This window comes from Streptomyces sp. NPDC057963 (assembly GCF_042887155.1).
Classification (GTDB): Bacteria; Actinomycetota; Actinomycetes; order Streptomycetales; family Streptomycetaceae; genus Streptomyces.
In genome coordinates this window covers 1-57,671 of the sequence record NZ_JBHVPX010000033.1, presented here as the reverse complement: position 1 = coordinate 57,671, position 57,671 = coordinate 1, and the positions used below count along the sequence as shown (strand labels likewise).

Here is a 57,671-nt window from a genome sequence, read left to right as displayed (position 1 = left end):
GGGGTTCCGACAGCCGAGGTTTCGTCCGCGTCGGCTTCGACAGGAGCCTCGAGGATCACGTGCACGTTGGTCCCGCTCACGCCGAACGCGGACACCCCGGCCCGGCGCGGGTGCCCGTTCTCCGGCCACGGCATCGCCTCGGCGAGCAGCCGCACGTTGCCCCGGGACCAGTCGACCTGCGTCGACGGCTCGGCCACGTGCAAGGTTTTCGGCAGCACCCCGTGCCGCAACGCCATGACCATCTTGATCACACCACCGACACCGGCCGCCGCTTGCGTGTGGCCGATGTTCGACTTCAACGACCCCAGCCACAACGGCCGGCCCTCTGGCCGGTCCTGACCGTAGGTCGCCAGCACCGCCTGCGCCTCGATCGGATCACCGAGCCTCGTCCCGGTGCCGTGCGCCTCGACCACATCGACGTCCGAAGCGGACAGACCGGCCGCAGCCAACGCCTGGCGGATCACGCGCTGCTGCGACGGACCATTCGGCGCCGTCAAACCGTTCGACGCACCGTCCTGATTCACCGCACTCGACCGGAAAACCGCCAGCACCTCATGACCGTGCCGACGAGCATCCGACAACCGCTCCATCACCACCACACCGACACCCTCGGACCACCCAGTCCCATCGGCATCATCCGAGAACGACCGGCACCGGCCGTCCGCAGCCAGACCACCCTGCATCGTGAACCGGACGAACATGTCCGCCGCGGCCATCACTGTGACACCGCCCGCGAGAGCGAGCGAGCACTCGCCCGACCGCAGCGCCTGCGCCGCCAGATGCATCGCCACCAACGACGACGAACACGCCGTATCCACACTCATCGCCGGGCCTTCGAAGCCGAACGTGTACGCCACACGCCCCGACATCACGCTCCCGGCCGCGCCGGTGAGCAGATGGCCCTGCAACTGCTCTTCGGCTCGCGCGACCAGTTCGGCGTAGCCGGTCTGGTAGACGCCCGTGAACACACCGGTCGCACTGCCGGCCAGCGAACTCGGGTCGATGCCCGCGCGTTCCAATGCCTCCCACGACACCTCCAGCAACTGCCGCTGCTGCGGGTCGGTGGCCAGCGCCTCGCGCGGGGAGATCCGGAAGAACGCCGCGTCGAACTCGCCGGCCTCTGGAAGAAAGCCGCCCTCGCCGGTCGCGGACGTCCCGGTGCCCGGGCCGCCGCTGCCCAGCAGCGAGTCCAGATCCCAGCCGCGGTCGGCCGGGAACGGCGCGATCCCATCGGTCCCCTCGGCGACCAGCCGCCACAGGCCCTCCGGGCCCGAGACGCCGCCCGGGAACCGGCACGCCATGCCCACCAGCACGATCGGATCGTCGGCGACGGACGCGAGAGCCGGCACCACGGCAGCCTCGGCCGGTTGCGCGCCGAACTCGGCTGCCAGGTACCTCGCCACGTGGCCGACGGTCGGGTAGTCGAACACCAGGCTGGCCGCCAGGGCGACGCCGGTCCTGGCCTGCAGCAGATTGCGCAGCTCGACCGCGGTCAGCGAGTCGAAGCCCAGCTCGCGGAACGGCTGAGCAATGTCGAACCGCTCGCCCGGGGCATGCCCCAGCACCGTCGCGGCGGACTCGCGGACCAGGTCGGCCAGCGCCTCCAGCCGGTCCACATCGGACAGTCCGGCCAGCCGTCGGCCCAGGCCGTCCCCGCCGCCGTCGGTGTTGTCCGCGACGCGCCGCGCCGCGGACCCGGCCAGGGAACGCCACAGCGGCGTGATGTCCCGCTGGGCCCGCAGCGCAGCCATGTCCAGCCGGGTCGGCGCCAGCAGCGGACGGTCCGCGCGTAACGCCCGGTCGAACAGCTCCATGCCCTGCTCCACCGACATCGGCGGGGTGGCCGAGCGCGCGATCCGCCGCCGGTCGGTGCCGGACAGGGAACCCACCATGCCGAGCTCCGTCGACCACGGCCCCCAGGCCAGCGAAATGCCCGGCTGCCCGTGGTGGCGGCGCTGCTGCATCAGCGCGTCGAGGAACGTGTTGCCCGCGGCGTAGTTGGCCTGGCCACCGCCGCCCAGCAGGCCGCCGAGCGACGAGAAAGCCACGAAGAACGACAGGTCCCGGGTGAGCGAGTGCAGGTTCCAGGCCGCGTCCACCTTCGGGGCGAGCACCCGGTCCAGTTGCTCGCGCGACAGCGACGCGAGCACACCGTCGTCGACAACGCCCGCGACGTGCACGACCCCGGTCACGGGGTGCTCCGGCAGCACCTCGGCGAGCACCTCGGCGAGCGCCTGCCGGTCGGTCGCGTCACAGGCCGACGCCACCACCGTGGCGCCGAGCGCCCCGAGCTCCGCCAGCAGCTCCTCCGCACCCGGGGCAGCCGCACCGCGCCGGCTGACCAGCAGGAGGTTCCGCGCGCCGTGCTCGGTCACCAGATGCCGCGCTGCCAGCGCGCCCAGCCCACCGGTGCCGCCGGTGACGACGACCGTGCCCTCGGGATCCAGCACCGGCGCCGGTTCGTCACCAGCGCCGGCCCGGGTCAGGCGCGCCGCGAAGAGCCGGCCGCCGCGCAGCGCCAGTTGTGGCTCACCTGCGGCCAGTACTTCGCCGAGCACCGTCGCGTCGAGCCGGTCGGTGTGGGGGTCGGTGTCGAGCAGTACGAACCGGCCCGGGTTCTCCGTCTGCGCCGACCGAACCAGGCCCCACACGGCCGCCGCGGCCAGATCCGTGACTGGGTCACCGGGTGCGGTGGTGACCGCACCCCGGGTCCACACGATCAGCGGCGAGCCCGCGGGATCCGCCGGCCACTGCTGCAGCTGCCGGAGAACCTCGGCGGTCAGCTCGTGCGTGCTTTCCACCACCGAGGCCGAGTCCCCGGATGCCCGCAGCACCACCGCGCCCTCCTCGGCAGCGGGCACGGGGTCCATGGACCCGACGACGGTCCAGCGACCCACCGGGGCGGCACCGCCAGGAGTCGGCACCCAGCTGATCTCGAGCAACGAACGGTCCCCGGTGTCCACCACGGTGCCGACCGCGTCGAGCGGTCGCAGCGTCACGGAACCGATCAACAGCACGGGTGAGCCGGTCCAGTCGGCGACCGCGAGCGACACCTCGTCCGGCCCCTGCGGAGTCAGTGCGACCCGGAGCCGGGCTGCACCGGAAGCGAGCAGATCCACGTCGCGGAACCCGGACCCCACGCCTTCCCTGCCCGCGAACGCCCTTGCCTGCAGTGCCGCGTCCAGCAGCGCGGGGTGGAGCCCGAACGACTCCGCCGCACCACGGCCGGACTCGGGCAGCTCGGCCTCCGCGAGGATCCGGTCGCCGTGGCGCCACGCCTTCGTCAGCCCCTGGAACATCGGGCCGTACTCGGCGGACTGCTCGTAGAACCGGGTCACGTCGATTTCCTCGGCTTCCGGCGCGGGCCAGGCCTGGCGCAGCGGGCCGAACGGGTCCGGACCGGCCGCGCGGGCGGCCGTGCCCAGCCGACCGGTGGCGTGGCGGGTCCACTCCTGCGCGCCGTCCACCCGCGCGTACAGGGCGAAGCTCCGCCGCGCGTCCTCGTCGGCCGCACCGACCAGGACCTGAACCTGGACGACTCCCGTGGCCGGCAACACCAGCGGCGTCTCCAGCACCAGCTCCTCGACCCGGTCGCAGCCCACGCTGTCGCCTGCGCGGATGGCCAGCTCGACACTGGCGGTGCCCGGGAAGACCGCGGTGCCGCCCACGGTGTGGGCGGCCAGCCACGGGTGCGTGCGCAGCGAAAGCCGGCTGGTGAACACGATCCCGTCGTCCGTGGGCGAAGGCACCACGGCGCCGAGCAGCGGGTGCTCCGCCGGGCTCAACCCGGCCGAGGTCACGTCGGCGACGTCGGCGACCGTGTCGGGCCAGAAGCGCCGGTGCTGGAACGCGTAGGTCGGCAGCGCCACCCGCACCGCGCCCCGGCCCGCGAACACCGCGGTCCAGTCCACCGCCACACCGTCCACGAACAGCCGCGCCACCGCGGACAGCACCGCCGACGCGTCGTCCTGCTCGCGGCGCAACACCGGCGCCACGACCGTGCCCGGCGCACAACTGTGGTGCGCCGCGCCGGAGAGCACACCGTCAGGCCCCAGTTCCACCAGCGCGGTCACGCCCTGATCGGCGAGCAGGCGCACACCGTCGGCGAATCGCACCGTGCCGCGGACCTGGTCCGTCCAGTACCGGGGGGAGCACAACTCTTCCGCGGACGCGATCTCACCGGTCAGGTTCGACACGATCGGGATCCGCGGCTGCCGGAACGCGACCGTCTCCAGAACCGCGGCGAACTCCGCCAGCATCGGCTCCATCGCCGACGAGTGGAAAGCGTGCGACACCCGCAGCCGCGTCACCTCGGCGCCGCGAGCGGACGCCACCTCGGCCACCCGGTCCACGTCGTCCCGCGGCCCCGAGACCACCACCGAGTCCGCCGTGTTCACGGCCGCGACCGACACGCTCTCCGGCAGGATCTCAGCGATTTCGGCCTCGGGCAGCGAAATCGCGGCCATCGCGCCGCCCGAAGGGAGCGCCTGCATCAACCGCGCCCGCGCCGCCACCACCCGACACGCATCGGCCAACGACCACACCCCGGCGACGTAAGCCGCCGTAACCTCACCGATCGAATGTCCCAGCAGATAGTCCGGAATCATCCCGAACGCCCGCAGCACCTCGAACAACGCCGCCTCGACCGCGAACAACGCAGGCTGCGCCCACCCCGTCTCGTGGATCAACTCGACGTCGTCGCCCCACATCACCTCACACAACGGCCGGCTCAGCAACGGATCCAACTCCGCGAGAACCCCGTCCAACGCCGCCGCGAACACCGGCGACTCCCCATAGAGCCCACGCGCCATCCCCACCCGCTGCGCACCCTGCCCAGTGAACAACACCCCGAGCCGCGCGTCGGCCCCCGCGGCATCCGAGACGGTCCCGGCGCCGGGCTCACCGGCCGCGAGCGCACGCAACCCGGTGACGAGCTCGTCCCGATCCGTTCCCGGCACCACGGCGCGGTGGTCGAACACCGCGCGGGAAGCGGACAGCGACCACCCGATGTCGGCCGGTCGCGGCGACGGGTCCGCCTCCACGAAGTCCAGCAGCCGCGCGGCCTGTGCCCGCAGGGCCTCCTCTGTCCGGCCCGACAGCACCCACGGCACCGCGGCCGTGAGCACAGCGGGAGTCTCCGGGGCACCACGGCGCTCGTCGCCGACTGCCGCCTCAAGGATCACGTGGGCGTTCGTCCCGCTGACGCCGAACGACGACACCCCGGCCCGGCGCGGACGACCATTCTCCGGCCACGGCATCGCCTCGGTCAGCAGCCGTACGTCGCCCTGCGTCCAGTCGATCTGCGTCGAGGGCTCGTCCACGTGCAGGGTCTTGGGCAGAATCCCGTGGCGCAACGCGAGCACCATCTTGATCACACCGCCCACTCCCGCTGCGGCCTGGGTGTGCCCGATGTTCGACTTCAACGAGCCCAGCCACAGCGGCTGCCCGTCCACGCGGTCCCGGCCGTAGGTTGCCAGTACCGCCTGCGCCTCGATCGGATCACCCAGCTTCGTCCCGGTGCCGTGCGCCTCGACCACGTCCACGTCCGAAGCGGACAGACCGGCCGCAGCCAACGCCTGGCGGATCACGCGTTGCTGTGACGGCCCGTTCGGCGCCGTCAAACCGTTCGACGCACCGTCCTGATTCACCGCACTCGACCGCAGCACCGCCAGCACCTCGTGACCGTTGCGGCGCGCGTCCGACATCCGCTCGAGCACGACCACACCGACACCCTCGGACCACCCGGTACCGTCGGCCGAGTCGGAGAAGGACCGGCACCGGCCGTCCTGCGACAGTCCGCCCTGCGCGGTGAACCAGACGAACGCGTCGGCGGTGGCCATCACCGTGACACCGCCGGCCAGCGCCAGCGAACACTCACCTGTCCGCAGGGCTTGCGCGGCCAGGTGCATCGCGACGAGCGACGACGAGCACGCGGTGTCCACACTCACCGCGGGGCCTTCCAGCCCCAGCGTGTAGGCCACCCGGCCGGAGATCACACTGGCCGCCCCACCCGTGATCTGGTGCCCCTGGAGGTACTCACCACCACGGGCGACCAGGTTGGCGTAGTTCGAGGAGTAGACGCCCGCGAACACCCCGGTCGAGCTGCCCGCCAGCGAGGTCGGATCGATTCCCGCCTGCTCCAGGGCTTCCCACGACACCTCCAGCAGCAGCCGCTGCTGCGGATCGGTCGCCAACGCTTCCCGCGGGGAGATCCGGAAGAACGCCGCGTCGAACTCACCGGCCCCGTCGAGGAAACCACCGCGGCCGGTGGCCGAGGTCCCGGAGCCGGGCCCGTCGGTGCCCCGCAGTGTCTCCAGGTCCCAGCCGCGATCGTCGGGGAACGCGGTGATGCCGTCGGTCCCGTCGGCCACGAGCCGCCAGAGACCGTCCGGATCGGACACTCCGCCGGGGTACCGGCAGGCCATGCCCACCAGCACGACCGGATCATCGGCCACCGAGGCCGCCGCCACAGGCCGCGTCACGGCGTCGGCCGCCGGGGCCGGGGCCGGGGCCGTGTCCGTGTCCGTGTCCCCGAACTCCTCGGCCAGATGCGCGGCGAGGCGGGTGACGGTCGGGTAGTCGAACACCAGGGTCGCCGGCAGGGTGGCGCCGGCGCCGGCCTGCAACGTGTTGCGCAGGTCGACCGCCGTCACGGAGTCGAAACCCAGCTCGCGGAACGGCTGGTCCGTGCCGATCCGCTCACCCGACGGGTAGCCGAGCACCGCCGCGGCCGACTCGCGCACCATCTCCACCAGCAGGCGATCACGCTCCACGGCGGACAGTCCGGCGAGCCGCCGTGACAGTCCTTCCCCGCCACCGCGCGAGTTGTCGGCCGCACGCCGGACCGTGATGCCCACGAGCGAGCGCCACACCGCGGGCACCTCGGCCTGGGCCCGCAGCGCCGGCAGATTCAGCCGGGTCAGCACGAGCGCCGGATCCTGCGAACCCAGCGCCCGGTCGAACAGGTCCATGCTCTGCTCCGTCGACAACCCGCGCTCGGAAGCCCAGGAACCCCAGGCCAGCGACAGACCGGGGAGCCCGTCCCGGCGGCGCTGCCGCGCCAGCCAGTCGGCGAACGCGGTCCCGGTGACTCCGTCGAGCGACGAGAACAGCACGAAGAACGCGAGATCGAGGTCCCGGGTCAGCTCGTGCAGATGCCAGGCGCCCTCGATCCGCGGCGCCAGCACCCTGTCGAACTCCTCACGGGACAGCGTCTCCACCGCGAAGTCGTCGTCCACGTCGGCGGCGTGCACGACACCGGTCACCGGGTGCTCCGGCGGCACGGACGCGAGCACGTCGTCCAGCGCCGCCCGATCGGTCACGTCGCACGCCACGACCGACACAGTGGCGCCACGCTCCGCCAGGTCCGCGACAACTGCCTCGGCCTCGGGCGTGGCAGGGCCGCTCCGGCCGACCAGCAGCAGGTGCCGGACCCCGTACCCGGCGACGAAGTGCCGGGCGAGAACACCACCGCGGCGGCCGGTGCCGCCCGTGATCACAACCGTCCCCGCGGGATCCAGCGCCGGCGGGGCTCCGGCGGCACCGCTGACCCGGGTCAGCCGGGCGGCGTGGAACTGCCCGGCGCGCAGGGCGAGGTACGGCTCGCCGGTGGCCAGCGCCAGGCCCAGTCCGGCGGCGTCCAGCTCGGTGTCGGCGTCGAGCAGGACGATCCGACCCGGGTACTCGGCCTGCACCGAGCGCACCAGACCGTGCACCGCGGCGGCGGCCGGATCGGTCACCGGTTCGTCCTGGCCGGTGCTCACAGCCCCGGTCGTCACCACGACCAACGGAACATCCGCCGAGCGCTCGTCGGCCAGCCAGTCCTGTAGCCGGCCCAGCACCCGGCCCGCGACCTGGTGCGCGGAGTCCGCCACCGTGCCCGGGTCTGCGGACACCGGCAGCACTACCGCGGCAGGCGTCGGCTCGCCGTCGAGTGCCGAGAGCACCGGTTCACCGGGCGCGGCCAGACGCCACTGGTCCACCGGGATCGCGGCGGTCGCGGGCACGGCGTTCCACCGCAGTTCGAGCAGCGCACCGTCGCCGGTGCCCGCGCTCAGACCGCCGGCCGTCAGCGGCCGCATGATCAGGGAGCCGATCGACAGCACGGGAAGTCCGGTCGAGTCCGCGACCACGAGGGCGGCCTCGTCCGGGCCGACACGGGTGAGCGCGACCCGCACCCGGGACGCGCCGGACGCCTGGAGCACCACGTCGGTGAAGCTGAACTGAAGCCCGTCCAGCCCGGCGAGCGCCGAGGTCTGCAGCGCGGCGTCCAGCAACGCGGGGTGGATGCCGAACGACTCCGCCAGGCCACGGCCGGCCTCGGGCAGCTCGATCTCGGCGAGGATCCGCTCGCCGGATCGCCACGCCCGGGTCAGCCCCTGGAACACCGGGCCGTAGCCGAACCCGTCGTCACCGAGCCGCTCGTAGAAGCCCGCGGTGTCGAGCGGCGTCGCCTCGCGCGGCGGCCAGGCCTGGGTAACCGGGTCGAACGTCGTCCCGGCGAGAACCCGGCCGCCGGCACCCAACTGGCCGGTGGCGTGCCGGATCCACTCCTCCTGCCCGTCGGGACGCGCGTACACGGCCACGTTCCGCTGCCGTGTCCCGGGATCGGCGTCGCCGACCACGACCTGCACCTGCACGCCGCCCTGGGCGGGCAGCACCAGCGGCGCCTCCAGGACCAGTTCCTCGAGCCGGTCGCAGCCCACGCTGTCGGCGGCGCGGACAGCCAGCTCGACGTACGCGGTCCCGGGCAGCACCGCGACGCCGCGCACTGTGTAGTCGGCGAGCCAGGGATGGGTGCGCAGGGACAGGCGGCTGGTGAACAGCACGCCGTCCGTCTGCGGCAGCGGCACCGTCGCCCCCAGCAACGGATGCTGCGCGGAGCTCAGACCGGCCGCGGTCACGTCGGCGGGCCCGGTGGCCGGGTCGGGCCAGAAGCGTTCGTGCTGGAACGCATACGTCGGCAACGCGACGCGCCTGGCGTCGCGACCGGCGAACACCGTCGCCCAGTCCACGCGGACGCCGTGCGCGTACGCCTGCGCGAGCGCCAGCACCGTCCGGGGGAAACCACCTTCACCGCGGCGCAGGGTGCCCATCACGACGGCGCTTTCGCGACCGTCCACAATGTCCTGGACGGCGGGCACCAGCACCGTGTGCGGGCTGACTTCGAGCACCGTGCCCGGTCCCGCGTCGAGGGCGGCCGTGAGCGCGTCCTCGAACCGCACCGTGCTCCGCAGATTGCGGTACCAGTACCGCGCGTCCCACGACGCGGTGTCTGCCTGCTCCCCCGTCACGGACGAGAAGACCGGGATCGCCGCGGGCCGCGGCGTGATCGGCGCCAGGTCGGTCAGCAGCCGCTCTTCGATCCGCTCCACCAGCCGCGAGTGCGACGCATAGTCCACGGCGATCCTGCGCGCCTGGATCTCCCGCTCACGGCAGTCGAACAGCAGCCGCTCCAGAGCGCCGGTTTCGCCCGCGACGACGGTCGACGTCGGCCCGTTGATCGCGGCCAGCGACACGTCCGGGTGCTCCGCGAGCAGATCGCGCACCTGTCCGGCCGGCATCGGCAGCGCGACCATCCCGCCGCCGGTGAGCTGCTCGGCTATCGCGCGGCTGCGCAACGCCGCCACCCGCGCCCCATCCGCCAACGACAGACCACCGGCCACACACGCCGCCGCGATCTCGCCCTGGGAATGGCCCACCACGGCCGCGGGCTCGACGTCGAACGACCGCCACACCGCAGCCAACGACACCATCACCGCCCACAACACCGGCTGCACCACATCCACCCGCCCCAACGCCACCTCATCACCCAGCACCTCCTCCAACGACCACTCCACAAACGGCTCCAACGCCACCGCACAATCACGCATCGACCGCGCGAACACCGGCGACGAAACCAACAACTCCCGCCCCATCCCCACCCACTGCGCACCCTGACCCGGAAACACAAACACCACGCCACCGCCGGAGCGGGCGACGCCTCGGACCACGCCCGGCGCAGGCCGGCCGGCAGCCGCCGCGCGCAGACCGGCCAGCAGCTCGTCCCGGTCGGCGCCCACGACCACCGTCCGGTGGTCGAACACCTCTCGCGAACCGAGCAACGACCACGCGACGTCGACGGGACGCAGCGACGGATCGGCGCCGAAGTGCTCCAGCAACCGGGACGCCTGCTCCCGGGCGGCCTCGGCCGACTTCCCCGACAGCAGCCACGGCACGACACCGTCCTCACTGGACAACTGTCGCGCCGGGACGCCGGGCTCTTCGGGCGGGGCTTCGAGAATCACGTGCGCATTGGTGCCACTGACCCCGAACGCGGACACGCCGGCCCGGCGCGGGCGGCCGGTCTCCGGCCACGCGACAGCCTCGGTCAGCAACCGAACGTCGCCTCGCGCCCAGTCCACCTGGGCCGACGGTTCGTCCACGTGCAGCGTCCTCGGCAGCACCCCGTGCCGCAACGCCAGCACCATCTTGATCACACCACCGACACCGGCCGCCGCCTGCGCGTGCCCGATGTTCGACTTCAACGACCCCAGCCACAACGGCCGGCCCTCTGGCCGGTCCTGACCGTAGGTCGCCAGCACCGCCTCCGCCTCGATCGGATCACCCAGCCTCGTCCCTGTGCCGTGCGCCTCGACCACATCGACGTCCGAAGCGGACAGGCCGGCCGCCGCCAACGCCTGGCGGATCACGCGCTGCTGCGACGGACCGTTCGGCGCCGTCAGCCCATTCGACGCACCGTCCTGATTCACCGCACTCGACCGCAGCACCGCCAGCACCTCATGACCGTGCCGACGAGCATCCGACAACCGCTCCAGCACCAGTACACCGACACCCTCGGACCAGCCGGTCCCGTCGGCCGCGTCCGCGAACGACTTGCAGCGACCGTCCGCCGCCAGCGCACCCTGCGCGGTGAAGCCGACGAACGCTTCGGGCGTGGGCATCACCATGACCCCGCCCGCCAGCGCCAGCGAGCACTCTCCCGCCCGCAACGCCTGTGCGGCCAGGTGCATCGCCACCAACGACGACGAGCACGCCGTGTCCACACTCACCGCCGGACCTTCCAGCCCAAGGGTGTAGGCCACCCGGCCGGAGATCACACTGCCCGCGCCACCGACGATCAGATGCCCCTGCGACTGCTCGCCGGAGCGGGACACCAGCTCGGTGTATCCGGTCTGGTACGCGCCGACGAACACACCGGTGGGGCTGCCCGCCAGCGACGAGGGCGTGATCCCGGCCTGCTCCAGCGCTTCCCAAGAGGTTTCGAGCAGCAACCGCTGCTGCGGATCGGTCGCCAGCGCCTCCCGCGGCGACATCCGGAAGAACGCCGCGTCGAAATCGCCGACGCCGTCGAGGAAACCGCCTTCGCCGGCCGCCACGAGGGCGTTCGTCCCCAGCAACTCGTCCAGATTCCAGCCACGATCGGCCGGGAACGGGGTGATGCCGTCGGTCTCGTCGATGACCAGCCGCCACAGGTCGTCCGGCCCCGACACCCCGCCCGGGAACCGGCACGCCATGCCGACCAGGACGACGGGGTCGTCGGTGAGCGAAACGAGCGCGGGCACCGTGGCCGCCTCCGCCGCGCGGGCCTCGCCGAACTCACCGACCAGGTGTGCCGCGAGCCGGCTCACGGTCGGGTAGTCGAACACCAGGCCTGCGGGAAGGCTCGTCCCCGTGCCGGCCTGCAGCAGGTTGCGCAGCTCGACCGCCATCAGCGAGTCGAAGCCCAGGTCCTTGAACGGCTGGTCCTCGTCGATCCGCGTGCCGGCCGCGTGCCCCAGCACGACCGCCGCCGTTTCGCCGACCAGGTCGAACAACGCGGCCCGGCGTTGTTCCTCGGACAGGCCCGCCAGCCGCGCCGCCGGCCCCTCGGAACTCGCGTCGTCCGGCTGCGAGCCGCCCAGTGCCTCGGCGACCTCGGCCAGATCCGACAGCAGGGCACTCGGCCGGACCGCGGTGAACACCGGAGCGAACCGGCTCCAGTCGAGGTCGGTGACGACGACTGTCGCGTCGTCCTGGTGCAGCGCGCGTTGCAGCGCGGCGATCGCCAGCTCGGGCCGCATCGGCACGACACCCAGCAGGTCCAGGTCGTCCCGCTCGGCCGCAGCCAGGCCCAGCACCATGCCGGTCTCGCCCCACGAGCCCCAGGCTACCGATGTCGCCGTCCGGCCCCGCGCGCGGCGGTGCTGCGCGAGCGCGTCGAGGGAGGCGTTGCCCGCCGCGTACGCGGCCTGCCCGCCGCTGCCCCACGCCGCCGCCCCGGAGGAGAACAGCACGAACGCGTCGAGTTCCTGATCACCTGTGAGGTCGTCGAGATGACGTGCCCCGTCGGCCTTCACCCGCAGCTGACGCTCGAACCGTTCCGGGGTCGTCGCCGCCAGCGCCACGTCGTCGTCCATGACCCCGGCGGCGTGCACCACTGTCCGCAAGGGCCATTCGTCCGGCAAGTCCGCCAGCACCGCGGTCAGCGCGGCACGGTCGGCCACATCGCAGGCCACCACGCTCACCTGCGCGCCTGCGGCCTCGAGTTCCAGCCGGATCTCGTCGGCGCCCTCGGCCGCCGGTCCACGTCGGCTCAGCAGCACGAGGTGTTCGGCGCCCCGCTCGACCAGCCACCGGGCGACCCGCGCGCCCAGGCCACCGGTGCCACCGGTGACCAGCGCCGTCCCGGATGTCGTCCACGACGGCGGACCGGCGGTCTTCGCGGGGGCGTGCACCAGCCGGCGGCCGTACCAGCCGGAGGAGCGGACCGCGATCTGGTCCTCGCCCGCGGTGTCCGACACGGCGGCGGCGAACCGGCGCGCGGTTCGGAGGTCCAGTGTTCCGGGCAGGTCCACCAGACCGCCCCACAGCTCGGGCTCCTCCAGCGCGGCGACTCGGCCGAGCCCCCAGAACGCACCCTGCCCCGGAGCGGTCACGGGGTCATGGGGCCCGATCGACACGGCGCCCCGCGTCACCACCCACAGGCGGGCGGACAGACCAGTGTCCCGCAACGCCCGCAGCAGCAGGGTGGCCGACACCAGCCCGGTCGCCGTGTCCGGCTCGAGCGCCGCCGGCGACAGCACCCCGGCCACCGGGACGCCCGACCCGGCGGCGTCGCTCAGCTTCCCGGCGAGCGCCGCGCGATCGGGTCCGCTGTGTTCGAGCACCCGCGTCCCGGCGCCGAGGGCGTCGACGATCTCCCGAGTCCCGGCGTCGTCAGCGGCTCCAGCCGGTACCACGACCAGCCAGCGGCCGGGCGTCGCCGCCGTGGGAGCCCCCAGCGGTTTCCAGCTCTCGCGGTAGCGCCATCCGTCCGTTGTGGCCTCGTCGCGGCGACGCGTGCGCCACGACGCCAGTGCCGGCAGCACCGAAGCGGCCTCGGCGCTGTCGAGGCCGAGCGCGTCCGCCAGCGCCTCGACGTCCTGCTGCTCCACCGACGTCCAGAGCTGCTCGTCGGCCGGGTCGCCGGACGCCCGGGACGCGACCGGAGACGGCTCCGGCCAGAACCGCTGCCGCTGGAAGGCGTAGGTCGGCAGCGGAACGCGGGTGGCGCCACGGCCGGCGAACACCCCGGCCCAGTCCACGGACACACCCTGCGCGTACACCAGCCCGAGCGCCGAGAGCACGGTGCGCACGTCGTCGTGCCCGCGCCGCAACATCGGCGCCACCACCGTTCCCGGAGCACAACTGTGCTGCGCCGGCCCCGACAGCACCGCGTCCGGGCCGAGCTCCACCATCGCCGTCACACCCTGCTCGGCCAGCGAGCGCACCCCGTCGGCGAACCGGACCGTGTCGCGTACCTGCCGGACCCAGTACTCCGGCGAGCACAGGTCCTCGGCGGCGGGTTCGCCGGTCAGGTTCGACACCACCGGGATCCGCGGGGGCCGGAACTCCACCGACTCCAGGACGCCGGCGAACTCCGCCAGCATCGGATCCATCAAGGACGAGTGGAACGCGTGCGACACCCGCAACCGCGTCGCCTTGGCGCCGCGCTCGGCCGCGGCGGCCGTTACCCGCTCGACGTCATCCCGCGGACCGGAAAGGACAACCGAGTCCGCGGTGTTCACCGCCGCGATCGAGACCCCGTCGGGGAGCAGGTCCGCGACCTCGGCCTCGGAAAGCCCGACCGCGGCCATGGCCCCGCCCGCCGGCAACGCCTGCATCAGACGGGCCCGCGCCGCCACCACCCGGCAGGCGTCGGCCAGCGACCACACACCCGACACATACGCGGCGGTTATCTCCCCGATCGAATGCCCCAGCAGGTAGTCCGGAGTCACCCCGAACGCGCGCACCACCTCGAACAGGGCTGCTTCCACGGTGAACAACGCCGGCTGCGCCCAGCCCGTCTCGTTGACCAGCTCCGCGTCCTCGCCCCACATCACCTCACGCAACGGCCGATCCAACAGCGGATCCAGCTCGGCCAGAATCATGTCCACGGTGGACGCGAACACCGCGGACCGGTCGTAGAGGTCCCGCGCCATCCCGATCCGCTGCGCGCCCTGCCCCGGGAACAGCACGCCCACCCGGGGCTCGGGCCGGACCGTGTCCCGCGCCGCTCCCGGGGCCGGGCCACCGGCCGCGACCGCTCGCAGCCCGGCCACCAGCTCGTCCCGGTCCGCGCCCGCCAGCACGACGCGGTGGTCGAACGCCGACCGCGAATGGGCCAGCGACCAGCCGACATCCACCGCGTTCCGCGACGGGTCCGCTTCCACGAAATCCAGCAACCGAGCCGCCTGCGCCCGCAGCGCGTCCTCGGACTTCCCGGACAGCACCCACGGCACGCCGTCGGCCAGGACACTCGCGGCACCGGTCGCTGCGGGTTCCGTCGGGGAGCCGGCGGGGGCTTCGAGGATGGCGTGCGCGTTCGTGCCGCTGATCCCGAACGAGGACACACCGAACCGGCGCGGATGCCCGTTCTCCGGCCAGGGCATCGCCTCGGTCAGCAGCCGCACGTCGCCCTGGGACCAGTCGATCCGCGCCGAGGGCTCGTCGACGTGCAGGGTCCTGGGCAGCACGCCGTTCCGCATGGCCATGACCATCTTGATCACACCGCCCACGCCGGCCGCGGCCTGCGTGTGCCCGATGTTCGACTTCAGCGACCCCAGCCACAACGGCCGGTCCCCGGGGCGATCCTGACCGTAGGTGGCCAGGATCGCCTCGGCCTCGATGGGGTCGCCGAGCCGGGTGCCGGTGCCGTGGGCCTCCACCACGTCGATGTCCGAAGCGGACAGTCCCGCGGCGGCCAGCGCCTGCCGGATCACCCGCTGCTGCGAGGGACCGTTCGGCGCCGTCAACCCGTTGGAGGCGCCGTCCTGGTTCACCGCGCTCGACCGCAGGACCGCCAGGACTTCGTGACCATGGCGACGGGCGTCCGACAACCGCTCGAGCACCACGAGCCCGACACCCTCGGACCAGCCGGTGCCGTCGGCGGCGTCGGCGAACGACTTGCAGCGGCCGTCGGCGGACAGCCCTCCCTGCGCCGTGAACTCCACGAATCCCTCGGAGCCGGCCATCACCGTGACCCCGCCCGCCAGCGCGAGCGAGCACTCCCCCGCCCGCAACGCCTGCGCCGCCAGGTGAATCGCCACCAACGACGACGAACACGCCGTGTCCACACTCACCGCCGGCCCCTCCAGGCCCAGCGCGTAGGACACCCGGCCGGACAGCACACTGGCCAAGCTGCCCGTGAGCAGATGCCCCTGCAGGCGCTGGGCCGAACGAGAGAGCAGATCGCCGTAGCCGGACTGGTAGACGCCGGTGAAGACGCCGGTCTGACTGCCCGCCAGCGCGGCGGGGTCGATCCCCGCGTGTTCCAGCGCCTCCCAGGAAACCTCGAGCAGCAGCCGCTGCTGCGGATCGGTGGCCAGCGCCTCCCGCGGCGAGATGCCGAAGAACGCCGCGTCGAAGTCGCCGACCACGTCGAGGAATCCGCCTTGCTCGGTGGCGGAGAGGCCGGGCCCGTCGGCGCCCCGCAGCGCGTCGAGGTCCCAACCGCGGTCGGCGGGGAACGGCGTGATGGCGTCGGCTTCTTCCACGACCAGCTGCCACAGACCGGCCGGATCGGACACCCCGCCCGGGTAGCGGCAGGCCATCCCCACCAGGACGACTGGATCGTCGGCCACGGGTGCCGGTACCACCGCCGGCCGCACCTCCGGCTCCGCGGCGGGGGGCTGCCCGAGCCGGCCGGACAGGTACTCCGCCAGCCGGGCCACGGTCGGGTAGTCGAACACGACGCCGGTCGGCAGTGCGAGCCCCGTCCTCGCCCGCAGCAGGTTGCGTAGCTCGACCGAGGTCAGCGAGTCGAACCCGAGCGCCTTGAACGGCTGCATGGTGTTGATCTCCGTGCCCGCGCCGTGCCTCAGCACGGCCGCCGCGGCCTCGCGCACCATATCCACGAGCACCCGTCGGCACTCCGCACCGGACAGTCCCGCCAGCCGCGTGCTGTCCGTGGTGTTGTCGGCCGCGCGGCGCCGGGTACCGCCGGCCAGGGACCGCCACACGGCCGGCACGTCCGCCTGGGCGCGCAACGCCCCGATGTTCAGCCGGGTCAGTCCCAGCACCGGCGCACCGGCGCGCAGCGCCCGGTCGAACAGCGCGAGGCCCTGCGCCACCGGCAGCTCCGGCATGGCCGACCGCGCGATGCGCCGCAGGTCGGTGTCGGAAAGACTGCCGACCAGGCCGACCTCGGTCGTCCACGGACCCCAGGCCATCGACAGAGCAGGCAGTCCCGCGTCGTGGCGCTGCTGCATGAGCGCGTCCAGGAAAACGTTGCCCGCGGCGTAGTTGCCCTGCCCGCCGTTGCCGGTGAGGCCCGCGACGGACGAGAAGACCGCGAACAAGGACAGGTCGTGGTCGCGGGTCAGTTCGTGCAGGTACCAGGCCGCGTCGGCCTTCGGGGCGAGCACCCGGTCGAGCTGCTGGCGCGACAGCGACCCGATCACCCCGTCGTCGAGCACCGCCGCGGCGTGCACGACACCCGTCACCGGGTGCTCCGCAGCCACGGACGCCAGCGCGTCGGCCAGGGCTCGCCGGTCGGTCACGTCGCACGCCGAGACGATCGTCTCAGCGCCGAGCCGCCCCAGATCCGCCACCAGTTCGGTGACGCCGGGTGCGTCCGGGCCGCGCCGACTGAGCAGCAGCAGGTGCCGGACGCCATGCTCGGTCACCAGGTGCCGGGCGAAGAGACCACCCAGGCCACCCGTGCCGCCCGTGATCACGACCGTGCCGACGCCGTCCAGGACCGGCCCCGCTCCGTCGGCCGGGCTCACTCGGGTCAGGCGAGCGGCGTGCAACCGGCCGGCGCGCAACGCCAGTTGCGGCTCGTCTGCGGCCAGGATCCGGCCCAGCACGGCGGTGTCCGGCTCGGCGTCGGTGTCGACGAGGACGAACCGGCCGGGGTTCTCGGTCTGCGCCGATCGCACCAGGCCCCACACCGCCGCCGCCGCCGGATCGGTGACCGTGTCCCCCGGCCGGACGGCGATCGCGCCCGTGGTCGCCACGACCAGCGGCGTGGCGGCGAAACGCTCGTCGCTCAACCAGTGCTGCACCTGCTCCAGCACCCACCCTGTGACGTCGTGGACGGACTCCACGACCGCGTCCGGGTCCCCGGACACCGGCAGCACCACCACCGGCGGCAGCGGGCCCGACGCCACGGCATCCGCGATCGAACCGGGACGATCGACCACCAGCCGGTCCGCCACCGCGGCGGCGGTGCCGGCTATGCCCGGCCAGTCCAGCTTCACCAGTGCGCCGTCGCCGAGACTGGCGCTCACGCTCTGCGCGGTCGGCGGGCGCACGGTCAGCGACCCGACCGACAGCACCGGAAGGCCGGCGGTGTCCGCGACAGCCAGCGAAACCACGTCCGGCCCGGTGCGGGTCAGTGCCACCCGCAGCCTCGACGCTCCCGACGCCCGCAACACCACGTCCGTGAAGCCGGCCGGCAGCCCGTCCACTCCGGCGAGGCTTCCCGTCCGCACCGCGGAATCAAGCAGCGCGGGGTGGATCCCGAACGACTCCGCGCCGGTGTCCGCGGGAAGCCCGACCTCGGCCAGGATCCGGTCGCCGTGGCGCCAGGCCCGGGTCGGGCCCTGGAACAGGGGGCTGTACGCGAACCCGGCCGCGTCCAGCCCGTCAGACAAGCCCGAAATGTCCACCTCGGTCGCGCCGGGCACCGGCCAGACCCCGGTCACGATGTCGAAGTCCGCGTCCGCGTCCGCGGAAGCGCCGGTGCCGAGCACGCCGGTGGCGTGCCGGGTCCACACCTCTTGTCCGTCGGGGCACGCGTACACCGCCACGCTCCGGCGGGAGTCCGCGTCGGCGTCCGATACCACCACCTGGACTCGCACGCCCCCTTCGGCGGGCACCACCAGCGAAGTGTCCAGGGTCAGCTCGTCCAACCGGTCACAGCCCACGCTGTCACCCGCCCGGACGGCCAGCTCCACGTAGCCGGTGCCGGGGAACAGCACGGTGTCCCGCACGGTGTGGTCGGCCAGCCACGGGTGCGTCCGCAGCGACAGCCGGTTCGTGAACAGCACGCCGTCCGTGTGCGGCAACGGCACCCTCGCACCGAGCAACGGGTGCTCGGCCGAGCTCAGGCCCGCGGCGGTGACATCGGTGGGCACCTCGGCGGTGTCGAACCAGAAACGTTTGCGCTGGAAGGCATACGTCGGCAGCGGCACGCGCGTCGTGCCGGCGCCGGCGAACACGGCGGCCCAGTCGGCGTCCACCCCCGCGGCCACCACCTCGGCGAGCGCGGCGACGAACCGGCCCGCGCCGCCGTCGTCGCGGCGCAACGTGCCGGCCACCGCAATGCCCGGGTCCTGGTGCGCCTCCGCCACCTCGCCGATCGCGGTGGTCAGCACCGGGTGTGTCGAGACCTCGACGAAAACCCGGTGGCCCGACGCGATCAGCGCCTCCGTCGCGTCCTCGAAGCGAACCACGTCGCGCAGGTTGCGATACCAGTAGTCGGCGTCCACACGAGCGTAATCGGCCCACTGCCCGTCCACAGTGGACATCCACGGCACCTCGCCCGGCCGCGCGGTGATGTCGGCCAGCTCCGCGCACAACCGTTCCTCGATGGCGTCGACGTGCCCGGAGTGCCCGGCGAAGTCCACCCCGGGCAGCTGCCAGCGATGGACCCGCGCTTTCGACAGCACCCGGCCGAACTCGCCCAGTGCCTCGGCGTCACCCGAGACCGACACCGAGGCCGGCCCGTTGACCGCCGCGATCCACAGGCGGCCCGCCCACGGCCGCAGGGCTTCGGTGACCCAGTCCGCGCTCATGAGCACGGACAGCATCCCGCCGCGCCCGGTCAGCTCCTCGGTGATCATCCGGCTGCGCCGCGCGACGATCCGCGCCGCGTCCTCGAGGGTGAGGTACCCGCCGACGACCGCGGCCGCGAGCTCGCCCTGGGAATGCCCGACCACTGCGGAAGGCTCGACGCCGGAGGACCGCCACAGCGCCGCGAGCGACACCATCACGGCCCACGACACCGGCTGGAGCACGTCCACCCGCTCGAACCCGGGAGCACCCTCGGCGCCACCGACCACCTCGGCCAGATCCCAGTCGACGTAAGGGGCCAGCGCATCGGCGCACTCCCGCAGCCGCGCGGCGAACACCGGGGACGAGGCCATCAGGTCACGGCCCATCCCGGCCCACTGCGCGCCCTGGCCCGGGAAGACGAACACGGTCTTCACGCCGCCGGGCCGCGCGATGCCCCGCGCCACTCCCGGCACGGACTCGCCGGCCACCGCGTTCCTCAGGCCCGCCAACAGCTCGTCCCGGCCCGAGCCCGCCACCACGGCCCGGTGCTCGAACAGCGACCGGGAGCTGACCAGCGACCAGCCCACGTCGACGGTGCGCAGGGCCGGGTCCGCCTCGACGAACTCCAGCAACCGGGCGGCCTGCGCCCGGACCGCCGCGTCCGACTTCCCGGACAGCACCCACGGCACCGCAACGGAATCGGACGGCGCCTCGGGCGCCGCGTCCGGCACCGCTTTTTCGGGAGCCTCCAGGATCACGTGGGCGTTGGTGCCGCTGATGCCGAAGGAGGAGACCGCGGCCCGGTGCGGGCGGTCGTCGTCCGGCCAGGGGGTGGGGTCGGTGAGCAGCTGGACGGCCCCGGCCGACCAGTCGACGTGCGGGGTGGGCTCGTCGATGTGCAGGGTCTTCGGCAGCAGGCCGTGCCGCATCGCCTGGACCATCTTGATGATCCCGGCGACCCCGGCCGCGGCCTGCGTGTGCCCGAGGTTGGACTTCACCGAGCCCAGCCACAGCGGATGCTCCCGGTCCTGCCCATAGGTCGCCAGGATCGTCTGGGCCTCGATCGGGTCCCCGAGCCTGGTGCCGGTGCCGTGGGCCTCCACCACGTCCACATCGGACGGTGCCAGGCCGGCGTCGGCCAGTGCCTGCCGGATCACCCGCTGCTGCGACGGGCCGTTCGGCGCCGTCAGGCCGTTGGACGCCCCGTCCTGGTTGACCGCCGAACCCCGCACCACCGCCAGCACCTGGTGCCCGTTGCGCCGAGCGTCCGACAACCGTTCCACCAGCAGCAGGCCCACGCCCTCGGCCAGACCGAAGCCGTCGGCGGCGGCCGAGAACGCCTTGCACCGGCCGTCGCCGGCCAGCCCGCCCTGCCGGGAGAACTCCACGAACATGCCGAGGTTCGGCATCACCGTGGCGCCGCCGGCCACAGCCAGGTCGCACTGGCCCGCCCGCAGCGCCTGCACTGCCAGGTGCAGGGCTACCAGCGAGGAGGAGCAGGCGGTGTCGACGGTGACCGCCGGGCCCTCCAGGCCGAGGCTGTACGCGATGCGGCCGGAGTGCACGCTGCCGGTGGTGCCGGTGAACACGTACCCACCGAAGCCGGTGTCGTCGCCCGTGCCGGGCCCGTACTCCAGCGTCATCGCGCCGATGAACACGCCGGTTCGGCTGCCGCGCAGCGAAGTCGGGTCGATGCCCGCGTGTTCGATCGTCTCCCACGACGTTTCCAGCAGCAGCCGCTGCTGGGGGTCCATCACGGTGGCCTCGCGGGGTGAGATGCCGAAGAAGTCGGCGTCGAACAGGTCCGCGTCGTGCACGAACCCGGCCTCGCGCTGGTAGTGGTGGCCCGTCCGGTCCGTCTCGGGCGCGTACGTCCCGGTGACGTCCCAGCCCCGGTTGGCGGGGAACGGCGTCAGCGCGTCGGCGCCGCTCGCGACGAGCTCCCACAGGCGGTCGGGGCCGTGGGCGCCTCCCGGATACCGGCAACCCATCCCGACGATCACGACCGGGTCCTCGGTGGCGGGCGTGAGCCGGTCCGGTTCGTGACCGGCACCGGGATCAGGACCGAAGAGCCGCTCGGCCAGGGCGACGGCAAGCGCGGCGGGCGTCGGGTGGTCGAAGGTGACCGTGACCGGCAGCGTCAGCCCGCTGGCCGCCGACACCCGGTTGCGCACCTCGACCGCGGTCACCGAATCGAACCCCAGGTCGCGGAATGATCGGTCCGGATCGACCACGTCCGCCCCGCCCTCGCCCAGGGCGAGGACGACCTCGCGGCACACCAGCTCCGTCAGCACCGCCTGTCGGCGGGCCTGCTCCAGGCCGGCCAGCTCCCCATGCAGCGAAGGGTCCGAAAGCAAAGGGTCCGAAGAGGACTGTCCGGTGCCGGCCCCGGCCACGGGCAGGTCGGCCGACGGCACCGGGGCGTGGCCGGCGTACAGCGCATCGCCGCCGGGCTCGGCGCCGCCCACGTACGCCTCGCCCAGTGACAGCAGGAACCTGCGGAGGTCTCCCTGGCCGCGGCGCAGCGAACCGCACACCGTCGCCGGAACCGGTCCGGATTCCACGGTCTCCTGCATCGCCGCGGTCAGCACCGGGTGCGGGCTGACTTCCACGAGCACCCGGCAGCCGTCGGCGAGCAGGGCCCTGGTGGCTTCCTCGAACCGCACCGGGTGGCGGAGGTTCCCGCACCAGTATTCGGCGTCCAGCGCCACCGCGTCCCCGGGCAGCCGGGTCCCGAGGTGGGCCGAGTAGAACGGGAGCCGCGGCGGCCGGGGCCGGATCGGCTCGAGATCCCTCCGCATCGACGGCAGGATCTGCTCGATCTGCGGCGAATGCGCGGCCAGCCCCACTGCCACCCCGTGGGCCGGGATCCCGTCGGCGGTCAGGGCCGCCACGAGCTCTGCGGCCGCTGCGGTGTCCCCGGACACCAGCACCGTGGCCGGCCCGTTGATCGCGGCCACCACCAGCGCATCCGGCCAGGCCGCCAGCCGCTCGCGCACCAGTTGTTCGGGCGCGCGCACCGACACCATCTCGCCCCGGCCCTCGATCGTCGCCTGGGCCCGGCTCCACAGTGCCGCCACCCGCGCGCCGTCGTCCAGCGACAGCGCGCCGGCGACGACGGCCGCGGCCACCTCACCCAGGCTGTGCCCGGCTACCGCGGCGGGCTCGATCCCGTGGGAGAGCCACACTTCGGCGAGCGCCACCATCATCGCGAACAGAGCGGGCTGCACCACGTCGACGCGGCCGGGCGGGGCCGGATCGCGCAGCACGTCCAGCAGGGACCAGTCCACGAAGGGCTCCAGTGCCTGCGTGCAGTCGTCGAGCCGAGCCCGGAACACCGGGGACTCGGCCAGCAGGTCCCTCGCCATCCCCGGCCACTGCCCGCCCTGGCCGGGGAACACGAACGCGACCGGCCCTCCGAGAGCGGTGCCCTCGACCAGCCCGGGCGCTCCGCGGCCGGCCGCCAGCGCCCGCAAGCCGTCGGCGAAGCCGGCTCGATCGGCGGCGACGACGGCCGCGCGGTGCGGCCCGGAGGCGGCCATCGCACGCAAGGCCGCGCCGACATCGGCCGGCCGCACGTCCGCCCGTGCGTCCAGGTACTCGGCCAGCCGCCCGGCGTGGGCGCGCACCGACTCGGGGTGACCTCCGGGCAGCAGCAACGGCAGCCGGTCCGGGCCGGAGCCGACCGGCTGCTCAGTGTGCGCGGAACGCATCGAACACCTCCACTCGGGAAACATCCGCCGACGAGTCACGAAAATCGACTTCGAAAACGTTTCGCCGAGTGCGCACGAAGTCCCTCTCATTCAACCTGCAACCGAAGCGATCGAGCAGATCGGCCGCCGTCCGCGAAAACCGGCAGGACCGAAAATCAAAGCTAGCGTCACGATCCGCGACATCAACTCCCCAACCTGGTAGTCCGGTTCGGACACTCAGAGGAAGTCTCACGACCACCAGCATTGGTGATACCGCGCCGGAAAAGATCCGTGCGAATCTCAGCCAGGTATTTTGCCGACGAGAATGGCGCCCCAGTCCGCCCTCATAATTCGGAGCAGGCAAATCACATGCGCGAGGAAACTGATTACGACCTGGTGGTGGAGACGTCGTCCGGCTCGATTCGGGGCTTCCTGGACCGGGGCGTCCCGAACTGGCGCGGCGTGCCGTACGGTCGGGTCGGGCATCGGTTCCGGCCGCCGGCGCCGGTCGTCCCCGTCGAGCGGATCGACGCGCGCCACTGGGGCCCGGTCTCCTGGCAGCTGCCGATCATCCTCGGCCAGACGCCCTCGACGGTGTCCCCCGACGCGACCGAGAGCGAAAACTGTCTCAACCTCAACATCTGGTCGCCCGACCCGAACCCGGACGCGCGTCGGCCGGTGCTGATGTGGCTGCACTTCGGCAGCCGGGCCTACGGCAGCGGCAGCACGTCGACCAACGACGTCTGGCACTTCGCCGCCCGGCACGACGCAGTCGTGGTCACCGCGAACTACCGGATCGGGGCCTGGGGCTGGCTCTATCTGGGCGCGCTGGACCCGGACTTCAAGGACAGCGCCAACCTTTCCATGCTCGACCAGATCCAGGCACTGCGCTGGGTCAAGGAGAACGTGGCCGCCTTCGGCGGCGACCCGGACAACGTCACGTTGTTCGGCCTGTCCTCCGGCTCGTCGGACGTGGCGGCGCTGCTGGGTGCTCCGGCGGCCAAGGGGCTGTTCCACAAGGCGGCGCTCTACAGCGGCGCCCAGCCGCCCATGGCCGAGGAGCGAGCCGCCCGGTTCGCCGAGGACTTCCTCGAGTCCGCCGGACCGCTGGCGGCGACGCCGGCAGATCTCGCGCATCTGCCCAATGTGGGGCTGCGCACCATCCATCGGCGGATGCTGAAGCAGGCCACGTCCAAGTCCCACGGCCCGGCCATGATCCGGTACGGACCGTTCGTCGACGGCAACGTCCTGCCCCGCAGCCCGCTCGACTCGCTGGAAATGGGGCTCATGGCCGACGTTCCGCTGCTCGTCTCGAACGTCACCGAGGAGAGCGGGGCGTGGGACGCCTGGAACGCCATCGACACGGCCTACCTGCGCGCGTTCCCCGAGCACGACCAGTCGCTGCCCCACAAGGAGAAGATCGACGCCCTGTCCGAGTTGATCTGGGTGGGGCCGGCCAAAAAGCTGCTCGCCGCCCAGCACAAGGGCGGCGCCCCGGTGTGGTACCAACAGTTCGACTACGCGCCCTCCACCAACTGGCGGACCGTGCTCGCCTATCCCGAGCTGGCGAACCGGCCGGTCCACGGCGCCGACGTGGCCTGCCTGTTCCTCGACCCGGAAGGCACCGTCGGCTCCGACGAGGACCGTGCGGTCGGTGCGCAGGACCAGGCGGCGCTGCTCGCCCTGGCCAGGGACGGGCGGGTGCCGTGGACGCCGTGGACGCCGGAATCACCGGCCCCGCACCGGATCGGCGTACCGGCGGACTGATCCCGTCGACCGCCGATCAGGGGTTCTCGTACCAGCCGTCGATTCGGCCACGCGCGAGAACCCCGTCCGCGGCGTCGAGTACGGCGCGCGGCTTGGCCGATTCGGGGTCCGCGCCACCCGCCACGACGGTGATCGGCTTCGCGAGCGCGAAGAGCTGGAACACGTACCGGTGCGGGCCGTGCCCCTTGATCGGGTCCGCCCCCAGGTAGCCGCGTCCATTGCCGGACCGCAGCACCCGCACACCCGCGGTGGCGCTGTTCTGGTCGAGCGCACCGCGCGCGACTTCGGTCAACGCAGCGTCGAGAAGGAAGACTCCGTGGACGAACGGCTTCGGCAGGGGCACATCCGGGTCCTCGACGACCAGGAGCAGTTGCGCAGTGCCGGCGGGTGTCCCGGTCCAGCTCAGTGCCGGCGAGGTGTTCTGGCCGCCGGACCGCTTCCCGGCGTGCGCCACCGGCATCGTCGCCTCGTGCTCGAAGTCGGGACTGGTCACCCGCACGGTCTCGGGCCCCGCCAGGTTCGGCGTGTTCCAGGCCAGGCCCGTCTCCCCCGCCCGCCGGTTCTTCAGCAACTTTCCGAGCAATGCCATGAATTCTCCTTGTCTGAACACTCCGGACCCTCGGACTGGCGCGCCAGGGCCACAGGCTACCGGCGCCGGCCCGGCGTCTCGTGGCACCCGTGGTGTCCGGCGGGCAGTTCATCGGCGGTCCGGTGGCCGTCGGCCGTTTCCGCCGGGCGGCGCACGTGCCACACGATTCCACCATGTCCCGCAACGGGATCGGCATCACCAGTTCCGGCGGTTTTCGCCACGCGGGCCCGGTCGGACGCCCCGTACAACACCAGGACGCCACCGCCCGGGTGGTGACTCCGCGGAATCAGGCGCACCGCGTCTCTCCGCGCGAGGGGCTCTTCACCGGAGGGGCAAGGTGAACCGGGCCGTCGGGCGCGCGGACTCGATGCTCACCCCGGAGTCCCGAGGGTTGCCCGTCGTCCAGGCCACGGTGCTCGCGGCCAAAGCAGAGATCCTCACCAGGAAGGGCGAGTTCGACGAGGCCGCGCCCACCGCGCGGACGGCGCTCACGCTCCCGGCGGCGCAGCCGGACGGGATCCGGTCGTTCACGCGCTCGGAGCGCCGGGTGGCGTCCTTGGCGGCCGCCGGGTACACCAACCGCGAGATCGCGCTGAAGCTGTACGTCACGCCGAGCACGGTCGAACAGCACCTCACCCGCGTGTTCCGCAAGCTGTCCGTCAAGCGGCGCGAGGAGCTGCCGGTGGAATTGTGTACGGACCTGCTGCTGCGCTGATCAGGTCGGGCGAGGTCAGGCTCAGTGTGCTCGGCGCGGGAAGGCGGGCCGGCTCGAGATGCAGGCGCTCGACACCGTCGACGCCCGGCGCCGGCAGGCCGGCTGCGCAGGCGCACTCGTGCTCGGTGAATCCCGCGAACCGGTAGGCGATCTCCATCATGCGGTTGCGGTCGGTGCGGCGGAGGTCGGCGACGAGGTGCACACCGGCGCGGGCGGCCTGGTCGGACAGCCAGTTCAGCAGGGCCGAGCCGACGCCGAGTGACACGACCCGGCACGAGGTCGCCAGCAGCTTGAGGTGCCAGACCCGCTCGTGCCGGGCCAGCAGCACGATGCCGACGGCGCCGTGCGGACCGAACCGGTCCTCCATCGTCACCACCAGGACCTCGTGGCCAGGATCGGCGAGCAGACCGCGCAGCGTCGCGTCGTCGTAGTGCACGCCGGTGGCGTTCATCTGGCTGGTGCGCAGGGTCAGTTCCGCGACGCGGGACAGCTCCTGCTCGGTGGCGCGCCCGATGGTCACCTCCAGGTCGAGCGTGCGCAGGAAGTCCTCGTCGGGGCCGGTGAACTCGGCCCGGCTGGCGTCGCGCTCGAACCCGGCGCGGTACATCTGCCGCCGCCGGCGGGAGTCGACGGTGACGACGGCGGGACTGAACTCCGGCCGCCGGACCAGCTCCGTGGCCTCCTCGGCCGGGTAACACCGCACGTCGGCCAGGTGATGTGCCACCTCGGCACGCTCGACCGGGTTGTCGTCGATGAAGGCGATCGTGTTGTGCGCGAAGTTCAGCCGCTCGGCGACGGCGCGCACCGACTCCGACTTCGGGCCCCAGCCGATGTGCGGCACCACGAAGTACTCGGCCAGCCCGAACTCCTCCAGCCTCGACCAGGCGTGGTCGTGGTCGTTCTTGCTGGCGACGGACTGCAGAACACCCCGTCCGTCGAGGGTGGTGATCACCTCCCGCACCCACTCGAACGGCCGCACGCCGTCATCCTCGAGCAGGGTGCCGCGCCACAGCGTGTCGTCCAAGTCCCAGATCAGGCACTTCACCATCGGCGTCGCGGTCATTGCCGTCCCCTCACTGTGCCCGCCCGGCCCCGCACGTGTTCGGCGAGCAGGAGCTGGCAGATCTCGGTGGTGCCTTCGATGACCTCCATCAGCTTCGCGTCCCGGTACGCGCGGGCCACCACGTGGCCGTCGGACGCGGCGGCGGACGCGAGGAGCTGGACCGCGCGGGAGGCCCCGGCGGCGGCCTCGCGGGAGGCGACGTACTTGGCCTGTACCGCGTCGGTGGCAACCTCGGGCGCGCCCTCGTCCCACGACGCGCTGGCGTGCTCACAGGCGCGGGTCGCGATCTGCTCGCCGACGTACAGTTCGGCGAGCAACCGGCCGACGAGCTGATGCCCGGCGAGTGGAGTTCCGAACTGCTCGCGGCGGCCGGTGTGCTCGACAGCCGCCGCCAGGCACGCGCGCAGGATGCCGACACAGCCCCAGGCGACGGACATCCGGCCGTAGGTCAGCGCCGCCGTGACGACCAGCGGGAACGACAGCCCGACCCCGCCCAGCACGTGGTCGGCCGGCACGCGGACGTGGTCGAGGACCAGGCCGGCGTGCCCGGCCGCACGGCACCCGCTGGGGTGGGGCACCCGCTCGACCCGCACGCCCGGCGTGTCCGCGGGCACCACCACGGCGGTGGTGCCGCCCCGGTAGCCGCCGAACACGAGGAGCAGATCGGCGTAGTGGGCAGCGGTGACCCACACCTTGCGGCCAGAGACCACGACTTCGCCGGACCCGCCGTCGGTGATCGTGGTGGTCATCGCGGCGAGGTCGCTGCCCGCGCCCGGTTCGCTGAACCCGACGGCGGCCAGCTCCCCCGAGGTCAGCCGGCGCAGGAAGTGGTCGCGCTGCCCGGCGGTGCCCAGTCGGCGGATCGCCCACGCGGCCATGCCCTGCGAGGTCATGACGCTGCGCAGCGAACCGCACAGCTCGCCGACCGCGGCGGTCAGCTCGCCGTTGGCCCGGCTGTCCAGTCCCGCGCCGCCGTGCTCGACGCCGACCTGGGCACACAGCACGCCCAGCCCGCCCAGCTCGGCCAGCAGGTCGTGGGGCAGCTCGCCGGCGACGTCCCAGCCCGCCGCGCGGTCGCCCACCCGGTCGGCGACGAGCCCGGCCAGGTCGTCGCTCACCGCTCGGCTTCCCGCAGCCGCAGCACCAGCGCGGCCATGGCGTCGACGGTGCGGAAGTTGTCCAGTGCGAGATCCGGACCGGCGATCACGATGTCGAAAGTGGACTCCAGGTGCACCACGAGCTCCATGGCGAACATGGACGACAGGCCGCCGGTGGCGAAGAGGTCCGTGTCCCGCGCCCAGGTCTGCCTGGTGCGCTCAGCGAGGAACGCCTGCACGTGCTCGGCCACCGGCTCGGAGGATGTCTTCACGGTTGTGCCTTCCCGTAGTCGTAGAAGCCGCGGCCCGTCTTACGGCCGAGGTGACCGTCGCGGACCTTGTCGAGCAGCAGCTCGCAAGGTGCCGCCCGGTGATCGCCGGTGCGCTCGGCCAGCACCCGCAGCGAGTCGGCCAGGTTGTCCAGGCCGATGAGGTCCGCCGTGCTCAGCGGACCGGTCCGGTGTCCGAGGCATTCGCGCATCAAGGTGTCCACGGCTTCGGCAGTGGCGGTGCCCTCCTGCACGACGCGGGCCGCGTCGTTGATCATCGGGTGCAGGATGCGGCTGGTCACGAAACCTGGCCCGTCCCCGACCACGACCGGTTTGCGCGCCAAGGCGCCGAGCAGCCGGGTGACTGCGGAAAGCGTCGCCTCGCCGGTGCTCGCGCCCCTGACGACCTCGACCGTCGAGATCAGGTACGGCGGGTTCATGAAGTGGGTGCCGATCAACCGCGCCGCGTCCGGCAGGTGTCCGGCCAGCTCATCGATCGGGATCGAGGACGTGTTCGAGACCAGCGGTACCTCGGCGCCGGTCAGTGCGGCGGTCTCCGCGAGCACCTTCGTCTTGAGCGTCAGATCCTCGGTGATGGCTTCGATCACCACCGTGGCACCGGCCGCGCCGACGAGCGACCCGGTGACGGTCAGCTCGCCGCGCTCGCGGTCCGCCGGCAGCGCGTTCATCAGCTGGGCCATGCGCAACTGCACGGTGACCGCGGCCGGCGCCTGCCGGGCTCTCGCCGCGTCGGTCTCCACGAGGGTGACCGGTACGCCGTGCCCCACGGCGAGCGCGCTGATCCCCAGACCCATCGTGCCCGCGCCGAGAACGGCGAGCGAGAAGTCTTCGACCTCTTCGCGCAACATATGTTTCCTCCACTGGGAACGCTCGGTCAACAGACCGTCCCGCCCTGTTTCTCTTCCCTCGTCTTCAGCATGATCCGCGAGCGCGGCGCTCCCCCCTGAATACCCCCTATTTTTCCCGGAAAAGTGACGCATGTGTGATTTCTGGGAATCGACGGAATGACGCCACCCGGCGCGCTTCCACTCACTTTTTTCTGACGAGCGTGATTCCGTCCGCCATCGGCAGCAAGCAGATTTCGACTCGCTGGTCGGTGTGGAGCCGGATGTTCAATTCGCGCACCGAAACGGTGTCGATGTCCGTCACGGCCGGATCGGCGACCCGGCCGAAGAACAACGTGTTGTCCACCACAATCAGTCCGCCCGGGCGCAGCAGGGATAGCGATTCCTCGTAATAGTGGAGATATCCGGACTTGTCGGCGTCGACGAACACGAAATCGAACTTTGCGCCCTCCTCACGCAGCGCCGCGAGCGTGGCACGGGCGTCGCCGACCCGAACCTCGATCAGGTCCGCCACCCCCGCCTTCTCCCAGAACGGCCTGCCCATGTCGGGCCACTTCGCCGCGATGTCGCAGGTCACCAGCCGCCCGTCGGTCGGCAGGGCGCGCGCCATGCACAGCGTGCTGTAGCCGGTGAAAGTGCCGATCTCCAGCACGGCGCGGGCGCCGGTGAGGCCGACGAGCAGCGCGAGCAGCTGTCCCTCCTCGGGCATCACCTGCAACGCCTGTGCCGCCGGCACCGTCGCCGTCTCGGCCCGGAGCCCGGCGAGCACCTGGTCGTCACGCAGAGAGGTGGCCCTCACGTAGTCGAGTATTTCTTGGTTCGCGGTGATCTGCTGAGCCATGAGGATACTTTCGTGAAATGTGGGAGCGGGAGAGTGCGTTTCCGAGCGGCGGCCGGACCGGCCGCCGCTTCGTCATTTCAGCCAGCCGTTGTGGACAGTCAGGCGGGGATGACGACCCCGAGCTCGTCGGCCTGCCTCCGCTGGAACTCGCCGAACTCCCCGTGCAGCTGCCAGCGCCGGGCCGCGCCTCGCAGCGTGCCGGGTTCCCTGGTGCCCCAGGCGGCCTCGAACTCCGGCGGCAGCAGCCTGCTCGACGGCACCGACCACCACATGCGCAGCAGGTGCCGTCCGGTGTCCGCCTCTTCGCTGTCGAACGTCGTCCGGCCGTGCAGCACCAGGTGGTTGTTGATCAACTGCAGATCACCCGGCTGGAACTCCATGGCGGTGACCAGGTCCGGCCGGGCCGCAATCTCCTCGACCGCCTCGATGGCGCGCCGCTGCCGGTCGGTCAGCCGCGGCGCCGCGGAGTTGTCCTGGCTGCGCAGGATCCGGCGGAGGTAGAACCGCGTCGTGGTCCGCCCCTCGTGGCGGCCGAACACCGGGCACAGGAAGAAATCGGGGTGGTGCTCGTCCGGCGAGGCGACGTCGGCGAACGGAAGCGGTTCGTACAGCGCGGGCAGCAGGTCGGGGTACACCCACGAGATCTCCCGCCGCACCGCTTCGGCACTCACGACGAGGCTGGTGCCGCCGTGGGCGGCGGCTCGTCGGCACAGCAACCCGACGATGTCCGTCGAGTCGATGTGGAACCCGATGTGCTGGTTCGAGCTGTGTACCCGCAGCCTGCCCGCGCGGCCCTCGTCCCGGATGTCGACCATGTGGGAGTCGGAGTTGTTCTGGATGAGCGGCACCCCGAGGTACATGCCGAGCCCCCAGTAGAGCCGGCGGACCTCGTGCTCGCTCTTCCCTGCGACCGGGATCCCGCGGACCAGCGCGAAACCCGGCTCGTCCTCCAACGACCGCAGGATGCACCGCAGCTTCGGCCCCACCCTCGGCAGCGGGAAATCGGCCTCGCCGGCGGCGAAGTCGGACTTGCCGCTCGCGAGCAGCGTGGCGAACGCTTTGTCGATCTCGGCCGCCTCCGACACGGTCAGCTCGTGCAGCCACGGCTCCTCGTCCGGCGCGCGCGACACTCCGGGTTCCGCGTTCAGCAGAATCGACATCCCTCTTTCGTCCTTTCGGTAAACGTCGGCCGACTCAGTAGATGCCCTCGATCACCCGTTCACCGCCGAACTTCTCGACCGGCCGGGGATCGGCCACCGAATCGCCGAACTGCCCTTCCGGGCCGCGGACCCGGATCGCCGAGTCCCGCTCGAGGTTGTTGGGCAGGAACACGCCCTTGCTGACGTGGCTCATCACGACCTGGCCGCGCCGGCCGTAGTCCACGGTCTCCCCGGTCTCGGGATCGACGACCCGGAACATCACGACCGGGGTGTACGGGTCGTAGATCACCTGGTCGCCTGCGCCGGTCCCGGTGCGTTCGGCCGCCCCTTCCAGGATCATGGCGCTGTTGTACCGGCTCACCATGCGCACCTGCGGGAAATGCACGCGCGACAGTTCGAACCGCTCGTCGGCGGTCATGTGCGCGCCGCCCCAGAACACCACGGCCACCTTGGCGTTGATGAGCTCGACGAGGCGGGGACGGCCGGCACATGCGCGCAGGATCGGCGGGGTGATCACCACGAGGCCGACGTGCTGGGTTTCGAGCACGTGCTCGATCTGGTCCAGCACGTGGTCCACATAGGACTTCACCTGGTCCTGCTCACCGCGGCTGATCAGCTTCTTGACCCAGCGCGGGTCCACGTCGATGGAGAACTTGATGGTGTTCTGCTTCTTCACCACGTCGTCGTACTGGCCGCCGATCTTGTGCGGCCCGGTCGGCGTCGCGATGAGGACGTTGCCGGGTTCCCGCTCGGCGAACACGGGACCGGCGAGCATCCGGTCGATCGAGCTCTCGAACCAGTCGGGCATGAGGATCACGCGTTTGGGCGCGCCGGTGGTCCCGCCGGTCTCGAACACCTTGGGCGCCGGCGGGTGGGGGCCGTAACCGCGCGGGATGAGGTCCTCGACGGGAATCCCCCGCAGCTCGTCGACGACGTTGGGGAACAACGTCAGGTCCTCGTAGCCGCGCACGTCGCGGATCGGGTCGAAGTCGAGGGTTTTGGCACGCTCGAGCCAGAACCGCGAGCCGGTGTCGGCGCCGAAGTGCCATTCGAGAGCGGTCCTGAGGTATCCCTCGGGGTCGGTCGGGCGGACCGCCGGGTCCAGCACCGCCCACCGCTTGTCGGTCAGGACGCCGGTCATGAAGAACCTCCGCTGTTCCGGATGTAATCCACCGATTCCGAAGTTCGTGCCTGCTCCACCGGCCACGCGACGTCCGTGACCAGGTTGAGCGCGGTGGCCAGCTCCAGGACCTGCTTCGCCCTGGCGAGCACGGGCGGGCCGACCATCTTCCCCTGCGACGTGATGGTGATCGACCTGCTCTCCAGCGCTGCGAGGTCCACGGCAGCGCAGATCTCCAGCGCGTCGTCGATCTCGTTCGTGGTCGGGGTGTAGACGTCGTGGATGACGGGGATCTGCGCCGGGTGGATCGCCATACGACCAAGGAACCCGAGCCGGCGGCCGTGCTTGCTGGTGACCAGCAGCCCGCGCAGATCGCGAGGCTCGGCGTACACGCTCTGGCACGGATTGGGCAGGCCGGCCGCACGCGCGGCCACGATCACGCGGGCCCGGCAGGTGTCCATGGTCGGCCCCTCGGCGGTGGAGCTGAGGTCGACCCGGAGATCGGACTCGCCGAGGCCGAGCATCGTCACCTCGGGCGACGCGGTGGCCAGGGCGAACGCGCGTTCCAGCGCGACAGCCGATTCGATGAGCACATGGATCTTCGCCGGGTGTCCCAGCTCCCGCAGCACCTCGGCGACGCGCCGGACGTCGGCGGGCGAGTCCACTTTGGCCACCCGCACCCCGGCGAGCGCGGGACCCGCGACCGCGCGGATGTCGTCCTCGCACAGGCCCGACGACATGGGGTTGACCCGCACGTAGGTGGGCTTCGCGGCCAGCGTGGCCATGGCCTCGGCGACGATCTCGCGAGCCTCGGGCTTGCGCGGGCCCGGGACGGCGTCCTCCAGGTCGAGTATCACCGCGTCGGCCTCGGTGTCGTAGGCGCGCGCGATCCGGTCCGGGTGGTGGCCAGGCACGTACAGGCAGCTGCGGAACACCCGGTGCTTTCCATGGGCGTCGGTCATGACCCGGCCTCCCCGGCCGTCGAGCGGGCGGGCCGGACGGAGCCGCACACGTCCTCGGTGTGGGCGCCGATCGGTGGACCGGCCCAGTCGATCCGGCCCGGAGTGGCCGACAGCCGGAACGGGACCCCAGGCATGCGCACCGAGCCGAGCTCGGCGTCGGGCACGTCCACGCTGAGACCGCGCGCCCGGAACTGCGGATCGGCCAGCACGTCGTCGACCTCGTAGATGGGAGCGACGGCCGCTTCGGCCGCCTCGAAGGCGTCCACGACCTCGTCCCGGCACCGGGCGGCGATCCACGGCCGGATCGCGTCGTCGATCAGCTCGCGGTGCTCGGCCCGGCCAACTCCGGTGGCGAACCACGGCTCAGCGCCCAGATCGGGGCGGCCGACCAGCCGGACGACGCGTTCGGCGACCGTGCGCGCCGGGGCGGAGACGGCGACCCAGCGGTCGTCCGCGCAACGGTAGACGCCCCGAGGCGCGCTGTTGTTGGACCGGTTGCCGACCCGTTCGGGCTTGAGGCCGAGGTGTTCGTAAACGGTGAGCTGGGCTCCCAGTGAGCCGATGAGCGTCTCGGTGATGGCGATATCCGCGATCTGGCCGGTGCCGATCACGTCGCGGGCGCGCAGCGCGATCAGCACCGCGAGGGCCGCGTGCAGGCCGGCGATGGCATCGCCGAGAGGGAACGCCGGGAGCGCGGGCGGCCCGTCGGGTTCACCCGACATCGCTGCCAGCCCGCTCATGGCTTCCGCCAACGTGCCGAAGCCGGGGCGGCGTGCGTACGGGCCGTCCTGTCCGAAGGCGGTGACCCTGGCCAGCACCAGCCGCGGGTTGGCCTCGGCGAGCACCTCCGGGCCGAGGCCCCAGCGTTCCAGCGTGCCCGGCCGGAAGTTCTCGATGAGGGCGTCGGCCCCGGCGGCGAGCCGGCGGAACCGCTGTGCGTCCTCAGGCTCGCGCAGGTCCAGCACAACGCTCTTCTTGTTGCGGCTCAGCACCTTCCACAGCAGCGGGACGTCGTCGTGCGCATGGCCGAAGCGGCGCAGCGGATCACCCGAGGGCTGTTCCACCTTGATGATCTCGGCGCCGAAGTCCCCGAGCAGTCTCGCCGCGAACGGTCCCGCGAACAGCGTGGAGGCGTCGATCACGGTGAGCCCGGCCAGAGGTGCCACGGGAGCGGGCACGGCCGACCTGCCACATTCGGTTCTGTCGCGCGGACTCGCCATACAGACCCTCCCCTCCGGGGCATCGGTGGATCACAGCGAAATTACGTAAGCCCACCGAGGAAGGTCAAGGTTGTGCACGCCGCGCCATTCTCGGGCACGGTTTTCGACTGCGTTTTCCGCGCAGTTGAACACCGGCGCCGGCATAACGGAACGTCCGGCACACCGAGCCGGTTATCTCCCGTAGCTCCCGCGGAGTTCGAATCCACCAGATCAGGTAGTGGCGGCGGCGACATCACCAGTTCTGGCTGTTTCGAGCCGCAGGGCCCTTGCAGGCGTTGGCGGGTCGCGGTGGCGCAAATATGCTGGCAATACCGCCACGTCCACTGAATCACGCGCAAACCGCGGGCCCTCCGACACGACCAGGAGTCCCATGTCCCAGGACGAGACGACCTGCTGGCCGGGCGACGATTCGCCGGCCTTCGCAGACTCCGAACCGGCTGCCTGGCTGTCGGACCAACTGGTCACGAGCACCGTCCGCCGCATTCCCATCAGCTCACTCAACCTCGATTTCACCTTACGGCAAGACCGGGTGAACACCGAACACGTGCAGATCCTCGCCGGGATCACCGAAGAACTGCCACCGATCGTCGTGCACGAACAATCGGGCCGGGTTCTCGACGGAATCCACCGCGTCCGCGCGGCCTTGGCGCAGGAGCGGAACCACATTTCCGCCATTGTGTACAACGGTTCGGACGACGACGCTTTCGCCGTGGCCGTCCGGCTCAACACCGCACACGGGCTGCCGCTCTCGCGCGCGGAGCGAATCGCCGCCGCGGCACGGATCCTGCGCACCCACCCACGGTGGTCGAACCGCATGATCGCCGGGGTCACCGGGCTGGCGGAGTCGACCGTCCGGGTGCGGCGCCGCGACCTTCCCGAACCCGGGCCCCGCTCCTGCACCCGGGTCGGCCGCGACGGCCGTGTCCGACCGGTGAACGCCGCCGAGGGGCGACTGCGGGCCAGTCGGCTGCTCGCCGAGCGCCCGACCGCGTCGGCGCGGGAAATCGCGCATGAGGCCGGAGTCTCGCCGAACACCGTGCTCGACGTGCGGCGCCGGCTTGCCGAGGGCCGGGAACCGGCGCCGGTCCAGGCCCGAGGAGGCGAGGCCGGTGCACCGGCGACCCCTTGCCCCACCGGGCCCAGCGACCTTGAGAAGATCACCGAGGCCATGCTGGTCGACCTGATGGCGGATCCCTCGATCCGGCTCAACGACCGCGGGCGGTTCCTGATCCGCTGGATGCGGGCCAACCGGGAAGCGCTCAACACCCGGTCCGACGTCGTCTGCGCGATCCCCGACCACTGGTCGGTCCCCGTGGCCAGGCTGGCCCGGGCGTATTCGTTGTTCTGGCAGGATCTGGCCCGGCAACTGGAACACCGGTCGGCGACACCGCCCCGAGAGAGCCCGGACCCGCTCCTCGAACCACCCGGCCTGCCGTAGGAATCCGGCGGGATCAGGTCGCCGAACGCAGCAGGCCGGTGATCGCCGCCGGCCCGGTGTCCGAAGCCAGCCCTGTCACCAGGGCGGCGAGTTCACCGGCCACCGCGTCATCCACCGCGCGCCGCGCGTTCATGCGGAACTTGGCCGTCAAGTCCGCGGCGGACAAAGGATTTTCCGGGCCGCCCAGGTTGTGCCGGACCCGTTCCTCGAGCACGGTGCCGTCGGCGAGCCGCACGGTGAGCACGGACGGGAACTGGTGCGGGAAGATCCGCGTGCACTCCGGGTCGGCCACCGGAGTCACCCTCGCGGCCAGCGCGAGGCGGGCCGGATCGGCCACCGCGTTGTCGGTGAAGTCGGCGTGGGACAGGCCGAGCCCGCCACCGCCGAGCAACGCGGCGGCCACCGTATACGGCCCGCTGAACGCGCCGTGGTAACCGGACAGCGGCCGGCGTTTGTCCTCGATCGGCTCGGCGATGGTGCGCAGCACCGGTTCGGGCACGCCGAGGGTGAGCTCGGTGATGATGGCGGGATCGATATCGCGCCGCCGGATCCGCAACGCGGCCTCCACCCCGGCGTGGGTGAAGTGGTTGCAGGGATAGGGTTTCACGAAGATCCGGTCGCTCTCCCACTGCTCGCCGAGGTCCCGGGTCACGGCTTCGAGGTCGAACCGGTCGCCGCAGAACGCACGCAGCAGGCCGAACCGGCCTTCCAGCACGGTCGGCGGCCCGGTGATCCCGTTCCCGGCGAGTGCCGCGGCCACCACCCCGGCGTGCGCCGCCCAACCGCAGTGGACCCGTTTGACCGTGCCCCCCGTCCGGTTGGCCTCGATGATCCCGGATCCCATGCTGCACGCGATGCCGATGGCCGAGGTCAGCCGAGCGGCGCTCAGCCCACGCAGTATCCCGGCCGCGACGGCGGCGCCGACCGTGCCGCAGATCGCGGTGGCGTGCTGGCCGCGGTCGAAGAACACCGAGTTCGCGTTCTGCTCGTCGTAGCCGGCCATGCCCAGCCGGCAGGTCACCTCGACCCCGACGGCCACGGCGTCGCAGAAGGCGGGCCCGGACGCGTCGGTCTGCTCCGCGACGGCGAGTGCCGCCGGCACGACCGCGGCCGACGGGTGCAGCACCGAAGGCAGGTGTGTGTCGTCGAAGTCCAGTGCGTGCGCGAGCGTGCCGTTGACCAGCGCGGCCGACGGCGCGGGCAGGCGGGTGGCCGAGCCGATCACCGTGGCCTGCGGCGAACCGCCCCACTCCCCCACCGTGGCCGCGACGGCCTCGGCCGGCCCCTCCGACAGCGCAGCGAGGCAGTTGCCGAGCAGGTCCAGGACCCGGCCGGCGACGTTGCTCCGCCGGTCGGCAGGCAGTCCGTCGTTCGCGACGAGTTCGGCCAGCGCGCCCAGCCGTTCGGCCGGGGTCACGCGCCCACCACCGCGATCGGCCGGATCGGGGAACCGGTGCCACCGACGATGCGCAACGGCGAAACCACGATGGGAAACTCTGTGAGACCCGACGCGGCGATCTCTTCCAGGTTGAGGTGTTCCATCAGGTAGATGCCGTGCTCGACCAGCAGCAGGCGGTGCACCGGCAGCGTCCGGTGGCCTTCGCCCGGCGGGATCCGCTCGTAGGCCGTCGTGTCGGCGCCGGTGGCCACGATGCCCTGCGCGGCCAGCCATTCGGCCGCGTGCTCGGCCACGCCGGGAACGCCGGTCGCGTGACCCAGGTAGGTCTCCGGGCTCGCGAAGTGGGCCGCCCATCCGGTCCGCACGAGCACGACGTCGCCGGGGCCGGGCAGGGCACCGGCGCGCTCGGCGGCCTCCAGCAAGTCCTTCCGCGTGACGCCGTAGCCGGGCTCGAGCACGTCCACCCCGAGCACTGCGGCAACGTCCAGCAGCAGCGCCCGCGCGACGAGCGGCGGGATCTGTTCGGCGCCGAGTTCGGTGAACGCACCGCCGCGCTGGGCCGTCTCCGCGTCCACGCCACCGTGCAGCCTGCCGTCGTGGCTGACGTGCGACAGCGCGTCGATGTGCGTGCCCACGTGCCCGCCGGTGACGATCACCTCGCTGCTGGCCGAGCCGCCGTCCGGCCGGCGCAGGTCGCCGTGCCGGCGCGCCAGCGTCATCCGGAAACCCGGATGGTTCGGGGAGCAGGGCATGCCGGTGAACAGCGGGTGTCCCAGCTCGATCGTGCGCACGCCCTTGGCCAGCACAGCCAGCAGCGCGCTGGTTCGCGCGTCCGTCATGAATCAACTCCCGGGATCGGCACGGCGGCCGGCCGCGGTCGCACGCCGGCCGCGAGCGTGCTCAGCAGATGGGCTCGGCTCCCCGCATGTTCAGTCGGCGCGCCAGGAGATCGATCACTTCTTTGGCGTGGTCGACGAGGTAGAAGTGCCCGCCGCCGAACACCTCCAGCTCCGTCGGCCCGGTGGTGTGCTCCGCCCAGGCCCGCGCCTCGTCGAGGGTGACGCGAGGGTCCTCGTCTCCGACGAGCACCGTCACCGGGCAGTCGAGGCGCGCATCGGGGTCGTGCCGATAGCGTTCGACGGCGCGATAGTCGCCGCGCACGGCCGGGAGGATCAGGGCGAGCAATTCCGGATCGGCGAGCATGGACTGGTTGGGTCCGCCGAGGCCCTGCAGCTCCGCCACGATCTGCGCGTCCGTGCCCTTGTGCACCTGCTCGTCGCGGTACCGGGAGGGCGCGCGCCGGCCCGAGGCGAACAACCGCGCAGGCGCGGGCAGCCCCGCTTCCCGCATCCGCAGCGCCACCTCGTAGGCGAGCACCGCGCCCATGCTGTGGCCGAACAACGCCAGCGGCCGGTCGGCCAGCTGGCGCAGCGCCGCGAAAATAAGGTCCGCGTACTCGGGCACGTTGTCGATGCCCGGTTCGTTCCGCCGGGCTTGGCGGCCGGGATACTGCACCGCCATCACCTCGACGTCGGGACCGAACGCCTTGGCCAGCGGGAAGAAAAAGCTCGCCGAGCCACCAGCATGCGGCAGGCAGGCCAGGCGCACCGCCGCGCTCGGGGCCGGGTTGTACGTCGACACCCAATTCTCGAAATACTCAGTCGAAGCCGTCACGTCGAATTGCCCCCTCGGTACGGCGTGTTGTTTCGCCGCACCGGGATGCTAGGTCGCGACAGCGGTGGCCGGGCATCCTCCGCCTTGATAGTTTCGGCCTGCGTCACCGCCGACCGGGATCGGTCGGGGTGCCTGGACGACCTCCTGCCCGCCCGCCGACGGCAACGAGTGAAGGCCCGCACCCGCAAGAACCTCACCAGCGAGTACGGACCGAACACCGGACAGCACCCCCAGAAGGCCCAGACCACACCGTCCGCGCTACCATCGCGTTCTTCGATCACGGCCTCAACAGCCGCTCACGGAGCTGCCGCAACGGTGTTGACGAACGGCCCCTTGCCTGATCAAAAAGCCGCTGGTTTAGTGACAACTGGTTGTCACCCGGCTATCGCTGAGCACGTCTCGTCGCCGAGGTCGCGGCGCTGGCTTTTTCGACTCGGGGAGGGGGCGTCGTCACAATGTGCAATTTTCGGCAGCCGCCGCGGCCGCGCTCGCCGCGCCTGGCGAACGGGCGAGGGCGCTCTTCAAGGGTGCCCTCGCGTGACCGGGCACGGGTCGCTGGTCCTTCGATCACACCCGGGTGCAGCTCGCCTACGGCGAACACCTGTGCCGCCTGCGCGCGACGGGCGAAGCGCAAACGCCAGCTGCGCAGCGTGCTCACGACGTTCCGGGATCTCGGCGCGCTGCCCGAGGCCTCCCGCGGCGAGGTGGAGCTGCGGGCCGCCGACGCCGACCACGCTGACGCCACAGGAGCTCGAGATCGTCAGGCTCGCCGCCGACGGCCTGACGAACAAGCAGATCGGCCAGCGGCTCTACCTCTCACCGCGGAGCATCGGCAACCACCTGTACCACGCCTTCCCCAAACTGGGCATCACGTCCCGCGTCAACCTCCGCGACGCCCTCAACTCTCCGATCGCGTCCGACACTCCGCACCACACGCCGGGCGCTCTGCGCCAGTGCCTCGGCAACCCCGCCCCCGCGGAAGGCGACGACGCGACCGGCCGCCGCACGTGACCGACGAGGGAGACACCCATGTCCCAGCAGGCCAACGAAGCGATGGCCAAACGCCTCATCCACCTCTACAACACCGACGTGCACGCCATGATCGACCAGTGCTACCCGGACGACCTCCGGATCAAGGTCAACGGCGTTCTCGCCATCACCGACCGCGACAAGTTCCACAAAGTCGAATCCGGGGTCCTCGTCATCGCGCCCGACCGCCAGGCCGCCATCACCCGCCTCCTGCACACCGGCGACGACACCGTCACCGTCGAAGGCACCTGCACCTTCACCGACACCGAGTCCGGCTCGACCCGCCGCACCTACTGGTGCTCGATCTGGACCATCACCAACGACCTCGTCACCTCCGACAGCACCTACCTCGACGCCTCCGTATGGACCTGAGTCGGCTCCGGCGAATAGCGCCGCCCGACCCGCAGCGCAACCGGCACCGGCCCGGAATCGCCTGGTCCAAGACCGCGGTCCGCGTCATCCTGACCAACCCACCGTCTACCTCCGCGAGGACGCCATCGCGGACCCACTCGACACTTGGCTGGCCAGACCTTCGCCCCAGCCCGCATCGAGCCCCAGGCCAGCCTCCTCTGCGAGCACTCGGTGCCGTACTCGGATCCCTGAGCCCATGGTGGTGCTGTACGGGGTAGGTCAGCCCGCGGCTGTGCTGGCTACAGCGACGTGCTGTCGGTTCCGGGTGGGACGCCAGGTGGCGACGAGGGCTGCGGCGAGGAGAAGCTCGGCGATGTCGCCGCCGTAGTACATGATCTGCGCGCCACCTTGGACCTGATCGATGGGTGCGTGCACGTTGATGAGGAAGCCGCCGTAGATCAGCTGGGCGATCAAGGCGTGCGCGGCGACCGCGATCCCGAGGACGACGAGCCGCGTGGGGACGCCGGGCCTGGCCGGTGCAGGGTCGGGGCCGGCGATGACCCAGGCGAACAAGCTGCCAGCCAAGAGGAAGTGCACGTGCATCAGCCAGTGCAGGACCGGCTGGTTCATGGTCGCGTTATACAGCGGGGTGAAGTACAGGACCGCGAGGGTACCGGTGCTCAGGACAAGGGCGGTGACCGGGTGTGCGAGCGCGCGGGCCGGGCGGCTGTGCAGAACGCTGGTCAGTGCCCGGGCCCGGGCTGCGGGCAAGGTGCGCAGCAGCAGGGTGACCGGCGCGCCGAGCACCAGGGCCAGGGGCGCGTACATTCCTATGAGCATGTGCTGGGCCATGTGCCCGCGGAAGTCGCCGTGGGCGAAGGGGGCCAGCGGCGGCAGCAGTGCTACGACGAGCAGGGCGCATCCGGTCGGGAAACTCGCCGTCCGCCAGCGCCCCCAGCCTTGGACGGGGTTGCGGTGCCAGGCCCGGCCTGCGAGGAAAGTGATTTTGGATGGTGATGTGGGGGCTGTGTGTGGGCTGGGGCCAGTGTGTGTGGTGGGAGCGTTTAGCGGCCCATTTCAGGACTTTGCGTTTGACGACTCGGGGGTGTGAGCGTTTTCGGCGTGTTGGGTTGAGGTGTTGGGTGAGCCATCGGATGGCGTGATGCCAGATCGCGTCGGCCGCGTCAGCGCCCGGAGGGGGAATATGCGCCCCGCGCGACTGAACGGCGGGCGATGCGGAGGGCCTTGACGAAGGAGACCCTGTCGGGGTCCTGGCCGGCGCGCGCGGCAGTGTCAGCCATCAGGGTACGGATGGCGTAGTGGCAGCACAGGTGTCCCCAGATTTCTTGCTGGACAAGGTCGGGGGCTTTCGAGCGCAGTACCGCGCGGGGCCCGCGCTGGTGGGTTTTCAGCTCGTCGAAGGTGGTCTCGATCTCCCACCGTTGGGCATAGGCGACAGCGAGGTCCTCGGCGCCGACCTCGGCAGGGTCGAGGATCGTGGTCAACAGCCGGTACTCCTCGGCGTTGCCCCGGCCGTCATCGACTGTGTAGTCGATCACTCTGACCGTGAGCGGCTCCGTCGTGGCCCGGTTCGTGCCCGACGTCGGGACGATCCGGGCCAGCCAGGACCCGTGAGCCCGACGGTGGCGTGCAGTCCCATGGCAAGGGAGTCACGCGGGTGATCACCGAGCTCGAGATCACGGCGGGACGGCATCGACGAAGAGCTCCGGTTGGTCGCAGTGCACCCCGGCGTTTCGGCCGAGCAGGTCCGCGTCGCCACCGGCTGGGACCTGCGGGTCGCCGAAACTGCGCGCCAAGCACCTGGGCCAGCCCACCAAGACGAGGATCCGGGATCACGACGATGAGTGCGACGGGTATCGCCAGCAGCGCATGACTTGGCCGCCAGGGATCCCACAGACCCGCAAAGCGTTCGCTGAGGTCCACGTCTTCTACAGCGCACTGCTCCCGGACGGCTGACGACTCGGCCAGGTGTCGTTGGACCCGGCGAGCTGCAGTTGCCATCTGCCGGAACATGGAGTCCGGACGCGCACGATTGTCAGGCGGTCCCGTACGGTACCTGGCGAACTTCTGACGTTCCGGGGTCGTACGGTCGCCGGGCGGGCCTGTGCCCATACAGTCGGTGGCATGTTGATCCTGGTCACCGGAGGTGCGGGCTTTATCGGCTCGCAAGTCGTCACCGCCCTCACCGGCGCCGGCCACGAGGTGCGCGTGCTTGACGCGCTGTTGCCCGCCGCGCACCGCGCGTCCCCGCAGATCCCCGTCGGGGTGGACTGGAGGCACGAGGACGTCCGCGACGCGTCGGCCGTGGCCGAGGCCCTGCAGGGTGTGGACGCCGTCTGCCACCAGGCGGCGATGGTCGGACTCGGCAAGGCCTTCGCCGACGCCCCCGCTTATGTGGGCTGCAACGACCTGGGCACCGCGGTGCTGCTGGCCGGCATGGCGGAGGCCGGGGTACGGCGTCTGGTGCTGGCGAGTTCGATGGTGGTCTACGGAGAGGGACGCTACGAGTGTCCGTCGCATGGTGTCGTACAGCCAGGGTTGCGCAGGGTGGCCGACCTGGAGGCGGGACGCTTCGAACCGCCCTGCCCCAGGTGCGGTGAGCCGCTCTCCCCGGGCCTGGTGGCCGAGGACGCCCCGCTTGATCCGCGCAACGTCTACGCCGCCACCAAGCTCGCGCAGGAGCACCTCGCCTCCGTGTGGGCGCGCGCCGTGGGCGGGCGGGTGGCCACGTTGCGCTATCACAACGTGTACGGGCCCGGGATGCCGCGTGACACCCCGTACGCGGGCGTCGCCTCGCTGTTCCGGTCTGCGCTGGAGCGCGGTGAGGCACCGCGCGTGTTCGAGGACGGTGGCCAGCGACGGGACTTCATCCATGTACGGGACGTCACCGGGGCCAACCTTGCGGCACTGGACGGGCTGTTCGGCCTGCCGGAGGGGGCCGCGCGGGCGTACAACGTCGGCAGCGGCGAGCCGCACACGGTGGGGGAGATGGCCGGCGCACTGGGCGAGGCGCACGGCGGGCGGGCGCCGGTAGTCACAGGGGAGTACCGGCTCGGCGACGTCCGCCACATCACCGCCTCGTCGCGCAGGTTGCGCGACGAACTGGGCTGGAAGCCGGAGGTCGCCTTCTTGGAGGGAATGGCGGAGTTCGCGACGACCCCGCTGCGAGCCGGCTGACACTCCCTCCGGCCGGATGCCGGCCCTGAAGAGGGCGAAGGGCCGGCCCTGCCTTCCCCGTCAGCGCCGGTCCTTTGTCGGCAAGCTCCTCAGCCAGCGGCGGGCAGGCGGACCTCGAAGCGGCAGTCGCCGGGGGCGTTGCGCAATGCTGCGCGCCCCTTGCCGGCCTCCACCGATCCCGCGCATAACGCCAGGCCCAGACCTGCTCCGGCCGGTGGGGTACCGGCGTCGGTGCCACGCCAGCTGGTGTCGAAGACGCGGGGCAGGTCCCGGGCGAATGCCGCCGTAGCCGTCGGTCACCGACACGACGACGCTGTTCGCCTCCCGGCGTGCGGAGACCGCGACCGTGCCGTCGGTCGGCGTCCGGTGGATCGCGTTGACGAGCAGGTTGGCCAGGACGCGGGACGTCTCGCCGCCGTCGACCTCGACGGGACGGTCTCGACCACGTCGCCGGTGATCCGTACGCCGCGTTCCTTGGCCAGGGCGTCGGCGTCCGCGAGCGCGTCGCCGACAAGGTCGACCGATATCCGAGGGTGTTCAGGGCGAGCACGCCGACCTGGATGCGGGAGAGTTCGAAGAGGTCGCCGACCATGCCGCTCATGCGCCCGGCCTCCGCGCGGATACGGGCGTGGTAGACGTACGGGTCGCCGACCATGCCGTACTCCAGGGCCTCGGTCATGGGAAATCCGGGCGACCAGTTCGCGGCGGGAGTCCTCCAGAGCCTTCTCCCGCTCCCGGGATGCGGCGAGCTTCGCACTGGTGGCGGCGAGTTCGGCGGCGGGCGGGGTGAAACTGCTGCCGTCGCCGAGGGCGCGGGTAGCCTCGGCCAGGGCTCGGCCGCCGCGGACGACGTCGCGGCCGAACGCGAGCGCCACCGCGAGCGAGACGACCACCGCGATGGAGCGGACCATCGTCCCGATCAACAGGTCGTGGTCGGACAGGAGCATCGCCCAGGACACGAGCATGGTTCCGGCGAGCATCGCTGTGACCGTTACGGCGGCGACCACGGCCAGGAACAGCGCGACCGGGTGCTTGCACAGGAGCCGCAGGACGTCCGTGCCGAGCAGTCCGGCGCCGGCCGCACCGATGGCTGCGTCGACCGCGATGAGGAAGGTGCCACGCAGCATCATCGGCTCCGTCGTCCGCCAGGGGAGGGGCGAAGCGGTAGCCCACGCCCCACACAGTGTTGATCGGGCGGGGCGTGCCGGGTCGTCCGCGGTCTTCTCGCGCAGGCGTCGTACATGGACGGTGACGGTCGACGGGTCGCCGAACTCCAAGCCCCACATCTGGCGCATCATTTCCCCCCGCCTCGCCGCCTGCCCGGGGTTGCGCAAAAAGCACTCCGCCAGGTCGAACTCTCGGATGGCCAGGGCGAGTTCGGCGCCGTGGCGGGTGGCGCGGCGAGCGTTGGGGTCCTGGGCGAGGGATCCGGCGCGCAGCCGGGACTCGGCCGGTGCGGTCTGGGCGGCGGCCGGTGCTCCGGCAGGGCGCAGCACCGACTGCACCCTGAGTGCGAGTTCGCGGGGGACTGAAGGGCTCGGTGACGTAGTCGTCCGTCCCGGCCTCCAGGCCGAGGATGCGGTCCTCCTCGTCGCCGCGCGCCGTCAGCGTGATCACCGGGAGAGGGCCGTTCTCGCGGATGTGGCGGCAGACTTCCGGCCCGTCCATGCCGGGCAGCATCAGGCCCAGCACCACCAGGTCGGGCGGCTGGGCGGCGGCCCGGACCACGGCGGCGGGACCGTCGCCGGCCGCGTCGACGGCGAAGCCCGCCCGGTCCAGGTAGCCGGCGACGACCTCGGAGATGGCGGGGTCGTCGTCCGCGACGAGTGCGCGTTTCACGCCACCGAGTCTCGCGCCGGCGTTCGGCCGTTGGCGGGAGCGGCGGCGGACTTCAGCGATCCACAAGATCGCCAAATCCCTTTTGTCCGCTTCGTCCTCGTAAGGTGAGTGGGGTGATCGAGACATCTTCCCCTTCGCCTGCTCCTGTGGACGTGGTGCTGCCCTGCCTAGACGAGGCCGAGGCCCTGCCGTGGGTACTGGACCGCATCCCCTCGGGGTGGCGCGCGATCGTCGTCGACAACGGCTCAACCGACAGTTCGGCGGACATCGCCCGCGCCCGCGGGGCGCATGTGGTCCACGAGCCGCGGCGCGGCTTCGGCGCCGCCTGCCACGCGGGTCTGACCGCTGCCACGGCCGAGGTCGTCTGTTTCTGCGACTGCGATGCTTCCCTCGACCCCACGCTGCTGCCCTCTGTCGCCGGGCCCGTCCTCGACGGCTCCGCCGACCTCGTACTGGGCCGCCGCAGGCCCGTCACGCGCCGCGCCTGGCCACTGCATGCCCGCCTGGCCAACCGGGAGCTGGCCCGTCTGATCCATCGGCGCACCGGACTGCGGCTGCACGACCTGGGTCCAATGCGCGCCGCCCGCCGCGAGTCCCTGCTCGCCCTGGACCTGACCGACCGGCGCTCCGGCTACCCGCTGCAGTTGCTGGTCCGCGCCGCCGACGCAGGCTGGCGGGTGGCGGAGACGGATGTGCCGTACCGCCCGCGCACGGGCCGCTCGAAGGTCACCGGCACATGGCGCGGCACCTGGCAGGCGGTACGTGACATGCGCGCAGTTCTCGCGGAACGGCCCGCCGGCGACCCGGTGTCGGCGGCAACCACCCGGGGAGGCGGACGATGAACGTCCGGCATCCGGCCACGGGGCCGGCCATCCTGCTGGTCATCGCCAAGGAACCCGCCCCGGGGCGGGTCAAGACCCGGCTCACCCCGCCCTACACGCCCCAGGAAGCGGCCGCTCTTGCCGAGGCCGCCCTCGCCGACACGCTACACGCGGTGCTCCAGGCTCCCGCCCGGCGCCGCGTCCTCGTTCTCGACGGTGCTCCCGGTCCCTGGCTGCCGCCCGGTATCGACGTCGTGCCCCAGGGATCCGGCGGCCTGGACGAGCGGATCGCGGCCGCCTTCGGCCACTGCGATTGCGGACCGGCCCTACTGGTCGGCATGGATACTCCCCAACTGACCGCGGACCTCTTTGCGGCTGTCGGCAGAGACGGCCACGACGCCTGGTTCGGGCCGGCCACGGACGGGGGATTCTGGGCGCTGGGTTTCGCCGATCCGGCGCGCGCGGCGGCCCTCGCCCGGGGCGTGCCGATGTCCACCGACCGCTCCGGGGCGATCCAGCGGTGCCGACTCGTCGAGGCGGGGCTGAGCGTGAGCGACCTGCCGGTGCTGCGCGATGTGGACACCGCCGCCGACGCCGTCGCGGTCGCCGCCTGCTGCGCGCCCGGCTCGCGCTTCGCCGCCACCATGAACTCGCTCGCGGAGGCTGGGCGGTGAGCGGCACGGCAAGCGGTACGGACCCTGCCCTCACCGAATCGACGACGCAGACTGCGGCTCGACGACATCCGCAGACCGTGGTGGTGTGGCCTGCCCAGCTCAACGCCCAGACGCTTTCGGCCGATCGGCTTGGTGCAGCAGAGCCGGGCGAGCCGTGGACCGAGGCCCCCTACGCCCACGCTCTGCGCACCGGTCGCGGTCCGCTCTTCTTGCGCCGCCTGTCGCCACCGGCCCATCCGGACGGCGCCGGAAGGGAGGGGGAACTGCTGCCACTGGACGTCGAGCGCTGGTGCGCTGTCCCCGACGCCGCCGACACCGGAGTCTTGCACCGTTGTACTGGCCCCGTTCTCGATGTCGGCTGCGGACCGGGCCGTCTGGTGGCGGCCCTGGCCGCCCGGGGCCTTCGGGCGCTCGGCGTGGACGTCAGCCCGGCCGCGGTGGCCCGGACCCGGCAGCGCGGGGGTACTGCCGTGCGCCGTTCCGTCTTCGACCGTCTACCGGGGGAAGGCCGTTGGGACACCGTCTTGTTGATGGACGGCACCATCGGTATCGGCGACGACCCGGTTGCTCTCCTCGGCCGCCTCCGTGCTGTGGTCGTGCCCGGCGCGCGCCTGCCGGCAGAGGCGGACTCGCGCGACGCGGACGAGCGCCTCACCGGCCGCGCCTCCCCCAGGTCCCGCCTGGGCGCCGCCGCCCTGCTGCATGCAGCCGAGGCTGCGGGGTGGACCCTGACCGGCCGGTGGACGGCCCAGGGCCGCCCGTTTATGGGACTGCACCGCCCTCAGCCTGTGCATCACGACAAGCACGTCACGGTCACCGGGAGGCCCGGACACCCATGAGCGACACCGCCTCCCCACACCATCAATCCCCCCAGCCACTGCCAAGGCAGCCCTCCGCACCCATGAACCGCACCTGGGGCCGTAACAGCACTTTCGCCACCGCGGCTCTCCTCGCCGCACTCACCATCGTCGTCGTCGACACCCTTCGTGCGGGCGACAATCAGAGCAACCTGGGCGGCCTGCTGGCCGGCTACGGCGTCGCGTGGGCGCTGTTCGCCGCCGCGGTATGGGCTGTGCGCAAGGCCCCGGAGCGAGCCGCGACCGGCCTGGTCCTGGCCGGTGCGGCTGCCGTGTCGCTGGCGGCGCTCGCCGCACCGCCCCGCACCAGCAACGACATGTACCGCTACGCCTGGGACGGCCGCGTCCAGGCCGCCGGGATCTCCCCGTACGCCTACCCGCCCGCCTCACCCGAACTCGCCAAGCTGCGCGACGACTGGCTCTTCCCCACCAAGGGCTCCTGCCAGGGCTGGGGACTGACCCGAACGGACAGCGGCGGGTGCTTCCGCATCAACCGCCCCACGGTCCCCACCATCTATCCGCCCGTCGCCGAGGGCTGGTTCTTCGCCGTTCACGTCCTGTCACCACCGGACAGCCGCCACAAGCCGCTCCAAGTTGGGGGCGCCGTCCTGGCGTTCGGCACCACCCTCGCCCTGCTCACCGTGGGGCGCCGACGCGGCGACCCGCGCCGGGCCCCGGCCCGCGCCGCCCTGTGGGGGTGGTGTCCGGCAGTCCCCTTCGAAGCGGTCAACAACGCCCACATCGACACTCTCGGCGTCCTGCTCACCGTGCTCGCTCTCGGCACCGCCACCGCGGGGGCCCGCCGTGGCGCGCTCCTCGGCGCCGCGATCGCCGTGAAACTGCTGCCCGTTCTGGCACTGCCGGGCGCCCTGTCCGGTGAGCGCAGTCCGGCGCGGGTGGTGCGCGTGGTGTCGGCCTTGCTCGCTGTTGTCGTGCTCGCCTACCTGCCCTACGTCATTGCTTCCGGCGCGGGCGTCCTGGGCTATCTGCCGGGCTACCTCCAGGAGGAGGGGTACGAACCCGGGGACGTGCACCGCTTCGCCCTGCTGCGGCTGCTATTGCCGGACACCGCCGCAGGAGTGACCGTCATCGTGCTGCTCGCACTGACGGCCCTATATGTGTGGTGGCACGGCGACCCGGCCCGCCCTTGGCGCGGTGCCCTGTTGCTGACCGGCACGGGCCTGCTGCTGGTCTCACCCAGCTACCCCTGGTACTCGCTGCTCGTCGTCGGCCTCGTCGCGCTCGACGGCCGCTGGGAGTGGCTGACCGTCACCGTCGCGGGCACCGTCCTCTACCTCAGCACCCGGCTGCTGCCTGGCTTCCCTCTCCAGGCGTGGGCATATGGCACGGCCGCCGTGTGTGTCGCGCTCGGGGCCTGCCTGCGCTCCGCCGCGGCACGGCGTCTTTTGGACCGACGCCGTGGCCGGAGCCTGCCGCGTACCTGACGCGGATGGCAGACGCCGGCCGGGTGTCCCGGAGCCGCTCGCCGCCGCGAGCCCGGGCGCTGCACGCCGCGGACACACAGCGCCGGTTCGGCGTCAACAACCCGGCTCAGGGACCGGCCACCGTGGTGTGGCGTGCGGGGCACTGATCCTGGCCGCCGACTTTGTCCGGCACCACGGCATCAGCGGTGGCGCCGGAACACGACCAGCCGTAGCACCGTGAAGCGCAAACCGGTCACCAGGGCAAACGTGGGAACCAGCACCAAGGTCTCCGCCGCCGGTGAGGAGGTGGGCCGGTAGCGGAGCAAGAGCAAGAGCACGCCTGAGGTGATCAGGTACGTCAGCATGAACAGGCCGCCGGCGCCCGCATGCGCCCGGACGGCCCGGACCGCAGACCCACGGAAAGTGAGCCGTCGGTTGGCCTCGGTGTTGAGAACCGTGACGACGACGAGGGAGACAAGATTCGCCAGCACGGGCGGCGACCAGTGCCGCATGCCCCAGTACAGCAGCGCCTGGGCCACGGTGGAGGCGAGACCGATCAGGATGAACCAGCCAAGCTCCCTGGTCAGCCCGGTGCGGCCGGGCAAGGCGGCGGCGTGGTGCCCTGCGCTGAGGCGTCTCACCCGACCATCATGAGGCCACCTCCGAGGCATCCGTCGACTTGTGCCGAGCAACGGCTCGGCCGTTCGGCTGGCGGCGGCCACCCGGCTATACGCCGGACCTGGCCTGCCGCCGGGACCTGTGTCAGCTTGCAGACCCGCGCGAGGTTGTAGGTGCCCCCGTGCCAGACACTGATGGCACCAGGCGATCGTCCCCCTTAAGACGCCAAGATGGAGGAGACGGCCGATGGTCAATGGCTGACGGGCCGCCGCATCGAATGCGTCCGGCGAGCCGCAGCTCGCGACGGATGAAGGGCATGCGCGGGAGCGTTTCAGGGGGCACACCCGGCTGCGGCGGCTCTCACCGGCCGGGCTGCCGCCAGTCCCCGGACCGTCGCACGGCGGGTCGGGCAGGCGCGCCCCGCCGGCGGGGCCCCACCCAGCCCGCACGCGGCCTCCACCGCAGGTCACACCGCAATTCCTGGACGGCTTCGAAGTCCGACAGCCCACCCATGCAGGGCCTGCAATGCGATCGCGGCAGCCAGCACCTGCGGTGGCATGCTCGGCCGCCCGTTCGCAGAACGGGTACCTGTCCGCGAACATCTCAGCCGGGAACACCGCGATGCTCGGCCAGGAACGCGAACGCGCTCCCCGACGGGATCAACTCCCGGCAGGTCTCCCACACATCCGGCCCGACCGTCTCCCCGGCCCATTTCCCCATCACCAGAAGAAACAGTCCGGCCCCGACGCCCGCCCGCCAGGGACAGACCTTAGCCAGGCGAAGCCGTACCAGATCAGGATACGGCCCGGGTCACCGCGCACGCCGTCGGTGCGAACCGCGGTGACGACGGCCGCAATGAGCGCGGCGGGCAGAGCGATGGTGGTGGCGGTGCGCAGACGGACACCCACGGTGCCACCGTGACATCCAAGGGTCTTGCGAACGGTCACACGCGGCCGGTTCGTCCGCATTCCGTGGGGAGGCCCGTACGGTCACGGTGATCGGCCACTTGCTCGGCGCGGCCGTCGTCGGGGCCCGCATGGAGGCACATCCGGCAGTCGGCAAAGCTCCAGCGACGCCGGAGCCGAACCCAGGGCCGGGTGCACCGTTCGGCTGGGCATATGGGTTCAATTGACCCAGTGGTAGCCATTTATGGATGTTCCTGGGATATGTACTGAAGGCGCAACTGTAGCCGCCTGCTCTCAGAGAGAGTGGACCTGCGACGGAGGAGACGACGGATGGGTGGCGGACAGCCGTCGGCTCCCGGCACGTCCGGGGGGCCAGAGCGTCCGACGCCGGGCGAGCCCCCTGCGCGCGGCCGCGTCGAGCGGATCGCCGCCGGCGCAGCGGCTCGTGTCGCCACGGCTGCCGCCCGTGCCCGGGCGATCGCGCGGCGGGTCGAGCAGACACCTGCGCCTCCGGGACCCTTCCGCCCTGGGTTCTGGCGCAGCCCGATCCGCGGCCCCTGGCTGACATCGGTCTTCGGCCTGGTGCTGCTGGTCGGCATCCCGGTGCTCTTCGTCACCGGCGCACTGTCCTACGCCGCCTACAACCCGGATCTGGGCCCCCTCAACGACCAGACCCCCGACAAGGGCCTGCTGGGCTTCTACCTGTTCGACTGGCCTACGCATCCGTACTGGCTGTACCGGCTGACCCAGGGCGTGCACGTGACCCTCGGCGTCGTCCTGGTCCCTGTACTGCTGGCCAAGTTGTGGTCGGTCATCCCGAAGCTGTTCGAGTGGCTGCCGGTCCGGTCGGTCGCCCACGGGCTGGAGCGATTGTCCCTGCTGTTGCTGGTGGGCGGGGCCATCTTCGAGTTCGTCACCGGCATCCTCAACATCCAGCTGTACTACGTCTTCCCCGGCTCGTTCTACACCCTGCACTTCTACGGCGCCTGGGTCTTCATCGCCGCTTTCGTCGTTCACGTGGTGCTCAAACTTGGCCGGATGACCCGCGCCCTGCGCTCACGCAGCCTGGCAACCGAACTGCGCACCGACCTGGTTCATACGAGGCCCGAGCCCCCCGACCTGGACGGACTGGTGCCGACCGCACCCGCGGCGCCCACGATGACCCGGCGCGGCGCCGTCGCGATGGTCGGGACGGGGTCGTTGCTTCTGCTCGTGGTCACCGCGGGGCAGAGCATCGGCGGCCGGCTGCGCAACACCGCCCTGCTCGCCCCGCACAACCGCAACCCGGGTGGCGGCCCGAACGGCTTCCAGATCAACAAGACAGCGGCTGCGGTCGGCGTCTCCCCGGCACACATCGGCCCGAGCTGGCGTCTGGCGCTGCACGGTCACGGGACGACGCCACTGGTCTTCACCCGTGAGCAGCTCCTCACGATGCGCCAGCACGCCGCCGCGCTGCCGATCGCCTGCGTCGAAGGATGGTCCACCGAGGACCAGCACTGGAGCGGCCTGCGGCTGGCGGATCTCGCCGCTCTGGCCGGCCTTCCTGACGCCGGAAGCGTGCTGGTGGAATCGGTCCAACCACCCGGCCCATACAGCTCGGTGGTCCTGCGCGGCAACCAGATCCACGATTCCCGGGCCCTGCTCGCCCTCCGTGTCAACGGCGCGGACCTCTCCATCGACCACGGCTTCCCGGCCCGCGTCATCGTCCCGGCCAACCCCGGTGTGAACAACACCAAGTGGGTGCACCGGCTCACCTTCAGGACCTGAACCATGGCACGCTTCGTCCGCTGGTACGGCTCCGGGCCCCTGCATCTCCTCGTGCTCATCTGCTCGTTCGCCCTTGCCGGCTACGCCATGGTGCGCCTGTTCGCCGTCCGGCCGATTGACGTGGCGATCTGGTTCGTGGGCGCGGCGATCCTCCACGATCTGATCCTGCTGCCCCTGTACTCGCTCGCCGACCTGTCCGCCCACTCCGTCCTGCGGCACCGTTCGGGCGGCGTACCGCAGGTGCCGTTGATCAACTACCTGCGCGTCCCCACCTTCCTGTGCGGGGTGCTGCTCCTCGTGTGGTTCCCCCTCATCCTGGATCTGGCGATCCCCTACCAAGGCGACACGCGACTGCATGAAGGGGTCTACCTCGGCCGATGGCTGGCGATCACCGGTGTGCTCTTCGGCGCCTCGGCGCTGGCCTTCGCACTCAAGCTGCGCCGCGTCCGCCGGGCTGTCCGCGCCAACGAAGAACGCCCCCCGACCGGCCCCGACGGCCAGCCGTGACGACCGAGGAGAACCGACCTCAGCCCGCACACCAGGACCCCTACGCACTGGCCCTGCGAACCGGCGGCGGGCCGGTGTACCTGAGGCTGGCGTACGGACGGTGGACCCGGTTGCCGGTGCACCGCTGGTACGCACAGCCCACCAGGGCCGACGAGACGCTGCTGGAGCGCTGCGTCGGCCCCGTTCTGGACATCGGCTGCGGACCGGGCCGCCTGTGCAGGGCGCTCCTGCACCAGGGCATTCCCGCCCTCGGCATCGACGTTGCCCCGCGGGCGGTCGCCCGCACCACCGCCCTCGGTGGGACGGCACTGTGCCGGTCGGTGTTCGCCCCCCTTCCTGGCGAGGGAGCCTGGCAGACCCTCCTGCTGGCCGACGGGAACGTCGGTATCGGCGGCGACCCCCGTGCCCTGCTCCGACGGTGTACCCAGCTCATCGCGCCGGCTGGTGTCCTGCTCGTCGAGGTCGAGCAGATCGACGTTGCGGAGCGCTGCACCGCATGGGTGGAAGACACCCATGGCCATCGGGGTCCCACGTTTCCCTGGGCACGCCTGGGCGCTCCGGCACTCAGCCTCATCGCGCCAGAACTCGGCCTCGGGGTCACCGACGAGTGGCAGAGCGATCAACGGAGCTTCCTCGCGCTCAGCCCTCAGTGCACTGCCCGGGGGCGTCCCAGCTGACTGGGGATGCGATGGCGAGGGCATCGCTCGGGCTCCGGTAACGACCAACCAGGTGGCCTCGCCGGATCGTGGTACTCCGTCATGACAACAGCGGCAGCGGGAGGTCCGGCCCGCCGATGGTGCCGCTTGAGTGAGGTCAGTTCGCTGCGCAGGGAGGCTGTGATGGATCACCGACCGGCACCTGATGTGGGCCTGTCCCGATGGCGGCGGCTCAGACCGTCCTGGCCGAGCCCGGGGCAGACGGGCTGCGGTCGGTGAGCGCGCGACCGATCGGTGACCACGCCCTGCTGTCCGACTGCCGCTCGGCCGCCCTGGTCACCTCCGAGGGCTCGGTGGACTGGCTGTGCCTTCCCCGCTTCGACAGCCCGGCGATCTTCGCCCGGCTCCTCGACGAGGATGCCGGCCACTGGTCCATCCGTCCCGCCGGACCCGCCGACGTCAGCCGCCGCTACGCCGAGGAGACCCTCGTTCTGGAGACGACCTTCCGCGCAACTGGAGGCACGGCAGTCGTACGGGACGCGCTCACCCTGGGACGGCGCGAGCGCGGACACGCACTCGGCGACGCCTCCCCCGGAATTCTGCTGCGCCAGGTCACCTGCACCGAAGGACAGATGACCCTCGACCTCGCCTACGCGCCACGCCCGGAGTTCGGACTCGTCCACCCGCTCCTCTCACCGGTCCGGGGCGGGCTTGCAGCGTACGGCGGCGCCCACGTGCTACTGCTGTCCAGCCCCGTCGACCTGACGGTGAGCGGTGCCACCGCGTACGGCCGGTTCACATTGCGGACATCGGACCGCCTCGGCTTCGCGTTGCACGTCGGGCCGGCGTGGGGCAGCGAGCCGGCGCACTGGCGGGAGGGGCGTATCCGGCGGCGCTTGAACGACACCGCCGAGGGCTGGCGCTCGTGGTCCCGGCTCCACCGCCGCTACGTCGGCCCCTGGCAGGACGAGGTGGCACACAGCGGACGCGTGCTGCGGGGACTGACCTTCGCCCCTACGGGAGCCATCGTGGCCGCGGCCACCGCCTCACTGCCCGAACTGCCTCAGCAGCGATCCGATCAACCTCGAAGAGTGTCATGGCTGCGGGCGCCGACGGCGCGTCGCGGCCCGCACCGCGGACGGCCCCTGGTGCCAGCACTGCCGACCCCGCACCGCCGCGACCTGCGGGATCTGCGGGATCTGCGGGATCTGCGGGCGATGGACACCCTGCGAGATCTCCTCCGCCAACGGCGAACCGTGGTGCGACCGGTGCCAATCTTGGTGGGCCCGCTGCAGCGGCTGCCACACCATCGCGTCGATCTGCGGCGGCACACGCAAGACGCCGTTGTGCGCGAGATGCCTCAACCCCGACCCAGACTTCTGGGAACGCTGCCCGATCTGCACATCCACCTGGCAGACCAGCGCACACCGGCCCTGCCACCGCTGCACTCTCACCCAACGCGCCGACGAGGTTTTCGCCGGCCCCGACGGGTCCATTCGCCATGAACTGGCCCCGCTGCACGCCGCGTTGACCAGCATCGACCGACCGGTCACCGCAGTCGCCTGGCTGTCACGGCCGGTCGTCGCCCGGCCGATGAAGGAGATCGCAGCCGACCAACGCGCGGTGACCCACGACGTCCTCGACGAGCTCACGGCCGGCAAGACCCTCGACCACCTGCGGGCCGTTCTCGTCGCCGGAGGCATACTGCCCGACCGCGACGAGCGCCTCGTGAAACTCGAACGCCGGACATCCCGGACCGTCGCATCCCGTGACGATCACGAAGAACGAGCGATCCTGCACCGCTACGCGGTCTGGCACCACCTACGACGCCTGCGAGGCCGCCTCGGCGTCGGCCACACCACCCACCTACAGATGGCCAACGTCCGCAGCCACATCACCGCCGCCGTCAACTTCCTGGACTGGCTGTCCAGCAGGGGCCTGACCCTCACCACCTGCACCCAGCCCGACCTGGACCAGTGGAAAGCAGGCGAGGACCTCAGCTACCGGGACCAGACCGGCCACTTCATCCGCTGGGCAACCAAGAACCGGCTGGCAAAAGGGATGACCTTCGGCGCCGAGCGCTGGCAGGGCCCGGTGGGCCCCCACGACTCCGAAGGCCGGTGGGACGACGCCCGCAGACTCCTCCACGACGCCACGCTGACCACGGCCGACCGGGTCGCCGGACTACTCCTGCTCTTCTACGCCCAACGGCTCAGCACGATCAGCAGCCTCACCGTCGATCAGGTCACAGAGGCGAACGGCCGGGTTTCGATCCAGCTGGGAACCTCCCCCGACCGTCCTGCCTGAACCGCTCGCCACACTGGTCCTCGACCTGATCGCAACACGACGCCCCTACACAGTGATCGGACACACCGACCAAACGCGCTGGCTGTTTCCAGGCCAGCGCCCAGGCCAGCACATCAGCGCCGACCGGCTCGGCCTACGGCTGATCGCCGTCGGAATCCAACCCGGCCAGACCCGGTCATCTGCCCTGTTCGCGCTCGCCGAAGAAGTCCCCGCAGCGATCCTGGCCCACATGCTCGGCATCCACATCCAAGTCGCCGTCCAGTGGCAGAAGGCATCAGCCGGCGACTGGGCCTCTTACGCCGCCGATGTCAGCCGTCGTGTCCCGGAAAACCGATGAAGCTACCCATCACCATCCACCAAGCACGGCTCGGCACCGTGGAGTTCAAAGTCATCCGACCAGCCCAGCCATTGGTCCACGCCGTGCTCGCCGACCACGATCGACACCTGGACGCCTATCTCGATCAAGACGCCGCGCGGCGAATCGGCGGTCTATGGACGCTCGCTGCCTCTTCACCGCGCTCACTGGTCCACCTGCCGATGCGCGGTAACCAAGCCCCCTCCCGCGAGCTGCTGGAAGACGGGATGCGTCAGCTTGATCTCGTGCTGCTGCATCACTCGCTCCAGTTCGCGCCTTCACGATGGAAGGAGGTGCGCGGGCGACTCGGCCCGGGTCGTTCGCAGACCGTGACGCTGCCCGATCCGGGACATACAGGCGACGCTGTGATTGACCACGAGGCACGGCATTACCGGGAGAACCGGGACCTGTTCCACCAACATCTCCACGCCGAGACTCTGTTCATGACCGGCAGCGCGAAGGTGTTCAGGGAAACCGCCCGGCACTTCTTCGACGTCGCCCGAAACGGTCCCAGCTACGTCCCCGTCCATCCCAGCTACCCGTACTTCTCCACAAAGCTCCACTCCAACGACGGCATTCTTGGCAACGCGCGAGAGATCCACATTGAGTACTGCGACCAGTAGGACTCATGAACCGACGGACAGGACCCCGCCCCCTATGACGGGCTGACTCGGGACTTCAGCAACTTGTAGTCAGGAACCGTTCGACGTCTCGCTGGAGGGCGGGTGGCATGTCGACCAGCTCCGAGACGATCACGCGAAGCTCGTGCCGGAGTTCGGAAGACTCGTTCCAGACCGCTGGGTTCCTGGTGAGGACTGCGGAGAGCAGATCACCTGGGTACAAGTCGCCCTCTGCCACCGGATCCTCCCGCAGAAGCTCCAGCGCTATCGGAAGGAGGTGCAGCAATCCCACGTCCTGTCGGATCAACAAGCGCATGTCCTCCACGGTCAGCTCGCCGATCGGCTGACGCCGAAGGGCATGCGCGGCTGCCACGAGACGGGTCGCGTCAGCTGGAGGGGCTGGCCAGCGGTCACGGTCAAGCTCTTCGAGGGAGCGGTCGCGGTTCACAGGTCGAGTCACCGGTTGATTGCCTCTCTTCGAGAACGCAGTCTGAGGCATTCGGACACTTCCAATACCTGACTCCACCATTAAGACCGTGTCCTATGTGGTGAGTCGGAGGAGTCGTTTGTAGCAGCAGAGTGCGGCGGCGAGTCCGAGGAAGGCCAGGTAGTTGCGGGGATGGCGTTCG

35 protein-coding genes and 3 pseudogenes (1 of these 38 running past the window's edge) are annotated in these 57,671 nt (G+C 71.5%); 17 read left to right on the top strand and 21 right to left on the bottom strand.

Annotated features, from left to right (window positions below):
- Positions 1-22,955: part of a type I polyketide synthase coding region (locus ACFVT1_RS37705; protein ID WP_389804428.1), annotated on the bottom strand (this coding region is incomplete at its 3' end). 450 nt of the annotated region lie to the left of the window's left edge; the window shows 22,955 of its 23,405 annotated nt.
- Positions 22,956-23,303: 348 nt separating this feature from the next.
- On the opposite strand from ACFVT1_RS37705, the gene ACFVT1_RS37700 reads away from it, so the two are divergent.
- Complete coding sequence (locus ACFVT1_RS37700; RefSeq protein WP_389804425.1) at positions 23,304-24,701, top strand: carboxylesterase family protein; 1,398 nt, start codon at positions 23,304-23,306, stop codon at positions 24,699-24,701.
- 16 nt (positions 24,702-24,717) lie between these two features.
- On the opposite strand, the gene ACFVT1_RS37695 is transcribed toward ACFVT1_RS37700, so the two are convergent.
- A complete protein-coding gene (locus ACFVT1_RS37695; protein WP_389804423.1) occupies positions 24,718-25,290 on the bottom strand; it encodes a YbhB/YbcL family Raf kinase inhibitor-like protein in 573 nt (190 codons plus the stop codon).
- A 337-nt stretch (positions 25,291-25,627) separates the two neighbouring features.
- Between ACFVT1_RS37695 and ACFVT1_RS37690 the strand changes: the two genes are divergently transcribed.
- Positions 25,628-26,005: a LuxR C-terminal-related transcriptional regulator gene (locus tag ACFVT1_RS37690; protein WP_389804420.1), complete on the top strand. Its 378-nt coding sequence runs from the start codon at positions 25,628-25,630 to the stop codon at positions 26,003-26,005.
- Here ACFVT1_RS37690 and ACFVT1_RS37685 read toward each other — a convergent pair.
- The 9 genes from ACFVT1_RS37685 to ACFVT1_RS37645 form a co-directional block, all read right to left on the bottom strand.
- On the bottom strand, positions 25,950-27,068 hold the full coding sequence (locus tag ACFVT1_RS37685) for an HAD-IIIC family phosphatase (protein ID WP_389804418.1): 1,119 nt from the start codon (positions 27,066-27,068) through the stop codon (positions 25,950-25,952). The genes ACFVT1_RS37690 and ACFVT1_RS37685 overlap by 56 nt on opposite strands.
- Positions 27,065-28,186, bottom strand: coding sequence for an acyl-CoA dehydrogenase family protein (locus tag ACFVT1_RS37680; RefSeq protein ID WP_389804416.1), 1,122 nt, complete (start codon positions 28,184-28,186; stop codon positions 27,065-27,067). The genes ACFVT1_RS37685 and ACFVT1_RS37680 overlap by 4 nt, the downstream gene beginning before the upstream one ends.
- A complete protein-coding gene (locus tag ACFVT1_RS37675; protein ID WP_389804413.1) occupies positions 28,183-28,437 on the bottom strand; it encodes an acyl carrier protein in 255 nt (84 codons plus the stop codon). Before ACFVT1_RS37675 ends, ACFVT1_RS37680 begins: the two co-directional genes overlap by 4 nt.
- Positions 28,434-29,303: a 3-hydroxyacyl-CoA dehydrogenase family protein gene (locus tag ACFVT1_RS37670; protein ID WP_389804411.1), complete on the bottom strand. Its 870-nt coding sequence runs from the start codon at positions 29,301-29,303 to the stop codon at positions 28,434-28,436. The genes ACFVT1_RS37675 and ACFVT1_RS37670 overlap by 4 nt, the downstream gene beginning before the upstream one ends.
- 181 nt (positions 29,304-29,484) lie before the next feature.
- Positions 29,485-30,141 carry an O-methyltransferase gene (locus ACFVT1_RS37665; protein ID WP_389804409.1) on the bottom strand — a complete coding sequence of 219 codons (657 nt, stop codon included), beginning with the start codon at positions 30,139-30,141 and terminating at the stop codon, positions 29,485-29,487.
- 98 nt (positions 30,142-30,239) lie between these two features.
- The gene (locus ACFVT1_RS37660; protein ID WP_389804406.1) at positions 30,240-31,301 is read right to left on the bottom strand and encodes a TauD/TfdA family dioxygenase; all 1,062 of its coding nucleotides are present in this window, start codon (positions 31,299-31,301) and stop codon (positions 30,240-30,242) included.
- A 34-nt stretch (positions 31,302-31,335) separates the two neighbouring features.
- Complete coding sequence (locus tag ACFVT1_RS37655) at positions 31,336-32,508, bottom strand: phenazine antibiotic biosynthesis protein (protein WP_389804404.1); 1,173 nt, start codon at positions 32,506-32,508, stop codon at positions 31,336-31,338.
- A complete protein-coding gene (locus ACFVT1_RS37650) occupies positions 32,439-33,383 on the bottom strand; it encodes an HpcH/HpaI aldolase/citrate lyase family protein (RefSeq protein WP_389804402.1) in 945 nt (314 codons plus the stop codon). The genes ACFVT1_RS37655 and ACFVT1_RS37650 overlap by 70 nt, the downstream gene beginning before the upstream one ends.
- Positions 33,380-34,603, bottom strand: coding sequence for a CaiB/BaiF CoA transferase family protein (locus ACFVT1_RS37645; RefSeq protein ID WP_389804400.1), 1,224 nt, complete (start codon positions 34,601-34,603; stop codon positions 33,380-33,382). Before ACFVT1_RS37645 ends, ACFVT1_RS37650 begins: the two co-directional genes overlap by 4 nt.
- A gap of 370 nt (positions 34,604-34,973) precedes the next feature.
- On the opposite strand from ACFVT1_RS37645, the gene ACFVT1_RS37640 reads away from it, so the two are divergent.
- On the top strand, positions 34,974-36,041 hold the full coding sequence (locus ACFVT1_RS37640) for a ParB/RepB/Spo0J family partition protein (protein ID WP_389804397.1): 1,068 nt from the start codon (positions 34,974-34,976) through the stop codon (positions 36,039-36,041).
- Positions 36,042-36,054: 13 nt separating this feature from the next.
- Here ACFVT1_RS37640 and ACFVT1_RS37635 read toward each other — a convergent pair whose 3' ends face one another.
- The 3 genes from ACFVT1_RS37635 to ACFVT1_RS37625 all read right to left on the bottom strand — a co-directional run bounded on the left by ACFVT1_RS37635 (position 36,055) and on the right by ACFVT1_RS37625 (position 39,114).
- Entirely contained in the window at positions 36,055-37,458 is a 1,404-nt protein-coding gene (locus ACFVT1_RS37635) for an MmgE/PrpD family protein (RefSeq protein ID WP_389804395.1), read from the bottom strand.
- Entirely contained in the window at positions 37,455-38,246 is a 792-nt protein-coding gene (locus ACFVT1_RS37630) for a cyclase family protein (protein WP_389804392.1), read from the bottom strand. Before ACFVT1_RS37630 ends, ACFVT1_RS37635 begins: the two co-directional genes overlap by 4 nt.
- Positions 38,247-38,340: 94 nt before the next feature.
- Positions 38,341-39,114, bottom strand: coding sequence for a thioesterase II family protein (locus tag ACFVT1_RS37625; protein WP_389804390.1), 774 nt, complete (start codon positions 39,112-39,114; stop codon positions 38,341-38,343).
- Positions 39,115-39,717: 603 nt separating this feature from the next.
- Here ACFVT1_RS37625 and ACFVT1_RS37620 point away from each other — a divergent pair.
- Positions 39,718-40,125: a response regulator transcription factor gene (locus tag ACFVT1_RS37620; protein WP_389804387.1), complete on the top strand. Its 408-nt coding sequence runs from the start codon at positions 39,718-39,720 to the stop codon at positions 40,123-40,125.
- Positions 40,126-40,143: 18 nt separating this feature from the next.
- Positions 40,144-40,515 (top strand): nuclear transport factor 2 family protein, encoded by a 372-nt coding sequence (locus ACFVT1_RS37615; RefSeq protein ID WP_389804385.1) that lies wholly within the window; start codon positions 40,144-40,146, stop codon positions 40,513-40,515.
- Between the two features lie 258 nt (positions 40,516-40,773).
- Here the strand turns inward: ACFVT1_RS37615 and ACFVT1_RS37610 are convergent, their stop codons facing one another.
- Positions 40,774-41,499 (bottom strand): cytochrome c oxidase assembly protein, encoded by a 726-nt coding sequence (locus ACFVT1_RS37610; protein WP_389804434.1) that lies wholly within the window; start codon positions 41,497-41,499, stop codon positions 40,774-40,776.
- Positions 41,500-41,678: 179 nt separating this feature from the next.
- Positions 41,679-42,131, bottom strand: a pseudogene (locus tag ACFVT1_RS37605) (transposase); the annotation flags it as partial.
- Positions 42,132-42,639: 508 nt separating this feature from the next.
- Between ACFVT1_RS37605 and ACFVT1_RS37600 the strand changes: the two are divergent.
- Positions 42,640-43,692 (top strand): NAD-dependent epimerase/dehydratase family protein, encoded by a 1,053-nt coding sequence (locus ACFVT1_RS37600; RefSeq protein ID WP_389804383.1) that lies wholly within the window; start codon positions 42,640-42,642, stop codon positions 43,690-43,692.
- A gap of 89 nt (positions 43,693-43,781) precedes the next feature.
- Here ACFVT1_RS37600 and ACFVT1_RS37595 read toward each other — a convergent pair.
- Positions 43,782-44,819 (bottom strand): annotated as a pseudogene (locus tag ACFVT1_RS37595) (sensor histidine kinase).
- A pseudogene (locus ACFVT1_RS37590) lies at positions 44,812-45,531 on the bottom strand (response regulator transcription factor); the annotation flags it as partial. The pseudogenes ACFVT1_RS37590 and ACFVT1_RS37595, both read right to left, overlap by 8 nt.
- A gap of 116 nt (positions 45,532-45,647) precedes the next feature.
- Between ACFVT1_RS37590 and ACFVT1_RS37585 the strand changes: the two are divergent.
- Genes ACFVT1_RS37585 through ACFVT1_RS37570 form a run of 4 tightly spaced genes read left to right on the top strand, consistent with a single transcriptional unit; the run spans position 45,648 to position 49,328 of the window.
- Entirely contained in the window at positions 45,648-46,373 is a 726-nt protein-coding gene (locus ACFVT1_RS37585; protein ID WP_389804431.1) for a glycosyltransferase family 2 protein, read from the top strand.
- Complete coding sequence (locus tag ACFVT1_RS37580) at positions 46,370-47,026, top strand: DUF2064 domain-containing protein (protein ID WP_389804381.1); 657 nt, start codon at positions 46,370-46,372, stop codon at positions 47,024-47,026. The genes ACFVT1_RS37585 and ACFVT1_RS37580 overlap by 4 nt, the downstream gene beginning before the upstream one ends.
- Positions 47,023-47,865, top strand: coding sequence for a class I SAM-dependent methyltransferase (locus tag ACFVT1_RS37575; protein WP_389804378.1), 843 nt, complete (start codon positions 47,023-47,025; stop codon positions 47,863-47,865). The genes ACFVT1_RS37580 and ACFVT1_RS37575 overlap by 4 nt, the downstream gene beginning before the upstream one ends.
- Positions 47,862-49,328, top strand: coding sequence for a glycosyltransferase 87 family protein (locus ACFVT1_RS37570; protein WP_389804377.1), 1,467 nt, complete (start codon positions 47,862-47,864; stop codon positions 49,326-49,328). Before ACFVT1_RS37575 ends, ACFVT1_RS37570 begins: the two co-directional genes overlap by 4 nt.
- Positions 49,329-49,507: 179 nt before the next feature.
- On the opposite strand, the gene ACFVT1_RS37565 is transcribed toward ACFVT1_RS37570, so the two are convergent.
- Positions 49,508-49,912 (bottom strand): GtrA family protein, encoded by a 405-nt coding sequence (locus ACFVT1_RS37565; RefSeq protein ID WP_389804376.1) that lies wholly within the window; start codon positions 49,910-49,912, stop codon positions 49,508-49,510.
- A gap of 732 nt (positions 49,913-50,644) precedes the next feature.
- Complete coding sequence (locus ACFVT1_RS37560; RefSeq protein ID WP_389804374.1) at positions 50,645-50,833, bottom strand: hypothetical protein; 189 nt, start codon at positions 50,831-50,833, stop codon at positions 50,645-50,647.
- Positions 50,834-51,160: 327 nt separating this feature from the next.
- Here ACFVT1_RS37560 and ACFVT1_RS37555 point away from each other — a divergent pair, with 327 nt between their 5' ends.
- The 7 genes from ACFVT1_RS37555 to ACFVT1_RS37525 all read left to right on the top strand — a co-directional run bounded on the left by ACFVT1_RS37555 (position 51,161) and on the right by ACFVT1_RS37525 (position 57,045).
- A complete protein-coding gene (locus ACFVT1_RS37555; RefSeq protein ID WP_389804371.1) occupies positions 51,161-52,597 on the top strand; it encodes a molybdopterin-dependent oxidoreductase in 1,437 nt (478 codons plus the stop codon).
- A gap of 3 nt (positions 52,598-52,600) precedes the next feature.
- Complete coding sequence (locus ACFVT1_RS37550; RefSeq protein ID WP_389804369.1) at positions 52,601-53,104, top strand: hypothetical protein; 504 nt, start codon at positions 52,601-52,603, stop codon at positions 53,102-53,104.
- Positions 53,101-53,781, top strand: a complete 681-nt coding sequence (locus ACFVT1_RS37545) for a methyltransferase domain-containing protein (RefSeq protein WP_389804366.1) — start codon at positions 53,101-53,103, stop codon at positions 53,779-53,781. Before ACFVT1_RS37550 ends, ACFVT1_RS37545 begins: the two co-directional genes overlap by 4 nt.
- Before the next feature lie 200 nt (positions 53,782-53,981).
- The gene (locus ACFVT1_RS37540; protein WP_389804364.1) at positions 53,982-55,265 is read left to right on the top strand and encodes a trehalase-like domain-containing protein; all 1,284 of its coding nucleotides are present in this window, start codon (positions 53,982-53,984) and stop codon (positions 55,263-55,265) included.
- Between the two features lie 22 nt (positions 55,266-55,287).
- Positions 55,288-56,067 (top strand): hypothetical protein, encoded by a 780-nt coding sequence (locus ACFVT1_RS37535; RefSeq protein ID WP_389804361.1) that lies wholly within the window; start codon positions 55,288-55,290, stop codon positions 56,065-56,067.
- A 52-nt stretch (positions 56,068-56,119) separates the two neighbouring features.
- A complete protein-coding gene (locus ACFVT1_RS37530) occupies positions 56,120-56,404 on the top strand; it encodes a hypothetical protein (RefSeq protein WP_389804360.1) in 285 nt (94 codons plus the stop codon).
- Positions 56,401-57,045, top strand: coding sequence for a hypothetical protein (locus tag ACFVT1_RS37525; protein WP_389804357.1), 645 nt, complete (start codon positions 56,401-56,403; stop codon positions 57,043-57,045). The genes ACFVT1_RS37530 and ACFVT1_RS37525 overlap by 4 nt, the downstream gene beginning before the upstream one ends.
- Positions 57,046-57,100: 55 nt before the next feature.
- Here the strand turns inward: ACFVT1_RS37525 and ACFVT1_RS37520 are convergent, their stop codons facing one another.
- A complete protein-coding gene (locus ACFVT1_RS37520; RefSeq protein WP_389804354.1) occupies positions 57,101-57,490 on the bottom strand; it encodes a contact-dependent growth inhibition system immunity protein in 390 nt (129 codons plus the stop codon).
- Between the last annotated feature and the right edge of the window lie 181 nt (positions 57,491-57,671).

Excerpts from the sequence above, each read along its gene's own strand:
- ACFVT1_RS37695 (WP_389804423.1), bottom strand. The coding sequence starts at position 25,290 with ATGGCATTGCTCGGAAAGTTGCTGAAGAACCGGCGGGCGGGGGAGACG.
- ACFVT1_RS37650 (WP_389804402.1), bottom strand. The coding sequence starts at position 33,383 with ATGACCGACGCCCATGGAAAGCACCGGGTGTTCCGCAGCTGCCTGTAC.
- ACFVT1_RS37570 (WP_389804377.1), top strand. The coding sequence starts at position 47,862 with ATGAGCGACACCGCCTCCCCACACCATCAATCCCCCCAGCCACTGCCA.
- ACFVT1_RS37700 (WP_389804425.1), top strand. The coding sequence starts at position 23,304 with ATGCGCGAGGAAACTGATTACGACCTGGTGGTGGAGACGTCGTCCGGC.
- ACFVT1_RS37525 (WP_389804357.1), top strand. The coding sequence starts at position 56,401 with ATGAAGCTACCCATCACCATCCACCAAGCACGGCTCGGCACCGTGGAG.
- ACFVT1_RS37555 (WP_389804371.1), top strand. The coding sequence starts at position 51,161 with ATGGGTGGCGGACAGCCGTCGGCTCCCGGCACGTCCGGGGGGCCAGAG.
- ACFVT1_RS37540 (WP_389804364.1), top strand. The coding sequence starts at position 53,982 with ATGGCGGCGGCTCAGACCGTCCTGGCCGAGCCCGGGGCAGACGGGCTG.
- ACFVT1_RS37670 (WP_389804411.1), bottom strand. The coding sequence starts at position 29,303 with ATGTTGCGCGAAGAGGTCGAAGACTTCTCGCTCGCCGTTCTCGGCGCG.
- ACFVT1_RS37685 (WP_389804418.1), bottom strand. The coding sequence starts at position 27,068 with ATGACCGCGACGCCGATGGTGAAGTGCCTGATCTGGGACTTGGACGAC.
- ACFVT1_RS37600 (WP_389804383.1), top strand. The coding sequence starts at position 42,640 with ATGTTGATCCTGGTCACCGGAGGTGCGGGCTTTATCGGCTCGCAAGTC.
- ACFVT1_RS37580 (WP_389804381.1), top strand. The coding sequence starts at position 46,370 with ATGAACGTCCGGCATCCGGCCACGGGGCCGGCCATCCTGCTGGTCATC.
- ACFVT1_RS37645 (WP_389804400.1), bottom strand. The coding sequence starts at position 34,603 with ATGGCGAGTCCGCGCGACAGAACCGAATGTGGCAGGTCGGCCGTGCCC.
- ACFVT1_RS37640 (WP_389804397.1), top strand. The coding sequence starts at position 34,974 with ATGTCCCAGGACGAGACGACCTGCTGGCCGGGCGACGATTCGCCGGCC.
- ACFVT1_RS37660 (WP_389804406.1), bottom strand. The coding sequence starts at position 31,301 with ATGTCGATTCTGCTGAACGCGGAACCCGGAGTGTCGCGCGCGCCGGAC.
- ACFVT1_RS37615 (WP_389804385.1), top strand. The coding sequence starts at position 40,144 with ATGTCCCAGCAGGCCAACGAAGCGATGGCCAAACGCCTCATCCACCTC.
- ACFVT1_RS37665 (WP_389804409.1), bottom strand. The coding sequence starts at position 30,141 with ATGGCTCAGCAGATCACCGCGAACCAAGAAATACTCGACTACGTGAGG.
- ACFVT1_RS37550 (WP_389804369.1), top strand. The coding sequence starts at position 52,601 with ATGGCACGCTTCGTCCGCTGGTACGGCTCCGGGCCCCTGCATCTCCTC.